Genomic DNA, 56944 nt, shown 5'->3' with positions numbered 1-56944 from the left:
TGAGGTGCAGGCGGCCAAGGCGGCGGCCAACAAGGGCATCCCGTTCTGCCTGTCGACGGTGTCGGTGTGCCCGATTGAAGAAGTGGCGTCGCAAAGCCCGCAGTCGATCTGGTTCCAGCTCTATGTGCTCAAGGACCGCGGCTTTATGCGCAATGCGCTGGAGCGCGCCCAGGCCGCAGGGGTGACCACGCTGGTGTTTACCGTCGATATGCCCACACCCGGCGCGCGTTACCGTGATGCGCATTCGGGCATGTCCGGACCGTATGCGGCGCAGCGCCGGATGCTGCAGGCGGTGTGCAAGCCGCAATGGGCCTTCGATGTGGGCCTGATGGGCCGCCCTCATGATCTGGGCAATATCTCCAAATACCTCGGCAAGCCCACCCACCTGGAAGACTACATCGGCTGGCTGGCGAATAATTTCGACCCATCGATCAGTTGGAAAGACCTGGAGTGGATCCGTGAGTTCTGGAAAGGCCCGATGATCATCAAGGGCATCCTTGACCCCCAGGACGCCAAGGACGCGGTGAGTTTCGGCGCCGACGGCATCGTGGTCTCCAACCACGGTGGGCGCCAGCTCGATGGTGTGTTGTCGACCGCCAAAGCCTTGCCGCCGATTGCCGAAGCCGTCGGCGATGACCTGACCGTGCTGGTGGACTCGGGCATTCGCTCCGGGCTCGACGTAGTACGCATGCTCGCCCTGGGCGCCAAGGGTTGCCTGCTGGGGCGTTCGACCGTGTATGCGCTGGCCGCCGCCGGCCAGTCCGGGGTGGAAAACCTGCTGGATATCTTTGCCAAGGAGATGCGCGTGGCCATGACCTTGACCGGCGTCACCTCGATTGACCAGATTGACCACTCCATCTTGGTTCAAACAGCCAAATAACTGACGTCACTGCACAACGACTGTGTTGAGTTTTTTAAAACAGTCGTTGATTTATAAGGCGTTTTTGTAAGTTAAACAAAGTGGCATGAATCTCGCTCTAACCCCTTTCAAGCAGGTTAAGCGATGACAAGACGTGTGGCAGGGCCCAGGGGTTATAACCCATGGCAAAGCGGTTTAAACTGTTTCCAATGTTTTACGGAACTGAAGGAACAGTAAGACGCTTGGCATTTGCCGCTCTCGTGCAGCCTGTAAGACAGTTAAGTGCTTAGAGGCCGTCAGCTTATGAAATCACCTACCCAGACCAACGCAATTGACTTCGACAGTGCCAAATTGCAACGCCTGGGGTTTGGTCAGCCGTCCCTGCTTCCACGTCGCCCCACCACACTTGCGCAACTTCGTCAGCAACTGAACCAGCAGTTGCAAACCAGCCTTGAGCCGGAGCGCATTCTCGCGCTGTTCTTTCGCGAAGTTCAGCGGCTGGTGCCGTTGGACGCGCTGCAATATCGCCATGAGGCCAGCGACTTGCGCCTTGAGTTTGGCCATCGCGGGCATCATTCGGTGAGCTACACCTTGAGCCATGAAGGCGAGCATCTGGGCGAGTTGATATTCCGGCGCAACCAGCGTTTGCTGGACGACGAGTTGGCGCAACTTGAGTCACTGCTGTCGACGTTGCTGTACCCGATGCGTAACGCCCTGCTCTACCGCGCCGCCACCCGCAGCGCCCTGCGTGACCCGCTGACCGAAACCGGCAACCGCATTGCGATGGACCAGACGCTGCAACGGGAAATCGACATGGCCCGGCGGCACCTGAGCCCGCTGTCTTTGTTGATGCTGGACATTGACCATTTCAAGAAAATCAACGACACCCACGGCCATGCAGCGGGCGACATCGTATTGCGCGCTGTCGCCGACTCGATCAAAAGCCAGTTGCGCAATGTGGACATGGTGTTTCGCTTTGGCGGGGAAGAGTTTCTGATCCTGCTGTCGAACACCGGCCGGGACGCGGCAGGTATGGTCGGCGAACGCCTGCGTCGGGCGGCAGAGGCTCAGGACTATTGGGCCGATGGCAAGCGAATTGAACTGACGGTGAGCCTGGGTTGCTCGACCCTGTTGGCCGCCGAGTCGGCAGAAAGCCTGTTGCGGCGGGCCGATAACGCCCTGTACGTGGCCAAGCGCGAAGGCCGCAACCGCTTGGCAATGGCGGGGTAAAACCCCGCCATCACGCTTACATCACGCCTCGCTGGCGGCGCGAACCTGACGTTCACGAACAACTGCTGGCGCCTTTGCTTTTTCGTTCTCCAACCGCATGCAACTTTCCAAAAACAGGTACATGTAGTCGTAGCTCTTGCACACCGCCTGACGCAGTTCTACCTGCAAGGCTTTGCTCGGGTTCATCCCGGCCAGGGTGCAGATGATTTCCAGGGCTTCCCAAGGATGGGCATCGTCGTATTGCGCGTGCATCTTCAACCACTTCATGGCGCGTTTACGGTCTTCTTCAGGGAAGGCGGCCGCATACACGCCGGTCGAACACACCACGGCAGACCACTCCCCAGTCGCCCCCTCAATCGCGTAGTTGGTCGCGGCAATCGCCACGATCAACGAATCGGCCGAGCTGGTGTGCCAGCACCAGTGACTCAGTGCGTGCAACTCCGGTGGTACGTTCTGCGCTTGCAACTCTTCCAGGCTTACACCGTGGGCGCGCGCCCAGTGCACCCAATAGTCGGCGTGGTTGAGTTCCACGCGAATATTGCGCATCAGCCACCGGCGCGCCATATCCTCCCCAGGATGACGGGCAAACTTGGTCTTGGTGAGGTTCTGTGCCATGTACAAGGCAAACTGTTCAACCACTGGCCAGCCACCGATCAGGTAGTGGCGCATGGTCTTGGCGCTGAGCGTGTTATCACGCATGCGCTGGTACAGTTCGTGTTCGACAACCCGGCGCTTGCTCTCGCTACAGTCCTGGATCAGTTGTTGCGCCCAGGCTGGGTAACTCGAGGCTTCCATAAGCGGGCCGGTTCGGTTGAAGGTGTCGATCACTGTAGGGCTCCTTTTCTAGTGTGATTGTACAGACCGTCGAATGCTTCAGCGGAATGTGCCGGGCGCCTTTAGCAACAGTGGCTGCGGCCGCACGGGTCGGCACTGCAGACTATCAAAGGTAAACAATTGCGGACGTTCGATCAGGTAGCCCTGAGCATAATCCACACCGATCTCAAGTAAAGCTTGCTCGATCAGCGGTGTTTCAACAAATTCGGCAATTGTGCGCTTACCCATGACGTGGCCGATGTGGTTGATCACTTCGACCATGGCACGGTTAATCGGGTCGTCCAGCATATCCTTTACGAAACTCCCGTCGATCTTCAGGAAGTCTACAGGTAAATGTTTAAGATAAGCGAACGAGGACATTCCGGCACAAAAGTCATCAAGTGAAAAATGGCAACCTAAGGCCTTGAGTTCATTAATAAAGCGGATTGCACTGCCCAAATTGGCAATAGCGCTGGTCTCTGTTATTTCAAAACAAATCATTTCCGGCGGAATGCTGTAAGCCTCGAATTTCTCACGTAAAAACCCGAGAAAATCATCATCGCCAATAGTTATGCCTGACAGATTAATCGCACACATAGCCATAGGACGGCCTGCACGCTCTTGCATACAACGGGCGATAATCTTAAAGACGTTTTCCACGACCCAACGATCCAGCGAAGTCATCAAACCGTAACGCTCGGCAGCCGGAATAAAACTGTCCGGCAAGATGATCCGACCCGCCTCGTCGTGCAGGCGCAGGAGTATCTCAATATGACCATTACCACCATCGGTATGGCCCAACGGCGAGATTTCCTGGGCGTAGAGGCAAAAACGATCTTCCTCCAGGGCCATGTGCAGGCGTTGTACCCAGGCCATTTCGCCAAAACGCATGGACAATTCCGAATCATCGGCATGGTAGACCTGCACCCTGTTACGACCCTTTTCCTTGGCCATATAACAGGCCATATCAGCGGCGCGCAGCGAAGTTTCCAGGGTGGTCGGCGATTGCGAGATATGCACCAGACCAATGCTCACGGTGGTCATGAACGGCCGGCCCTTCCACACAAAATGCAGGCTTTGCACGGTATGGCGCAGGCTTTCAGCGATCTTTTCCGCCACCGCTGCCGGGCAGTTCTCCAACAGGATGCCGAATTCATCGCCGCCCAGGCGCGCCAGAGTGTCGCCTTCGCGCAGGTCCGATTGCAGCAACGCACAGATATGCCGCAGCAGCTCATCGCCCGCCGCATGCCCGCAGGTGTCGTTGACCAGCTTGAACTGGTCGAGGTCGAGGAACATCAAGGCATGCCGCCCGCTTTGCTGGCGCGCTACCTGTTGCAGCACCTGCTCCAGCCGGAACTCGAATTCGCGGCGGTTGGCCAGGCCAGTCAAGGCATCGTGGGTCGCCTGCCACGACAGGTTGGCGATGTACTGGCGCTCCTGGGTCATGTCGTGCAACACCAGCACCGCGCCGCTGACCTTGCCGGCGTTGCGGATCGGGGCACCTACCAGGGTGACTGACACCGTGCTGCCGTCCACGCGCTGGATCAGCTTGGAATGCTCGCTGCCACCGCTGAGTTCACCCTTGATAATGTGTTCAATCAGGGCGAAGCCATCGGGCTCGGCGTTCTCATCAAGCAGGTTGAACAACGCCGCCAGCGGCAACCCTTGGGCCTGCGCGTTCTTCCAATGCGTCAGCGCCTCGGCCGCCGGGTTCATGTAGGCAATGGCGCCGTCGACATCCGTGGTGATCACGCCGTCGCCAATCGACTCCAGGGTGATCTGCGCCCGCTCCTTCTCGGCTTGCAACGCGGTGGCGAAGGCGTGGCGCTGGGTCAGCAGTTTGTGGGTACGCAGCAGTGCCAGCACGATCAACCCCAGGGCGGTGGCCAGGTTGGTGATCAGCAACAGGCGCAGGATCATCCGCGAACCTTCGCCCAAGGCATCGCTGAAGGCCTTGGCGGCTGGCGTCACGCCGTCGTTGATGGCGATGATGCGCGTCTTCCAGCCAGCAATGTCGCCAGGGCTGACCTGATCACTGCGGATCGCCCGGTGCATCGCTTGGGCCAGGTCATCCAGTTGCACCAGGTAACCATCGCCCACGGTCCACAGCTCGATGGCTTTTTCCAGGTAGCTGAAATGGCGAAAATTGAGGTACAGCCAGATCAGACTGGACACGTCATCAGGGTGGTTGCCGCCCTTGAGGATGCCCAGGCGCGCGGCCGCAAGGTCGGGCGTGGGACGGTCCAGCGCGACGCGCAGCTCATGGCCGCCCTGGGGCACGGCGATGGCTTGCCGGTATTTGAGGAACGTCGCTTCGTCGCGGTTATCGGCGTAAAGGCTCAGATAGTAGATGGCGTCTTTCTGGCCCTTGGACCACAAGCTCTCGCCTGCTACATAGCCGCGCACCGCTGACAGCATGTAGAGGCTGACGCAGCCCAGCAATGCCTGGAACAGCACGACGGCGATAAAGGGCCAGACAATGCCCAACAACCGAGGCTTGCTTAACGTCGCTGCGAGAGTACGCTTTTGCTTCATGAGATCCCTTGCACATGCACTGCTTGATACGCACGCGAGAATCCGCTCTCGATAGCTCAGCCAAATCAACGCACTTGTTGCAGATGCCCGTAGAGCTTGGCGTATAACCCTCCATCGGCAATCAACTGCTGATGGTCGCCATCTTCGGCGATATGCCCGCCATCAAACACCAGTACCCGGTCGGCCTGTTTCACCGCAGAAAGCCTGTGGGCGATGATCAGTGTAGTACGCCCACTGAGAAACCGCGCCAGCGCCTGGTGCAGGTTGTACTCGGTGGCTGCGTCCAGGGCCGAGGTGGCCTCGTCCAGTATTACCACTTTGGGCTCGGCCAGCACCATGCGTGCAATCGCCAGGCGTTGGCGTTGCCCACCGGAAAAGCGCACCCCCGAGCGCCCCACCACACTGTCCAGGCCCAAGGGCAGTGCCTTGACGGTAGCATCCAACTGGGCGATTTCCAGTGCCTGCCAACAGGCTTGGTCACTGCGGGCGCGGCCCATGGTCAAGTTGGCGCGCACGGTGTCGTTGAACAGCGCCGGGTGTTGCAGCACCACTGCGACGTTTTCGCGGATGGTCGCCAGGCCGATTTCCTGCTGGGTAGCACCGCCGAAACGGATACTGCCCGCTTGTGGGGTATAGAGCCCCAACAGCAGTTGCACCAGGGTACTTTTGCCGCCGCCGCTGGCGCCGACAATCGCGACCTTCTCGCCGGGTGCGATAGCCAGGTTCAACTGGTTGAGTACCAACTCTTCGCCATAGCCGAAGTTGAGGCCGCGCACCTCGATGCCGACGGTCTCACGCCCGGTGAACGGGTCTTCGCCGCCGGCATATTGCGGCTCGTCGGCCCGCGCCAGCAGCTCGTTGATCCGCGTCAGCGCACCACCCGCCGCGTAGTAGGCATATTGCAGGTTCAGCAGCTGCTCCACCGGGCCGATCATGAACCACAGGTAGCTGAACACTGCGAGCATCTGGCCGATGGACAGGTCGGAAAACAACACCGTGAGCATCGCCGCCGCGCGGAAGATGTCGATGCCGAACTGGAACAACAAGCCACTGGCGCGGCTGGAGGCATCGGTTTTCCATTGCGAATGGATCGCGTAGTCGCGCACTTCCTTGGCGCACTGACCCAGGCGCCCGAGGAAAAAGCCTTGGCGATTGCCGGCGCGCACTTCCTGGATGGCGTCGAGGGTTTCGGTCAGCGCCTGGGTGAAGCGCGAAGTGCTGTCGTTCTCGAGCTTCTTCAGGTGTTTGACGCGTTTGCCCAACTGCACCGTGGCGTAGATCACCAAGGGGTTGAACAGCAGGATCAACAGTGCCAGTTGCCAATGCATCCACACCAGAATCGCCGAGGTGCCGACCAGCGTGAGCATGGCCACCAGGAAGCGGCTGAGAGTCTCGCCGACAAACTTGTCCAGGGTGTCCAGGTCGGTGACCAGATGCGTGGTCACCGTGCCACTGCCCAGGCTTTCGTATTCGCCCAGGGAAATCCGCTTGAGCCGTTCGATCAGGCGCACGCGGATGCGGTACACAATGTCCTTGGCCAGCCGCGCAAACAGCCGCGCCTGCACCACGTTAAACACCAGCGCACCGCAGCGCAGGCATAAGGTCACCAACAGCATCAGGCCGATATAACCGGCTGCCTTCTGCCAACCCAGTGGCAACGCGGGGTTCATCACCTTGAGCGCAGCATCGCCGTGCCCCAGCAGCACTTCGTCCACCAGCAACGGCAACAGCAAAGGGATGGGCACGCTGCACAGGGTCGCCAGCACGGCAACGCCATTGGCGATCCACAGGGATTTCTTGTGACGCAGGGCCAGGCGGCGAACTTCCGCCCAAGTCAGTCGGTCGGTGCGTTTGGGCTCATCCTGCACAGGTGGCACGCTCCAGCCATCGGGCGAGCAAGGGCGACAGCTCGGACAACGGCTGATAACCGTTGGTCAGCAACGCCAGCTGGCCATTACGCTCGGCCAGCAGCGTCGGGAAACCGGCGATGCCCAGGTCCTGCACCCAGGTAAAGTCGGCGGCCGTTGCTGCATGTTGCTCGGCACGGTCGAATGCACCGGCAAACTCGATACGCGGAATGCCCGCCTGCTCGGCCAGTTCCACCAGCACGCTGGCGAGGGTCACATCGCGGCCTTCGACATAAAACGCACGCTGGATCAGCCCCAGCAGTGTCCAGGCGCAATCCGGCGCCAGGCTGCGCGCGGTGACGATGGCGCGGCACGCAGGCTCGGTGTCATAGACAAACCCGTCGGGCAACGCGCCTTCGCGCTTGAACGGCTGGCCGGTGGCGTCGGTGACGGCCTGCCAGTGCTCAAGGATATAGCGCCGCGTAGTCGGCTCGAGTGCCGCGCCGCTGCCGGTGCGCAAACCGCCCACCACCAGGTGCACATCCACGCCGGCCGCCTGGGCCTGCTCAACCAGCGCCTGCGCCACCGGGGCAAAGCCCCAGCACCAGGAACACATCGGGTCCATCACATAGAGCAGGCGCGCGGGCATGGGTCAGGCCTCGGAAGGGGTTTGCTTGTAGTTGAAGCCAATCGGGTGCGGCATGTTGCGGGCCTTGGCCAGTTCGATCTGCTTTTGTCGGTCGATGGCGCTGCGACGGGTCTTCTCCGGCAGCTTATCCCAGCAATGCGGGCAACTGATGCCAGCCACATAATGCTCGGACGCGCGGTCTTCTACGCTGACCGGTGTGCGACAGGCATGACATTGATCGTAGTCGCCTTCGCTCAGGTCGTGACGCACGGTCACGCGATTGTCGAACACAAAGCAGTCGCCCTGCCATTTGGTTTCTGCCTGCGGCACCTCTTCGAGGTACTTCAGGATCCCGCCTTTAAGGTGGTAAACCTCGTCGAAACCTTCGCTGAGCATGTAGCTGGAAGCCTTCTCGCAACGAATGCCGCCGGTGCAGAACATCGCGACTTTCTTGTGCCTGGCCGGGTCGAAGTTGGATTTGATATAGTCAGGAAATTCGCGAAAACTGGTGGTTTTCGGGTCGATTGCGCCTTCAAAGGTGCCGATCGACACTTCGTAGTCGTTGCGCGTGTCGATCAACAGCACTTCAGGGTCGCTGATCAGCGCATTCCAGTCCTGCGGGTCGACGTAGGTGCCGACCTTTTTGTTCGGGTCAACGCCTTCGACGCCCAGGGTCACGATCTCTTTCTTGAGCTTGACCTTGGTGCGGTAGAACGGCTGATCGTCGCAGTACGACTCTTTGTGGTCGATGTCGTCCATGCGTGGGTCGTTCTTGAGCCAGGCCATAAGACCATCAATGCCTTCACGGCTGCCGGAAACGGTGCCGTTGATGCCTTCTTCGGCGATCAGCAAGGTGCCTTTGATGCCGTTATCGACCATTGCCTGCAGCAGTGGCTCGCGCAGGGCGACGTAATCTTCGAGGGTGACGAACTTATACAGTGCCGCCACGACAATCGGTTGAGTCATGGGTGTTCTCTCCAGGTGGCTACCCTCGTAAGGGGTGAACCGGATGCAAAAAAAACGCGCCGGCTAAGCGGCGCGTTGCGGATTCTAACAAAATTGGCGACGTTTATGGGCCGCCTCTTTACTGTGGCGAGGGAGCTTGCTCCCGCTGGGCTGCGAAGCGGCCCCGATAAGGCGATTGTGACCTTTCACAAAGATCGCAGTGATGGGCATCAGGGCTGCTGCGCAGCCCAACGGGAGCAAGCTCCCTCGCCACATAACGCCAATGCGCCACAGTGTCAGTGCCCGCCGGCGCAGGTCGGCGAGGCCGGGGCTGCGTCGATTTTCGCCCATTCGTCAGGCGTGTAGGTATGCAGCGCCAACGCATGGAATTCGCTCATCAGGTCAGCCAGGGTGGCATAGACCTTCTGATGGCGCTTTACCCGGTTGAGCCCCTCGAACTGCTGGCTGACCAGCACGGCCTTGAAGTGGGTCTGCAACCCACGGCTGTGCATATGGCTTTCATCCAGCACGCTCAAGTATTCCGGGCTCAGGGCGACGAGTGCCGATTCGATACGCTGTTGCATGGTCATTCCTGTTTACTTCTTCTTGGCCGGGGCTGGGGCTTTTGGCGTCAGCTCGTTGGTCATGTCTTCGAGCAGCTTGTTCACCACAGGTACCGCGCTTTCCAGCTTGGCCTGGGTCATCTGGGCCGATTGCTGGGTCAGTTGCGGCATTTTTTCCAGGACTTTCTTGCCCAGCGGCGACTGGTAGAAGGCTACCAGGTCCTTGAGCTCGGATTCGCTGAAGTTGGTGGTGTAGAGCTTGACCATATCGGGCTTGAGCTTCGGCCAGCCGATGGCCTGGTCCAGCGCAGCATTGGCCTTGGCCTGGTAGCTGTCGAGTACGGACTGCTTGGCGGCAGGTGCCTTGGTCTGGGCGAAACGCTGGGCAAACATTTGCTGCACTTGCATGTACACCGGGGTACCCAGCTTGTCAGCGTGGGCCAGGGTCAGGAAGGCTTCGGCACTGGCGTTATGGCTGGCGGTATCGGCAAAAACCTGGCCGCTGGCGCAAACCAGAGCAACCGCGGTACAGATGGCACGAAGACGAGTCATCGAGTTTCCTTTCTAGCAGGCGAGGTAAGACCCCAAGGGCGACCATTCTGCGCCTAAAAAACCTTGCGGCTCAACCCCAGGCCTTGTTCAGCCTGGTTTTGCGGGGGCACGGGGCTGGGATCTGCCTTTCTATGCGAGCCGGCTTGTCGAATCGTCGCACCGCTGCGATGCAAGCACCGCGGTTTATCAGTGACAACCCGTTGACGCCATCGCAGGCAGCCTGAACCGCATGGGAATACCCTCGATGAAAAGTCTTTTATGGAACCCCACCAACGGATCACAGCCTAAACTGCGCAAACGAACCTGAAGGAGTGTGCCCGATGAGCCGTATCGAAACCGACAGCCTGGGAGACGTCCAAGTCCCGGATGACGCTTACTGGGGCGCCCAGACCCAACGCTCGCTGGTGAACTTCGCCATCGGCGAGCAACGCATGCCGCTGGCGGTGTTGCACGCGCTGGCCCTGATCAAGAAAGCCGCAGCACGGGTCAACGACCGCAACGGCGACTTGCCCGCCGACATCGCCCGCCTGATCGAACAGGCCGCCGATGAAGTGCTCGATGGCCAGCACGACGACCAGTTCCCGCTGGTGGTATGGCAGACCGGCAGCGGCACCCAAAGCAATATGAACGCCAATGAAGTGATCGCCGGCCGCGCCAACGAGCTGTCGGGCAAGGCCCGTGGCGGCAAAAGCCCGGTGCATCCCAATGACCATGTGAACCGCTCGCAAAGCTCCAACGACTGCTTTCCCACGGCCATGAGCATTGCGGCGGTGCAGGCGGTTCATCAACGCCTGTTCCCGGCGATCGCCACGCTTTCTGGCGGTTTGGCCGAGCTGGCTGCACGCCATATGAAACTGGTGAAAACCGGCCGCACCCATATGATGGATGCCACGCCGATCACCTTCGGCCAGGAAGTCTCGGCCTTTATCGCCCAACTCGACTACGCCGAGCGCGCCATCCGTAGCGCCCTGCCCGCTGTGTGCGAGCTGGCCCAGGGCGGCACCGCCGTGGGGACCGGGCTCAATTCGCCGCATGGCTTTGGTGAGGCGATCGCCTCCGAGCTGGCGGCCTTGTCCGGCTTGCCGTTCGTTACCGCCCCCAACAAGTTCGCCGCCCTCTCCGGCCACGAACCGCTGGTCACCCTGCACGGCGCACTGAAGACCCTGGCGGTGGCGCTGATGAAGCTCGCCAACGACCTGCGCCTGCTGGGTTCCGGCCCACGCGCAGGCCTGGCCGAGGTCAAGCTGCCGGCCAATGAGCCGGGCAGCTCGATCATGCCCGGCAAGGTCAACCCCACCCAGTGCGAAGCGCTGTCGATGCTGGCCTGCCAGGTGCTGGGCAATGACGTGACCATCGGCATCGCCGCCAGTCAAGGGCACTTGCAGTTGAACGTGTACAAGCCGGTGATCATCCACAACCTGCTCGAATCGATCCGCCTGCTGGCCGACGGCTGCAACAACTTCCAGGAGCACTGCATCGCAGGCCTTGAGCCGGATGCCGAGCAAATGGCCGAGCACCTGGAGCGCGGCTTGATGCTGGTCACGGCGCTCAACCCGCATATCGGCTACGACAAGTCGGCGCAGATTGCCAAGAAGGCGTACGCCGAAGGCTTGACGCTACGCCAGGCGGCGCTGGACCTGGGTTATCTGACTGATGAAGAGTTCGATCAGTGGGTGCGCCCGGAGAACATGCTGGAAGCCGGCCACTGAGAGAACTGGCGACTCGGTGAGTCAGTTAAAGCTGGCTGGGGCTGCTGCGCAGCCCAACGCAGGGCAAGCCTGCTCGCCACAGTGAGAGTGTTCGTCCTTAAGTAAGGTATTAAGACGCCATACGCACCCGCCGGGCCTTGAGCCCGGCGAGCAGCGACGGCGCCAGTGCTACCGTCGCTGAACCCAGCATCACCACCAATGCCCCTATATAGCCCACGGCATTGATCTCTTCTGCCTGCACATAGTCCGGCCACAGCCACGCCGCCACCGCCACCGCCACAAAGGTCACCAACGGCGTAAGCGCCAGGGTCGCACTGACGCGTGAGGCCTCCCAATGCGCCAGTGCTTCGGCAAACGCACCATAGGCCACCAGCGTGTTCATGCAGCACGCAAGCAGCAACCAGCCTTGCAGCGGACTCAATTGCAACGCCTCCAGCGGATGTGCCCATGGCGTGAGCAACAGGGCGCACGACAAGTAGATCACCATCATCACCTGCAGCGAATTCCACACCGTCAGCAATTGCTTCTGGCCCAGGGCGTAGAACACCCAGATGGTGGTAGCCAGCAGGATCGTCAACACGCCCGCCGTGTAGGTGCCCATGGAGGTCAGCAGCTCAGCCAGGCGCTGGTTGAAGAACAGACCAAAGCCCAGGATCAGCACCGCCAGCCCCATGCCCTGCCCCAGGCTGAAACGCTCCTTGAACACGAACACACTGGCGATCATCAAAAAAATCGGCCCCATCTGCACCACCAATTGCGCGGTGCCGGGGCTGAGCATTTTCAGGCCCACCAGGTACAACACGTAGTTGCCCACCAAACCACACACGGCCATCGCCACCAGCCAGCCGCCCCTGGGACCAAGCACCTTGCGACTGGGCAAGCGTTTGCTCAGCGCCAGGTAGATAAACAGGCAACTGCCGGCCACCACCAGGCGAAACCAGGTGACGGTGATCGGGTCCATCACCTGCAACACTTGCTTGAGTTTGATCGGCAGAATGCCCCAGAGAAACGCAGTCAGCAGGGTCAGGCCAAAACCATAGACCCAGCGACCGGAAGAGATGTGCATGAGCGCCCCAAAATGCCAGAGGTGGAGGAGCTGGCATTCTAGGGCGAGGCGTTGTGCTTTGGGTATCGATGATTTGGGGGGTCAGGGCACCCCCATCACCAACACACCACTGCCGCTGATGGCCCCGGCCGCCGGGAAGGAGCCATTGCGCCGTACCAGCGAAAACGTCACATCGTCGCCGCCCACGCTGTTGGTGATACGGGTGAGGAATGAACCATTTACCGGTACCGCAGTGCCGGCATGCACCATGGCCGTGCCCACATCCGGGTTACTCATCATCAGCAGGCGCGTGTCGAACCCTGTTCGGGTGCCTTTGTAGGTAATGGTGATCGGCGTGTTAATGCCGCCGTCCGGGCATGAGTAAGTGAGCCTGCGGTTGCTGACGATCGATGATGTCAACGGGTCGGTGCCGATTGCGCGCTGATGCACAGTGCCAAAGTTGATCTCGATCGGGTTGTTATTGTTGATCGTGCAGGTGGAGGGGGAGACGGTAAAGTTATTAGCCGCGGTGTAGGTGACGGTGAGCTGTGGCCGGGTGCCGTCGTAGTTGTTCGAACTGGTAAGGCGCAACAGACCCAGGTTGTCACCGATGCGAACATCGAACGGATTGGAGGGGTAGTTACGCAGCAAAATATAGGGCGTGACATCGATCGGGTAAAAGACTCCGTTGTTGGGGATGTTCGCAATCCCGATGCCGGACGGCACCGGCGTGTTTCGAAAAGCGCCGTTGATGCGTAAACCGGTGCCTTCGCCGGCAAATTTTGGTCCGGGAGTCCAGGCCGTACCTGCGGCGCTTCCACTGACCCAAAAGTCCGTATGCCAAGCGGGGCCTCCGCTATAGGTAAACCGACACTCCAGCCTTGCACCTTCGAGCATGAGCCTCGTGCGATCTGCAGCCAGGGTGACCGTCACCGGCACCTGCAGGTTGGGGTTGCCATTCTGCCAAGCCCCGCCGTTAACACGGCAATCGACGGCGTGCGCGGTTGTGGCAAAACCCGCCAGGGCGAGAAGCGCCAGCGCGCCATAAAGTGATTTCATTTTGACTTCTCGTGATTTTTCTACCCAGGCGCCGTCCGAGGAATATTCAGCCCCCTGTTCGCGCCGCCCGTTAGAGTGTTGGGGTTAGTAGGGTTGGCTGCCGGCGAGCTTGGGCCTTATGGCACACCCATTACGAGCACACCACTGCCGCTTATGGCGCCTGCGGTCGGCAAGGAGCCATTACGCCGCACCAGCGAAAAGGTCACATCGTCTGCGCCCACACTGTTGGTGATACGGGTCAGGAACGAGCCGTTCACCGGCACCGCAGTACCGGCATGCACCATGGCCGTGCCCACGTCCGGGTTACTCATCATCAACAGCCGTGCATCGAAGGCCGAGCGGGTGCCTTTGTAGGTGATGGTGATGGGCGTGGTAATGCCGCCGTCCGGGCATGAGTAAGTGAGCCTGCGGTTGCTGACGACGGAAGATGTCAACGGGTCGGTGCCGATTGCCCGCTGATGGACGGTACCGAAGTTGATCTCGATCGGATTGTTATTGTTGATAGTGCAGGTGGATGGGGAGATGGAGAAGTTGTTGGCGGCCGTGTACGTGAGCGCGAGCGTTGAGCTGCCGGAGTTATAGTTATTTGTCTGGTCCAGGTTTAACCTTCCGAGGACGTCTCCTAATCGAACGTCGATAGGATTGGTCGGATTGTTACGCACCAAAATATAAGGTGTGACATCGACCGGCACGCCGATGCCGTTGTTAGGCATGGTCGTCGTTCGGATACCATTCGGGACCGGGGTATTTTGATAGCTGCCGTTGATGCGTAAGCCGGTGCCTTGGCTGGTGAACTTCGGGCCTGGCACCCAGGCCGGCCCCACTCTTGCGGACGTAGCCCAGTAGTCCGTATACCAAGGCTGGCTACCGCCAAAACCCGAGAACCGGCACTCTAACCTTGCCCCTTCGAGCATGATACGAGTTCTGTCTGCGCTCAGTTGAACTGTGACGGGAACTTGCAGGTTTAAAGTCCCACCCGCACCTACAAATATCCAAGCCCCGCCGTTCACACGACAATCAGTTGCACTCGCAGCCGTAGTCATTCCCATCAGTACAAGAAGCACAATGGCTCCATAGCGCTGTTTCATTTTTTAATCTCTCGCGGCTTTTATCTACCCGAATGTCGCCCGCCGGGCACTCGGCTCACGTCGTGAAGAGGACGTAGCCGCTACGGATAGTCCAACGTAAAAGTAGAGGTCACCGTGTACGCACCGTGCCCAATGGTTTGATCTCTTATCGCCGTCGGCTCGCCCTGCACATAGGCCTTGAGTTCGATCAAATTGCTACCATCGCTCAGCACCTGCTCATCGCTGACGGCATTCAAGGGCAACGGCTTGTCGCTCAGCGTCTCAATACCAACGCCAATCCCCGAGGCACCACTGCCACCGTCCAGCGCGAGCAAACCTGGAAGTTCGCCATTTTCGGCACCGCCGAAGGTGATGGTCACGGTGTTGCCAATGGTGGTGTCACACTCTTCCAAGTGCAGTTGGAACCGCTTGCCCACGGTTCGCGTGTTGATATAAAGGTGCTTGCTGGTGACGTCCCAGAGCTCCAGCGTGATGGCCTCATCGCCAGGGCGGATGGTGCAGGCCTCTTCCACCAGGTTGCCCTTGAACATCAGGTTGTCCGCGCCGTGCCCCAGGGGGATCAGGCCGACGGTGAGCAATAACGCCAACCCGCCTTTTTGCACAATTTGGTCTCGCATCGACTCAACTCCTACTGGTATTCGGCCAACAACGTGGCCACCGCCGTAAACCGCGCGGGCGTCAAAATGGTGCCTGGCTGCTGCACGGGCACCACCTCCAATGTCGGCGGTGACGACAGGGTGATGTCCAGTGGCGTATTAAGTGGAAGTGGCAGGTTATTCTGGAAAATCCGAATGCCCAGTGCCGGCACACTGGTCTGTACCGCGGCACCGTCAAATGAGGTGGCTGTACCGTTGACGCTCAATTTGAGCTCCCACGGCAGCGTGTCGGTGCCACAGTTGATGGCATAACCGACACCCCGGCGGTATTTCACACCATCGACGCGTTTTACCCCCACATCGCCAAAATCCACCTCAATGGTGTTGCCGCTGTCGATCGTGCAGGGCGGCGGTTCATTCAGCGTGCCGCTGAACGTCAGGTTGGCCGACGCACCACTGCAAAGGCCGATGGAACACAAGGTAAGCAACACGCGTTGCTGCCAAAATGTCATTGAGCATTCCTCGTCATTGGTAATCGACCACCAGGGTTGCCACAGCATCAAATGCCCCGCCGCTCAGCGTGCTGCCCACGCGTTTGACGGGCACCGCCTGTACCGCCGGGAAGTTGGGATAGGTAAAATTCACGGCCGTATTCAACGGCCAGTCAGCGCCATTCACGAACAGCTTGACCCCAAGGTCGGCCTTGCGAGTCGACAGCACGCGGCTGTCAAACCCGGCGCCAGTGCCTTTGAGTTCCAGGGTCAGGGCGTTGCTGAACGGCGAATCACAGGTGACGGTATAGGGCACGTCACGACGGTAATTAACCCCGTCTACCCGTGACGTCTGCAGGTCATTGCCGAACGGCACATCCAGGGTTGCGCCACTGTTAATCACGCAAGGCGGCGGCGCGATGATGACCGCGCGGATGGTCAGGCTGGTGTCGGCCTGCACGCATTGGCTGACAGGCCACAGTAAACCGCCACCGATAAGAATGGCCCACGGGCCGATTGAGTTAGCCATCGCTCTGCCCTTACTCATAGTTGAGCCTGAATTCCACCACGGCCCTGAAAGCCCCACTGCTCAACGGCGCCGAGGTGCGCGTAGGCCGAACATTCCAGGTCTGGGTATTGCGGCCCACGGGCAGAATCAACGGTTCGCCCTTTGAGCCCAGCTGTACATCCCGGCCAAGGGGATCGGTCAATTGCAGGCCCATCCCGGTGATGCCCTGGACTTTGACCAACCGTGGATCATCGGCGTCGGCCGGCGCGACAAACGCCACCGACAACACAGGTTGGTAAGCACTCCATGTCAGGTTGCCCGTGCGTTCGTTGCGCACGCGACCGGCGGTGCGCATACAGTCGGTAAAACGCAGTTGAAAAGCCTTGGCGGGCGCCTGATCACCAGGCCGTTGCAAATGGCTGGTCGACACCGCGTCCAGGTCCACCGTCTGGTGCAATGAGGTCATATCCAGACTGCAAGGCGACTCATTCATGGCCCCGAGGACATTCAACATTCCACTCATCCCTTCGATATCTTCGTCATCGTCGGCGGCGTGCGCGCCCATCGCCAAGACCCATAACAGGCAGCCCAAGACCTTCACACTTTGCGACTTCATGATGTTCTCCAGCAGCATTACTCATTTCGGCGCTGAGGCCTGCGCGTTGACCTGGCACGTATTGCCATTGCAGGTGAACGCCAGGAGTGGACGGCCGCCGTAATCATTCACATAGGCCAGATAAGGTGACGTACCCAGTGCCTTGGCACTGGGGCCCAGGGTCAGCGCGTCCTTGGGGGGAACCATCACCGGCGCAAAGCCCGGCACGGTTTTGCCGTCTTTGCTGGCACGTGCATCCACCAGGGTCACGTAGTACGGCGTCGGGTTATGGACCCGGTAGTGGTCGCCTTCGCGGGTCAGGGTCAGTTTCTGCTGCCAGGGGTTGGACAGGTCTTGCTGGCTCGGCGCAATCGCATCCGGGCGGTAGAACAACTTGATGCGGGTTTGCAGGGCAATTTGCAGGGTGTTGGATTTATCACTGCGCGGCGGGATTTCGCGCAAATTGAAGTAATAGACCGTCTCGCGGTCCTGCGGCAATGACTTGGCGGCCGGCAGCGCCTGGACTTTCACCTGGCTTTGTTTGCCGGGTTCCAGGCGCTGGACCGGCGGCAGCACGATCAAGGGTGAGTTGATTTTTTTACCGGTTTCATCCTCGATCCAACCCTGGGCCAGGTACGGCAGCTGAGTATTGTTGTTGGTGATGTTCACGCTGGTGGCATCTTTGCCGCCATCGAAAATCACCCGGGTACGATCCAGGCCAACCGCGGCGCTGGCGCCCTGGCTCAAGCCTAGGGCCAGCAGCGCGAACGCTGGGAAGGTGAGGCGCATATCAAGCTTCATGAGGCTGTGTTCTCCGTGTCGGTAAGCTCCCCGGTCAGCGTGGCTGGCTCGGGCAGGGATGGGGCAGCGGCAACTCTCTGGCAGCGCAGCTGCAGGGCGTGCGTCAAGCCATCGACGGGCAGAACGGTGGGGAGCGTGAGGATGCATTGCTCGTTGCCGCCCCAACTGACGACCATCTGCTCGCCGGCCTGCAGGCCGCTGAGGTAGACATTGCCGCCGTCATTCACAATGCCGGTGTCCTGTTGCTTGAGGTTCTTCACCGTGGCGCCAAAGGGCGGCGAACTGCCATCCGGCAGGCGCAGAATCGCCATGGCTTTTTCACCGGCAATCACGCTCAGCGAGCGATAACCAATCGCCCCTTCGGTGAGCGTCAACTGCGTGACCGATTGAGTGGCTTCGACCGTGCTCGGCAAGCGCTCCAGGTCCACGCTGGCTGCCGTACGCTGGTAGCTGCTGATTTCGGAAATCACCGCTTTGCCGAAGGCATTGCTGCGGGTCGGCGAGCCGTAACCGCGCACCGGCACGTCGGGTACACCGCCGGTGTCGAGCATCAGGCGCGTGCCGCCGGTACTGGTGGTACGGTGCAAGGCCGCGCCATATTGGGTGACCGTGCCACCGCCACGCGCCGACACACCCAGGCTGCTGTAGCCGCCCTCTTGCGTGCTGGCGCTGACGTCGATATCGGCCTGGTCGCCCATATGGCTCAAGTAACCACTGCCGGACGAATCGCTGGCACTGAGCTGATAGCTGTTGCGCTCATCGAGACGATCGCTGTAGCGCGTCGTAAAGTTGTGCTTGCCGGCGGCCCGGTTGGCGTCCATCGACAGTGTGCCGGTGCGCCCCAGCGGCAGGCTGACCGTGACGGCCATGCCGTTGTCTTTGTAGTTGTATTCCTGGGTGCGGTACATGTTCAGGGACAGGCTCATGTTCTTGACCGTGCCCACGTTGAAGTAGCGCGACAGCGACAGGTTCCAGCGCTGGGTGTCGGGCCTATCCCAGTAGGTTTGCTTGTTGTAGCTGGCGTAGACGGTGGCGCCCAGGTCACGAAACTGCTTGTTGACCGTGACCGTGTACAGCGCCTTGCTGCCACCAATCGGCTTCCAGCCCTCATTCGGGTCACGGTAATCACCACGCCCGCCGAGTTCACCGTTCAGCCCGTAATACCGGGCATCCAGGTATTCACTCATGCTCAAGAAGTTTTTCTCGGAGAACCGGTAACCGGCGAAGGTCACCTGGCTGTCGTACTGCTCAAAGTTCTTGGAGTATTGAAGGCGGTAGGATTTGCCCGACAGCGTCTCGTTCCACACCTCGGCGTGAGACTGCGTCACATCCAGCGAGACCGCGCCGAACGCCAGCAAGTCGCGCCCCGCCCCCACGGACAACGCCCGATAGTTGTTATCGGTCATGCCGCCGCCAAATAACGACCAGCCATTGCTGATGCCCCAGGAAAACTCCCCGGTGCCGAAAAAGTCGCCGTCACCGCCATGCTGAAGGTTGGACGGGCGCCCGGATGCCAGCTTGTAACGCACTTGCCCCGGGCGGGTAAGGTAAGGAACCCCGGCCGTATCCATCTGGAAGCTGTGGACCGAGCCGTCCTGTTCTTCCACCCGCACATCGAGCTTGCCCGTCACTGCATCCTGCAGGTCTTGAATACGAAAGGGCCCCGCCGCTACCAGGGTTTCGTAAAGCACGCGGCCCTGTTGGCTGATGATGACTTTGGCATTGGTCTTGGCCACCCCGACCACTTCCGGCGCATACCCACGCAGGTTGGGCGGTAACTGGCTTTCATCCGAGTTGAGCGCGGCACCGGTAAAGCGGAAGCTGTCGAACAGGTCCGAATACAGGTAGTTCTCGCCCACCACCAAACGTGCCTTCAGCGCAGGAATGGCGCGGTACGCGTAGTAGCGACTCCACTCCAGCTTTTGCGGCCCGGCCGCTTCCTGCCGGCCACGCTCGACGCGCCCCTGCCAATCGGCCCGCAACCGCCAGGCGCCGGCATTGGCGCCAACAGTGCCGTTGCCACTGAGGTTATTGCGGTTACCATCGCCGCGCTGGTAGTTGGACTGCGCCGTCAGACTGTAGTCAACCAACAACCCCGGCCCCCCTTCGTCCCACCGCGAGGGCGGGTCCCAGTTGATGGCACTGTATTCGAGGTAGGCCTGGGGCAGATTGATGCTCAGCGTGGACGTGGCCAGGTCGCCACTGACCTCGGTGCCCGGCAAGCTTTGAACATCAAGGCATTCGCCGCCCTTCCACCAGGCAAGTTTGTCGGCATCCGCCGCTTTTAGACCCAACTGTTCCACCAGGCTGCGAGATAAACACGCCTGACTGCCTTTGGGATCATTATCGGGGTGATAGAACGCCACCGATTGTTCGGCAATTGGCTGGCCGTTGATGTGCACGACCATCGAGTACGTGCCGGGCAAAATAAACCCGCTGCGCGCAAATTGAGACAAGTCAATGTTGGTGCGATCAATCAAGTCAAGAACGTCGGTATTAAACTCGATATCGCCGGCACCCAATGCAGTTCCCGCCAGAGACATCAGCCCGCCAAACAGACTCGGGCGCAGCGTGTTTTTGATCTTCGCTGTATTCAACATGAAAGCCTGTCCATCAATGTTCAAAAGTATTCCAACTTGAACCGCACTGCGGCACTGTGGGCGCCCACTACCAGTGGCAGTCCATTGCCAACCAGATAAAACCTGTAGTTAAGTGTCATATCGCCCTCCGACAGTGGCGTAGGCGACATTCGCTGCCCGGGAATACTCTCTTCGCCGGCCGCGTCCACAATGTGCAGGGCAACCCCCTGGGAGCCACCGAACACAGCAAAGGAAAGCCCAGCCCGGTCGGTCGGCCCATCAAACGTCACCCGCATGTGCTCCCAGTCAGGCAGGGTTGCCCCTGGGCGCGACGGGTCCGGACGTGTCAGTGAGCAGTTGACCAAACGCAACTGAAACGGGTGATCTTCTCCCCGCGTGTTGCGCAACAGCCGGCCAACTGGCTCCGACGGCATCTCGATGGTTTGATCGATACTGCTCAGCTCCAGCCCGCAGGCTGAGTCCACGACTTCTCCGCCCAACAGGACGACGCCTTCACCCTGGGAAGAGTCCTGGGCCAGAGCGTAAGGGCAGATCAACGTCGTCAATGAAGAGGCGATAGCCAAACGTAGGAATGTTTTCACCTGGTTCTCCCGTCAGCGTCCCCCCGCCACACGTGGCGGCGGGGGGAAAAACTTACTGATAAGCCAAGGTAAAGTTGGTCACTGCGCTGAAATCGCCAGGAATGATCGGGTCCGTGGCGGCACCTTGCACATAAGCGCCGAACTCCAGGGTGTTGTTGCCGGTAGAGATGGCTTGCGGAGTGGTAGGAACACCCAGCTCAACAGGTGCGCCACCGTGAGTCATCATGATGCCCACACCGCCAGCGCCGCCGACCGTACCGATCGCACCTGGAACCACGCTCGACGGTGCGCCGGTGAAGGTCGTGGTCACGGTGTTATCGGTCAGGCCGGACAGGTCGCAGCCTTCCAGTTCAATCAGCACACGGCGAGCTTCAGACTTGCCGCCCGACTCCAGTTGGTGTTTGGCAATTGCACCCAGGCGAACGGTCTGATCCACAGAGTCAGGCTTGATAGAGCAAGCACCCGAGTGCACCGACCCCAGAAACGTGACGGTCCCATCCGCTGCCTGCGCAACAGAGATCGAGCCGGCCAACAGACCGATAGACAACAGCGCAGCTTTCATTTTGGTATTCATCTACAGATTCCCACTTATTAACAAGTGTCATTAAAGAAGCCCGGCCACAGGTCGGTGCAGGGCTGATTAAACGAGCGGTTATAACCCGTGCTGTTAAGCCGACGATTCCTGAGTTGCTTTTCCAACTAGTTGTATTGCAATCCAGGAATCAGCTCAACGCCAGGCAATTCTCCACTTCACACTTGAGCAAGTAAGCCGTCTGTTTCCGCAAACCAAGTAGCCGCAATACGCCAAAGCGCGCAGGAAAAACATGGCTATTTGCCAAAACTTTAAAACTGGCTGAAGGAAAAGGACTACACGCAGATTAATGAGAACAATTCAAACCAGACTGTCTCTGTAAGATGGGGATTACGCGCATTAAAAAATAACCGTGTTTACGGCCTTGGAGCAACTAATCAAACAAGCAAAGAAGTACCTGATTATTACCAAACAGCGAATGCACAAAGGGGGAGCACGCTCCCCCTTTTGTATGGATAGGTGCGAGCTGTCGATTGACTAACGCACCGCCTCAAACAATCCGGTAGCACCCATGCCACCGCCCACGCACATGGTGACGATGCCGTAGCGCAGGTTACGTCGCTGCAACTCACGCACCAGGTGCCCGACCTGCCGCGACCCGGTCATGCCGAACGGGTGGCCAATGGAGATCGAGCCACCGTTGACGTTGTATTTGCCATTGTCGATTTCCAGGCGATTGCGGGCATAGAGGCACTGCGAGGCAAACGCTTCGTTAAGCTCCCACAGGTCGATATCCGCCACCTGCAACCCCTTGGCCTTGAGCAACTTGGGCACCGAGAACACCGGGCCGATGCCCATCTCGTCCGGCTCGCAACCGGCTACGGTAAAGCCACGGAAAAACGCCTTGGGCTTGAGTCCCAATTGCAGGGCTTTTTCCAGGCTCATCACCAAGGTCATCGAAGCGCCATCGGACAACTGCGAAGAGTTGCCCGCCGTCACCGAACCGTCTTCGGCAAACACCGGCTTGAGGCCATTGAGGCTGGCCAGCGTGGTGTCCGGGCGGTTGCAGTCGTCACAGTCGACCACGCCATCGAGCACCTGCACCTCACCGGTGTTTTTGTCTTCGACCTTGTACTTGACGGCCATCGGCACGATTTCATCGTTGAACAAGCCGTCGGCCTGGGCCTGGGCGGTACGCTGCTGGCTTTGCAGGGCGTACAGGTCCTGTTCTTCGCGGCTGACGTTATAGCGGCGCGCGACGATCTCGGCAGTCTGGCCCATGGGGAAGTAGATGCCCGGCACCTGCTCTTTGAGCAGCGGGTTGATCAGGTTATCGGTGTTGACACTTTTCATGGTCAGGCTGATGGACTCGACACCACCGGCAACGATGATATCGCTGCAACCCGAGGCAATCTGGTTGGCCGCAATCGCAATCGCCTGCAAGCCCGAGGAACAGAACCGGTTGAGGGTCATGCCCGCCGTCCCGGTGCCCAGTTGTGAGAGCACCGCCACGTTGCGCCCGATGTTGTAGCCCTGGGCACCTTCGTTGGAGCCGGCGCCGACGATGCAATCCTCGACCGTCGCCGGGTCGACGCCATTACGCGCCAGCAGCGCGTTGACGCAATGGGCCGCCATGTCATCCGGGCGCGTCTGGTTGAACTTGCCACGAAAGGACTTGGCCAGGCCGGTTCGCACGCTGTCGACGATCACTACTTCACGCATGGGCTACCTCGATCTTGTGGTTGGGAGATGGACCGAGCATAGAGGCCGGCCTGCCCAACCGCGACGATCATTCACCTGGCATATACAAAAGCATGACCGCCTGAACGAGGCTTCTGTGGCGAGCAGGCTTGCCCTGCGCTGGGCTGCGCAGCGGCCCCAAAACCTGCCAATGAGGTCTACCAGAAAGAATGCGCTGCCTGGGTAGGGGCTGCTGCGCAGCCCAACGCAGGGCAAGCCTGCTCGCCACAGGACTTGAAGGCGACGCAAACTGTGTGCTCGCGCTGGGCTGCGCAGCGGCCCCAAAACCTGTCAATGAGGTCTACCAGAAAGAACGCGCTGCCTGGGTCGGGGGCTGCGCAGCGGCCCCAAAACCTGCCAATGAGGTCTGCCTGAGAAAACGCGCTGCCTGGGTAGGGGGCTGCTGCGCAGCCCAACGCAGGGCAAGCCTGCTCGCCACAGAAGCCTCTGTTCACCACAGGATTTGAAGGCGACGCAAACTGTGGCGAGCGAGCTTGCTCGCGCTGGGCTGCGAAGCGGCCCCAAAACCTGCCAATGAGGTCTGCCTGAGAGAACGCGCTGCCTGGGTCGGGGGCTGCTGCGCAGCCCAACGCAGGGCAAGCCTGCTCGCCACAGAAGCCTCGCTCACCACAGGAGGTGCCGCCAGCTTTATTTCTTTTTCTTCTTATCGTGCTTGTCGGTCTTGTCGAACGCTTCTTCCAGCGCGCGGTTGATGGTGCGCAGCACCTTGACCCGCGCCCAGCGTTTGTCGTTGGCTTCCACCAGGGTCCAGGGCGACACTTCGGTGCTGGTGCGATCGACCATGTCACCCACCGCCGCCCGGTAGTCATCCCACTTGTCGCGGTTGCGCCAGTCGTCTTCGGTGATTTTGAAGCGTTTGAAGGGAATTTCCTCACGGGCCTGGAAGCGCTCCAACTGCGTATCTTTGTCGATCGCCAACCAGAACTTGACCACGATCACGCCCGCATCGCGCAGTTGCTCCTCGAAGTCATTGATCTCGCCATAGGCACGCATCCAGTCCGTCGGGGTGCAGAAGCCCTCGATGCGTTCCACCAATACGCGGCCGTACCACGAGCGGTCGAACACGGTGAACATGCCGCGAGCCGGAATCTTCTGCCAAAAGCGCCATAGATACGGCTGGGCGCGCTCGTCTTCACTCGGCGCGGCAATCGGCACGATATGGTACTGGCGCGGGTCCAGCGCTGCCGCCACGCGGCGGATCGCGCCGCCCTTGCCCGCCGCATCGTTGCCTTCAAACACGGTGATCAATGCGTGCTTGCGCATGCGCTTGTCGCGCATCAAGCCAGAGAAGCGCGCCTGCTCGGTAATCAGTTGCTCTTCGTAATCATCTTTTTCCAGGCGCTGGGTCAAATCGAGGCTGTCGAGCAGGCCCTTCTTGTCCACGGAGGCAATCAAAGGCGCCGGGTTCATGCCGCTGGCCTTGCCCTTGGGCAGCTTCAAGGCGTTTTGCAGGCTTTCGAGCAGGATCTTGCCCACCGTGAGGCTGCGGTAATTCGCATCCACGCCTTCGATCACATGCCACGGCGCGTAGTCACGGCTGGTACGGCGCAGGATGCGCTCGCCGAAATGCACAAACTTGTCGTAGGTTTTGGACTGCTGCCAGTCCAGCGGGCTGATGCGCCAGCTGTGCAGCGGGTCGTCGGCCAGCGCCTTGAGGCGTGCCTTCATCTGTTTCTTGGACAGGTGGAACCAGAACTTGAAGATCAGCGCGCCTTCATCACAGAGCATCTTTTCCAGGCGCTCGGCACCGGCGATGGCCTGGTCCAGGCGCGCGTCCTTGATCTGGCCATGCACGCGGCTTTGCAGCATCTGGCTGTACCAGTTGCCGAAAAAGATACCCATGCGCCCCTTGGCCGGCAGCTGACGCCAATAGCGCCACGCCGGTGGGCGCGCCAGTTCTTCGTCAGTCTGCTGGTCAAAGGTGCGCACTTCGATCAGCCGTGGGTCCATCCATTCATTGAGCAGCTTGACGGTTTCGCCCTTCCCCGCGCCCTCGATGCCATTGATCAGGATGATCACCGGGAAGCGCTTCTGCTGTTGCAGTTCGTACTGTACTTCCAGCAAGGCTTCACGCAGGGCCGGCACTTCGGCGTCGTACGTGTCTTTATCGATGGCGTGACCGATTTCGGCGGATTCGAACATGGGCAGCTCCATTTCAAGATGGCTCAAGACTAGCGGATTGGGCACCACGCCACTCAAAGAATTCCAAAACAGTTGCCATGGATCAATCGCCATCCCCTATGGCTAGTTCCCTGGCAGATGGCAAATGCCAAGGTCATGCTGCCTCAACATCTGCTGTGTGAGCCGCTCTACCACTTCGGTAATAGCCTGCCGGCGAGGCGAACGCAGGGCCTCCATCTGCTCAAGGTACTGCGCGTCGGTGAGATTCTGGCTGTTCTCAAAAAGTGCTTGCTGCTGCTTATCAAAGGGCTCTGTCGCCGACTCGAACGCACCGGAAAACTGCTGCTTGAGGTGAGTTTTCCAGAACGCCAGCTGTGAAATAAAACGCAAGAACGTGGGGGACAGCTCTGCCGTGCGCACTTGGGAGTGCGCCACCTCCAGACTGTCGCTGGTCACATTGGCAAATTCTCCATATTGAATGTGCTTGGGCTGCCCCGGTAGCTGCAGGGTTTTGGCCAACCCTACCCGGAATGCCAGGCTGACTTCCAGCGGGTCCACGGACGCGTTTTCGACAGCGTAGGTGGCCGCAATTTTCTCCAGCTCGCTGAGGCGAAACAACCCTCGGCCCAAGTTCAACAGCGCCCCGGAATTGCCTTTTACACGACCGGCCTGCTGCGTTGCCTTCTCGACCTCCTTGAGCACCTCCATCTGACTGAAAATCTGCGCGGCGTCGTCTGCGCAGTTCGCCGGATGAGCCGCCAGTTGAAAGACCTGCTCGCGCAGATCGGTACTGTCGTGGGTCGACTGCAACACGTCCCAGACCCGCCGGGTCAAGTCCTCGTGCACATGACGATTGTCGGCAGTACCGGACAGCTCAGCCAGCAAGTGGAACAACGGCGTCGAGTCCGGGTCATCCCGCAGGTTGGCCCACACGGTAGATTTGTGGGCCTCTCGGGCGGCCACCTCGTCCGGCAACCACAATGCCCTGGCCTTCAGTTCGGTCATACGTGGCTGATCGTCCTCTACAAACCCCATGCCAATTCCCACTTCGTCACGGTAACGCGTAAGCGCGGTTATCGTGGTACTGGAGAGCGGGTTGCCGCCCAGGTCAATCGACTGGCTGAAACTGCGTGACACCGTAAACAACCACTCAGGCAACACGGTGATCACGTTATCGCGCAGGTCCACTTGCTCCAGGTGAGCCAGGCGCCCAAGCCCTACGGGTAAGTCGACGATTTTGGTGTCCTGCAACAACAGGGTGTGCAGGTCACGCATCCGGCTGACATCCACCAACTTGTCCAGCGGGTTGTGGCTCAGATCCAGCAGGCGCAACGTATTCAGGTCTGCCAGTTTCAGTCGGGTGTATTCGGTGAGCACAAGACGATTGCGGGGCATCGACAAACTTTCCAGGTCGAGCATTCGCGAGAATACCTCCGGCAAGCGGGTCAGGCGGTTACGCCCCAATTTCAAATGCTGCACGCCTTTAAAGCACTTCAGGAAATAGGCGACGTCATCGCCCAGTCGCATGTTCCTGAGTGACAACTGCCGAACATGGTCGAAACGTATGTCGGCTGGCAGCGTCGGCAGTGAGCCAACACGCATCCCATCCAGGTTCAAACTGGCAACGGACGTCTGATGCTCATCCAGAGCAAAGCTTTGACGCCGCCAACACGCTTCAATGCGCTCAGCCACCTGCTGGCGGCTAGTACGAACGTCACTCAGGCCCGGCTGTGTCTCCATGCCCTGGATATCGGTTTTCCAATGCTTGAGCAGCGCGCGCAAATGGCCGAGTTCTGCCTTCAAACGTTTGACCGCCTTGGCCCGGGCCAGATGGTCAGCGCCCAACGTCATCAATAGCGAAGACACTTGAGCCTCACTGAACAATGGGTACAAACGCTTTACCTTACGCACCAGTGCGGCTGGATGAACCAACGGCCCCGTCGGCAAATCGGCCATTTCACAGCTCCCCCCCTGCGACGCCGGTTCGCTGACCTGGCTGGAAAAAGCCTCGGCAGCCAGTTCCCGATCGCCTTTCGCTTGCGAGGCACTCATGTATCGCAAACGCCAAATGTTACTGGCGTCCTTCAGCGGCAATCCCAATGCCACTCGCTGGCCATCCATCAGCGTTGCATCGATCGCCTCGAACAGGCCCTCCGGCCCGGCATAAGGTCCACCGAGACTGCGGCCGTTGTCGTTGAACGCTTCAAACCCTGAGTTCGACCTGACTACTACTCGCCGCACACCAGCGTCTTTGAACGCGCCCAAGGCCAACAAGTCGCCTTGAGGCGAGTCCTGGCGCAACTCAAGCCGCAGCTCTGCACCCCACCCCGCCACGCGCGGCATTGTCCGAACGGCGATGAGCGCAGTATCCAGGCTGGCCAACTCTGGCTGCTCAAACCCCATCAAGGCGCGGTCCAGGCGTTGTGCCTCAAGAGCACGTTGCACTGACTCGGCCAACGCCATGGGAACCCGTTGATTATCGCGCAGGGACTCACGCTGCACGGTGGTCGTTTCGGCCATCAATTCGCGCATCAGCGTGCAGGGCAATTGCGGGTAGGTGCGCCTGAGCAACGCCCATTCCGGCGGTACGGGCCCATCATAGGTCTGATACAACTGCTCAAACAGCGGCTTGCGATCAGCCTTCAGATGCGCGAGCAACTGACGCGCCAACACGGTGTGCGCCTGATCGGCGTCTACGCCCTCTCCCAACAAGCCGGTCTTTTGTGCGTCATCCAGCCCGGACAACAGCACTTCAAACACTTTTCCCTCACTGAGCATCGGCTCGGTGATCGTCAAACGCAGGCCTGCATCGTAAGGTTCGCTGGCAGGGTAACGCGCCTTGACACTGCGCTTTGCATCCAGCACCTCAAAATAGCGCCCCGCGGGCCACCCCGGTAACAGGGGCAAGGCATGCATCTGCAAGGTCGAGTTTTCAATGTTGGGGGAAGTACCGCTTTCCAGCTGCCAGTTCAAATCGCGAATGGACTGATCGAGCCTGAAACGTTCGTACAGATCGCTAAACCGTGCGGGAAACGGCAGACACTCCTGGGCCTGATAGACGCCCCAATCATCGGGCAAATCCATAATGGCCTTGATCTGTAGAAGTTTGCGAGGAGGGAGCGAAGAGCCGGGACCTGTCGGTTTCAACCGCGAAAAGAGATACTCCGGGTTCTCCCACTCGTCGGGCTTCTCGAACGCAAAACGCCAGCTACCTTCACCGTTATGCAGCAATTTCGGGCGATAAGCCGTCTGCCGCACCGGGTGGCTGGCCCGCCATTGATCCAGTTTCGCGTCGAACGCGATCCGGTGGATACAGTCATTGACCTTGACGTACGAATGCCCCTCCACCTTGTAGATTCCCGACGCGTCGGCAACCTGCTCGTCGCCAAGGCGCTGATCATGGACGTATTGCGTGGTATCCGGACGCCACAGCCGCTGGTTGCCCACAGCGGGATTTATCACCTCGAATTTACGGAAAAAACCATTCAGATTAAGGCCGGTACGCTGCATGGCCGAACCGACAACCTTGCTCCCTGCCGCGAACAACACCATCGATGTGATGTTTTGCGCGATCACTGCCAACTGCTGGAACGCCTCATTCTTATCACCACGGCGCCAGTCTTCAATGCCCTCATAGAGTTCGCCGAGCATCTGGCCTACCGCCACGGCTGTCATCAATAACCCCAGCTCCGGGACGACAAACCCTGCGAGGTTGAGCACCGTCAAACCGGCGTCCAGATACGTCTGCAAGCGCTGCTCACGGACGTCCTCATCGACCTCGGCCACCGGTACCGCCAGGGCCCGTGCATCGGCTTGCAGCTTTGCGGCGTAAGTGTCGAAAAAGTGCCGCGCCAGGCTGACCGTAATGGGGTTGGCGTCCAGCGCCCCCAGGCTCTGGGCTTGATCGAAACGGGTGAAGAACCCAACCCGGTCCCCCTGGCTCAGGTAACGCGTAAAGAAGGCACGGTACGCGGCCAGTGCAAGCTTGCGCTTGAGGTAGACCTGAAAGTCGTCAAGCGAGGCATACTCAAAGAATGGCCGTTCCGGTTCATTGGGCATGTACACCACACAAGGCGCTTGCGGGTATTGCGCGATCGAGCGAGCGGAAAACACCAGAATGCTCCACAGGCATCCGCCCTGGGTATTGAGCCCTTGCCAAATGACCGGGCGCCCGTCGTACAGCACCCCTTCGGCCTGGGCCTGGGACGGCGTCAATTGGCGGTCCAGCAATGTGCACAACATCGCGTAGGTGCCTTGGGTAATGTCCCCTCGCATCAAGGCAATATGGGCGTCGACTTTTACGTCCAGGATTTTCATCCGGCCGATATCGGTCGCTACATTATTGAGGTAAGGCTTATCACCTGCCGGGTCGCTATCAAGTTCAAGCACGTCACTGATGTGCTGCTGATACAAGCGGCCAAGATCCAGGGCGCGACACCCCTGCGCAAACTCGAGGGGTGTAATGCCAATGACTTCACGATCAGCAGACCCCGACTGCAACAGCGACCCGACGGGAAAGTGCTGCGCCCGGGCTTCATCCTCTGAGAAATTCTGCATCGCCACATGCAGCAGGCTGTCCTGCACCAACCTCACCGTCTTCACATACTTCAATGGCAAGACCTCTTTCTCGTATTCGTTTACCGCACGAATAAAAAGATCTTTTTTGGGGTCCACAACCCGTTGCCATCGCGTAGAGCAGTACTGCTTGAGCCGCTCACTGCAAAACTCATCCAGCGCCTGCAATGGCTTCAATCGCTCGGCGACGGCTGCCTGGGCATCTGCAACCTGCAGGGCATCTTTAGTCAATGCATCCAGCACGCCGGGCGGCGCGTTGACCATCCAGCCAGGCAGTTGCTTTTGCAGCACCTGAGCTTTGTCCAGATCGCCCGTCATTTCCAGCAAGGCCGCTTGCAGCTGGCTCTGGGTCAATTGGCTCAGTTTATTGTTCAAATCATCCTGGGTGCGCATCAGCAATATCCTTTATTGCCTATCAATCAAGGAATGACGATACCGCAGCAATCTGCCCAGGATTAGCGCTGATTGTTGATGGCTTGGAGGCTGCGCACAGCAGTTTTTTCCATGCAAAATCTATTGGGTTACCACCCGCAATCAGCCCTCTGCCCCGTGATCGGCTAGAATGGCCGCCTTGCCTTTGTCTGCTTTTTTATGAGTCGCCCATGAACCCCATCACCCACGCCCAGCTCGATTGGGATGACCAAGGTCGACCGCACTCGCGGGTCTTCGATGATGTGTACTTCTCCGACAAGTCGGGCCTTGAAGAAACCCGCTATGTGTTCCTTGAGCAGAACCGCTTGCAGGCGCGCTTTGCGGCCCTGCCGGTGGGTGGGCGACTGGTCATTGGCGAGACCGGCTTCGGCACGGGTTTGAATTTTCTCTGCGCCTGGCAACTGTTTGAACTGCACGCCGTGGCCGGTGCGCGACTGCACTTCGTCAGTGTGGAAAAATACCCTCTGAGCCACACCGACCTGCAACGCGCCCTGGCCCTCTGGCCGGAACTCAGTGCCTTCGCCGAGCAACTGTTGGCTCAGTACATTGCGATCCATCAAGGCTTCCAGCGCCTGGTGCTGGATAATGGCCGGGTAACCCTGACGCTGTTGATCGGCGACGCCCTGGAGCAATTGCCGCAACTGGACGCGCAAATCGACGCATGGTTTCTCGACGGTTTTGCCCCGGCCAAGAACCCCGACATGTGGACCGCTGAGTTGTTCGCCGAACTGGCGCGCCTGGCGGCACCGGGTTCGACCATCAGCACCTTCACCAGCACCGGCTGGGTACGCCGGCTGATCAATGCCGCCGGGTTCAAGATGAAACGCACACCGGGCATCGGCCATAAATGGGAAATACTGCGCGGTGAGTTCCTCGGCTGGCCCGAAGATACGCCACCGCCGGCCACACCCAAACCCTGGTTTGCGCGCCCGGCAGGCATCGCAGGCGAACGCCACGCCATGGTCATCGGCGGCGGCCTGGCCGGTTGCGCCACCGCCGCCAGCCTGGCCGCTCGCGGTTGGCGCGTGAGCTTGCTGGAACGTCACGCCGCCCTGGCCCAGGAAGCATCGGGCAACCCGCAGGGCGTGCTGTACCTCAAGCTGTCGGCCCATGGCACAGCATTGTCGCAGCTGATACTCAGCGGTTTCGGCCACACCCGGCGCCTGCTGGAGCACTTGCAGCGCGGCGTTGACTGGGACGGCTGCGGTGTCCTGCAACTGGCGTTTGACGCCAAGGAAGCCCAACGCCAGGCGCAACTGGCCGAGGCCTTTGCACCGGATCTGTTGCACCTGCTGGGCCGCGAGCAGGCTCAACAACAGGCCGGCATACAATTGGCCCAGGGCGGGCTGTTTTTCCCCGAAGGTGGCTGGGTACATCCACCGGCGCTGTGCCAATGGCAAGCCACGCATCCGCTTATCAAGGTGCTTACCCATCACGAGGCGCTGGAGCTGCACCGCGTCGACGAGCAGTGGCAAGCCCGTGACGGCGATGACGTACTGGCAAGCGCCAACGTGGTAGTGCTGGCCGGTGCAGCCGAAATCAAGCGATTCCCGCATAGTGCGGGCTTGCCGCTCAAGCGCATTCGCGGGCAGATCACATGTTTGGCGCAAACTCCGGCGAGTGCGGCATTGGCCACCGTGGTGTGCGCCGAAGGTTATGTGGCACCGGCGCACCTTGGCGAACACACCTTGGGCGCCAGTTTTGATTTCAACAATGAAGACCTCACCCCCACCCTCGCCGAGCACACGGGCAACCTTGCGATGCTGCGGGAGATTTCCGAAGACCTGCTGCTGCGTCTTGGCGCTGACTCACTAAACGCCGAACACTTGCAAGGCCGCGCCGCCTTTCGTTGCACCAGCCCTGACTACCTGCCAATCGTCGGCCCCTTGGCCGAAAGCGCTGCGTTCCAACAGGCTTATGCCGTACTGGGCAAAGACGCCCGACAAGTCCCGGATACGCCCTGCCCGTGGTTGCCGGGCCTGTATATCAACAGCGGCCACGGCTCACGCGGGCTGATCACCGCGCCCCTGTGCGGCGAACTGCTGGCCGCCTGGTTGAGCGACGAACCGCTGCCGGTGCCGGCCAGCGTGGCCGAAGCCTGCCACCCGAACCGGTTTGCCTTGCGCGCGCTGGTTCGAGGAAAACCGGCGACACGCTGATCGCCGTGAGGGAGGAAACGACGCCGTCGCGAGCATCGCGGCTATTTGCCTTATAACTTATCGGTCTAAAACTCCACGCATAGCACTGGGTCAGTTTCTGGGTACGCGCCCTGTCGGGCGTATCGAGTATTGCCCTCCCCAACGGAAAAACCGGTAAGGAATTTATGTGTGGACTAGCTGGCGAGTTACGCTTTGATCATCAACCTGCCGACCTGGCAGCCGTAGAGAGAATCACCCATCACCTTGCCCCGCGAGGCCCGGACGCCTGGGGCTTCCATGCCCAAGGGCCGATTGCCCTGGGCCACCGCCGCCTGAAGATCATGGACCTGTCGGACGGCTCCGCCCAACCGATGGTCGACGCCCAGCTGGGGCTGTCCCTGGCGTTCAATGGTGCAATCTATAATTTCCCGGAATTGCGTGAAGAGCTGGAAGCCCTGGGCTACGCCTTCTATTCCGGCGGTGACACCGAAGTGCTGCTCAAGGGCTATCACGCCTGGGGCGAAGCCTTGCTGCCCAAGCTCAATGGCATGTTTGCCTTTGCCATCTGGGAGCGTGACGCGCAGCGTCTGTTTATCGCCCGTGACCGTCTGGGTGTGAAGCCGTTGTACCTGTCGCGCACCGGCCAGCGCCTGCGTTTTGCCTCAGCGCTGCCGGCCCTGCTCAAGGGCGGCGATATCAACCCGATCCTGGATCCGGTCGCACTCAACCACTACCTCAATTTCCACGCCGTGGTGCCTGCACCGCGCACCTTGCTGGCAGGCATCGAAAAGCTGCCGCCGGCAAGCTGGATGCGCATCGATGCCAACGGCACCACCGAACAGAAAACCTGGTGGACCCTGCCTTACGGCCCGCACGAGGATGAAAAAAACCTCAGCCTCGAAGACTGGACCGACCGCGTGCTCGACAGCACCCGCGAAGCCGTGGCGATCCGCCAACGTGCGGCCGTGGATGTCGGCGTGCTGCTCTCGGGCGGTGTCGATTCGAGCATGCTGGTGGGCCTGCTGCGGGAAGTCGGCGTGCAGGATTTGTCGACCTTCTCCATCGGTTTTGAAGACGCCGGTGGCGAACGTGGCGACGAGTTCCAGTATTCGGATTTGATCGCTAAACACTACGGCACCCGTCACCACCAGCTGCGCATCGCCGAAAGCGAAATCATCGAGCAACTGCCGGCAGCGTTCCGCGCCATGAGCGAGCCGATGGTCAGCCATGACTGCATCGCCTTCTACCTGTTGTCGCGGGAAGTGGCCAAACATTGCAAAGTGGTGCAAAGCGGCCAGGGCGCGGATGAACTGTTCGCCGGTTACCACTGGTACCCGCAGGTGGACGGCGCCAACGACCCGTATGCCGCCTACCGAGACGCATTTTTCGACCGCAGCTACGACGACTATGCCGCCACCGTCGCGCCAAAATGGCTGACCGCCAATGACGCCGCCGGTGACTTTGTGCGCGAGCATTTTGCCATGCCCGGCGCCGAGGCTGCCGTGGACAAGGCCTTGCGCCTGGACAGCACGGTGATGCTGGTGGACGACCCGGTCAAACGCGTCGACAACATGACCATGGCCTGGGGCCTGGAGGCGCGCACGCCGTTCCTGGACTACCGCCTGGTAGAACTGTCAGCCCGCGTGCCGGGCAAATTCAAATTGCCCGATGGCGGCAAGCAGGTGCTCAAAGAAGCCGCGCGCCGAGTCATCCCCAGCGAAGTCATCGACCGCAAGAAAGGTTACTTTCCGGTGCCGGGCCTCAAGCATTTGCAAGGCGACACCTTGAACTGGGTGCGCGATTTGCTGATGGACCCAAGCCAGGATCGCGGCCTGTTCAACCCGGCGATGCTCGACCGCCTGCTGACCGACCCGCAAGGCCAACTGACGCCGCTGCGCGGCTCCAAACTATGGCAGCTGGCGGCGCTGAACCTGTGGCTCAGCGAACAAGGAATCTGATCGATGAAACCTCTTGCAGCGGCTTACAGCCAACGCTTGCTCAAGGGCCAGGCGCCGACCTACGAGCGCCTGCAGGCGCGCCTGGCTGAAGACGGCAGCCCACTGGGCGCCGAGCCGATTGCCGTGCATTGCGGCTGGGGCCGGTTATTGATCGGGCATACCTTTCCGGACCCGGCCAGCCTGGCCCAGGAACTGCTCAATGAGCAGGCGGGCGAGCGCGACATCGCGCTGTACGTGGCAGCGCCTCAGCAAATCCTCGGGATTGACCCGCAGCAGTTGTTCCTCGACCCCTCCGACACCTTGCGCCTGTGGTTCAGCGATTACCGCCCCGCTACGCGGGTATTTCGCGGCTTTCGCATTCGCCGCGTGCAAACCGATGCCGATTGGCAGGCGGTCAACCAGCTGTATCAAGGCCGCGGCATGCTGCCCGTCGATGCCGAGCGCCTGACACCACGCCATCAAGGCGGCCCGGTGTATTGGCTGGCCGAGGATGAAGACAGCGGCGCGGTGATCGGCAGCGTGATGGGCCTGAACCATCAAAAAGCCTTCCACGACCCGGAAAACGGTTGCAGCCTGTGGTGCCTGGCGGTCGACCCGCAGTGCACGCGCCCCGGTGTGGGCGAGGTGCTGGTGCGCCACCTGGTGGAGCACTTTATGAGCCGTGGCCTGAGCTATCTCGACCTGTCGGTGCTGCACGATAACCGTCAGGCCAAAAGCCTCTACGCCAAGCTCGGTTTTCGCGCGCTGACCACCTTTGCGATCAAGCGCAAGAACGGCATCAACCAGCCGCTGTTTCTCGGCCCCGGCCCGCAGGCAGGCTTTAACCCGTATGCGCGCATCATTGTCGAAGAAGCCCATCGACGTGGCATTGATGTGCAAGTGGATGACGCCGACGCCGGCCTGTTCACCCTCAGCCACGGCGGGCGCCGTGTGCGTTGCCGCGAGTCGTTGAGCGACCTGACCAGCGCCATCAGCATGACCCTGTGCCAGGACAAGAGCCTGACCCACAAGACGCTCAGCGCAGCGGGGTTGAAACTGCCGTCGCAACAATTGGCCGGCAGTGCCGACGACAACCTGGAGTTTCTCGACGAGCATCAGCGCATCGTGGTCAAGCCGCTCGATGGCGAACAAGGCCAAGGCGTGGCAGTGGATCTGCAGACCATCGAGGAGGTGCAAAAAGCCATCGAGACGGCGCGTCAATTCGACAGCCGTGTGCTGCTCGAAAGCTTCCACGAAGGCCTCGACCTGCGCATCCTGGTGATCGGCTTTGAGGTAGTTGCCGCTGCAATTCGGCGCCCGGCCGAGGTTACCGGTGATGGTCAGCACTCTATCGGTGCTTTGATCGAAGCCCAGAGCCGTCGCCGCCAGGCGGCCACCGATGGTGAAAGCAAAATCCCGCTGGACGCCGAAACCCAACGCACGTTGCACGCCGCCGGTTACGACTACAGCAGCATCTTGCCCCGTGGCCAAACCCTGGCGGTGCGCCGTACCGCCAACCTGCATACCGGCGGTTGCCTGGAAGACGTCACCGCGATCCTGCACCCGACATTGGTAGACGCCGCCGTGCGCGCCGCCCGTGCATTGGACATTCCCATGGTCGGCCTGGACCTGATGGTGCCCGCCGCCGACCAGCCCGAGTATGTGTTTATCGAAGCCAACGAACGCGCCGGGCTGGCTAATCACGAACCGCAACCGACAGCGGAGAAGTTTGTGGATTTGTTGTTTCCGCACAGTCAGCCGACGGCTTGAGTGATGTGTTGCCTGGACTGGCGCCATCGCGGGCAAGCCCGCTCCCACAGTTTGATCGCGTTCCAATGTGGGAGCCGGGCTTGCCCGCGATGAGGCCGGCACAGCCTATGAACCTCTCAGCACCTCATCGAAACCATCGATGCCCTCAACTCATCAGGAGTTTCCATGACCCGAACCATCCCCGAACCGGATCTCAACTACCTGCAGAAAGTGCTGCTGGAAATGCTTGCCATCCCCAGCCCCACGGGGTTCACCGACACCATCGTGCGCTACGTCGCCGAGCGCCTGGAAGAGCTGGGCATTCCCTTTGAAATGACCCGGCGCGGTACCATCCGCGCCACGCTAAAGGGCCAGAAAAACAGCCCCGACCGCGCTGTTTCCGCGCACTTGGACACCATCGGCGCCGCCGTGCGTGCGATCAAAGACAACGGCCGCTTGACGCTCGCACCGGTGGGCTGCTGGTCCAGCCGTTTTGCCGAAGGCAGCCGCGTCAGCCTGTTTACCGACAACGGCGTGATCCGTGGCAGCGTGCTGCCGTTGATGGCCTCCGGGCACGCGTTCAACACCGCCGTAGATGAAATGCCGGTGAGCTGGGACCACGTGGAATTGCGCCTGGACGCCTACTGCGCCACCCGCGCCGATTGCGACTCGTTAGGCATCAGCATCGGTGACTACGTGGCGTTCGACCCACTGCCGGAATTCACCGAGAGCGGGCATATCAGCGCCCGCCACCTGGACGATAAAGCCGGTGTGGCCGCCCTGCTTGCCGCACTCAAGGCGATTGTCGACAGCGGCGAACCGTTGCTGATCGACTGCCACCCGCTGTTCACCATCACCGAAGAAACCGGCAGTGGCGCCGCCGCCGCCCTGCCCTGGGACGTCAGTGAATTTGTCGGTATCGACATCGCCCCGGTCGCGCCCGGCCAGCACTCCAGCGAACACGCGGTGAGTGTGGCGATGCAGGATTCCGGCGGGCCGTATGACTATCACCTGTCCCGTCACTTGCTGCGCCTGGCCTCGGAGAATGAACTGCCGGTGCGCCGCGACCTGTTTCGCTATTACTTCAGCGACGCCCACTCGGCAGTTACCGCCGGCCACGATATTCGCACCGCGCTGCTGGCGTTTGGCTGCGATGCGACCCATGGCTATGAGCGCACACACATCGACAGCCTGGCTGCACTCAGCCGCCTGTTGGGCGCGTACATCCTCAGCCCGCCGGTATTTGCCAGCGACGCACAGCCGGCCCAGGGTTCGCTGGACCGGTTCAGCCATCAGATCGAGCACGAAACGCAAATGGAGAGCGACACCCGCGTGCCGTCGGTGGACAGCCTGGTCGGACAGAAGTCCTGACACTGGCAACTACTGGTAACTGCTGGTAACAAGGGCCCCCGGCGCAGTAGCATCGCCGGGTTCTTACCTGCGAGGCTTGTATGCTGATTCCCTACGACGCACTTGAAGTCGACACCCTGACCCGCCTCATCGAAGACTTCGTCACCCGCGACGGTACCGACAATGGCGACGACACGCCCCTGGAAACCCGCGTACTGCGCGTGCGCCAAGCGCTGACCAAGGGCCAGGCCCTGATCGTGTTCGACCCCGAGAGCGAGCAATGCCAGTTGATGCTCAAGCACGACGTGCCCAAGCATCTGTTTGACTGAGCAGGGTTCAGCGGTTGGGTTCGGCGTGGGTTTCTGTGGCCTGGCGTTCGAGGATCTTGCGATACACCTCGGCTCGATGGACATTCACACCCACCGGGGCGTCGATGCCGAATTTCACTTGGGTACCGTTGAGTTCGAGGATGTGCAGGGCGATGTCATCGCCGATGGAGATGACTTCGCCCACAGCGCGGCTTAAGACCAGCATGGCGGTTGTCCTTTTGGAGTGACAGGACCTTGACCATGCGCGATTGGATTTGGCGCAGCAATGGCTTGCAGTAAAATCAGGAAAGGCCTACGTAGCCCGGTAATTTTTCTGACAGACAAGCCCCAGTTTCTGATCGTTCCCACGCTCCGCGTGGTAACTCATCCGGTGACGCTCCGCGTCACGCCTTCAAAAGCGGGACGCGGAGCGTCCGGGGCGGCATTCCCACGCGGAGCGTGGGAACGATCATCATCATCCGCTCAGCCCTTGGTTGCCTGCGCCTTGGCGCGCATCTTGTCGGCCATCAGCGTCATCTCGTCATACAGCAACTGCGGGTTCTTTTGCTTCAACGCCCACGCCATGCGCCCCTGCTCGTGGGGCAAAATCATGAACTCCCCTTCTGCCACCCGCTGATAAATGTAATCGGCAATATCCGCCGCCGAAATCGGTGAACTCTCCAGCAACTTGCCGACCTGCGCCTTCATCGCAGGCGTTGGCCCACGGAATGAATCCAGCAGGTTGGTCTGGAAAAACGACGGGCATACCACATGCACACCGACTTCCTGCTGCTTGAGTTCCACCAGCAAACTCTCCGACAACGCCACCACACCAGCCTTGGCCACGTTGTAGTTGCTCATCGCCGGCCCCTGCATCAGCGCAGCCATGGACGCGATGTTGATAATCCGCCCTTTGCTCTTTTCCAGCAGCGGCAGGAACGCCTTGCAGCCCTTGACCACGCCCATCAAGTTGATCGCAATCTGCCAGTCCCAATCTTCCAGGGACAATTCGGCAAAAAAACCACCCGACGCCACGCCAGCGTTATTGACGATCACATCAATGCCGCCCAGCTTCACCTCGCAAGCCTGGGCAAAGGCGGTGAGCTGGCTGTAGTCACGCACGTCGCAGCGCTGGATAAAGCCATCGCCACCGGCCTCGCGCACCAGCTTCAGGGTTTCCTGCAAGCCTGGCTCGCTGACGTCCGACAAGGCCAACTGCCAACCCTCGCGTGCCCAGCGCAGCGCGATTTCGCGACCCAGGCCGGATCCGGCGCCAGTGATCATCATGCGATTTTGCATAGGTAAGTAGCCTTGTAGTTCACGGAAGAAGTGATCGGCAGTGTAGCGAAGGTTTTTCCTGCACCCACGCACCATCCAATTGATGAATGCCTCAGGCAAACCGCCAGCCAGGTAGCAGCCCGGCTTATAGCGTAAGTTCAATCTTTTTCAACTAAGTGCCCATTATTGCGAACGCATTAAAAGAAATAAGCCAGTGTGTGAAATGCTTTAAGAAACTATGGAATTTTCTCCACAACGGCACAGTCGGAGTTGTTAAGGCGTCCGTAAATAAACCCACGGGCCTGTCGTTAAACAACCGGTCTTTTCAGAAGGCCTACAAGGAAAAAAACATGAGCCTGATTCTGATCATAATTCTGATCCTGCTGCTGGTCGGCGGCCTGCCGGTGTTCCCGCACTCTCGTAACTGGGGCTATGGCCCGTCGGGTATTCTGGGTGTGGTGCTGGTGGTGCTGCTGGTACTGTTGCTGCTCGGCCGGATATAAAATCCGGACAAAAAAAAGAGGCCTTCTAGAAGGCCTCTTTTTTTATGCCCGGATTATTAGTCCGGCTTGCCGTCGATCACACCGGCGGTGTTATCCAACAGGCTCTTGGTGGCCGTCTGCAGGAACGACTCAAGTTTCTGTTTCAGCGCGGCTTCGTCCGGCGATTCAGGAATCACCTTACCGGTCGGGTTAGCGCCCAGTTCGTATTCCCACAGTTTCGGTGGCATCTCTTTAGGCAGTACCAGGATGCGGTCAGCAGTGACCAGGGCGACGGTCTGGTCGCTGCCCGACGGTTTGATCACGCCAAAGCCCTTGTCGCCTTCCGGCAGGTTCAACAAGTCGCGGCCCCAGCACTGGTGCAAGGTGTCGCCACCCAGGCGGCCCATGATGGTCGGCACGATGTCGATCTGGGTACCCACGGTGTGGTCACGCTCGCCGAACTTCTCCTGCATGCCCGGTGCAATCATCAGCATCGGTACGTTGAAGCGGCCCAGGTCCATCTCGGTGATCTGCTGTTCATTACCAAAACCGTGGTCACCCACGATCACGAACAGGGTTTCCTTGAAGTACGGCTCTTTACGCGCCTTTTCAAAGAACTGGCCCAAGGCCCAGTCGGAGTAACGCATGGCCGTCAAATGCTCGTTGAGGCTGCCACGGTCGGTGACTTTCTCGACCGGCAAGGGCGTCGGCAACGCATACGGCGTGTGGTTGGACAGGGTTTGCAGCAGGGCGTAGAACGGCTTGCCGCCTTCGCGGGCCTTCAATTCTTCCAGGCCACGGTTGAACATGTCCTGGTCGGACACGCCCCACGTCGGGTCGGAGAACACCGGGTTAACGAAGTCGTTGCGCCCGATGAAGTTGGTCATGCCCTGGTTGCTGAAGAAGCCCGACTGGTTGTCCCAGGCGAAATCGCCGTTGTAGACATACACGTCGTCAAACTTGCGCGCGCTGAGCAACTGCGGCAGGCCCGACAGCTTGTGGCTGCCTTCCGGGGTCTGCATCAGGTATTCGAAACCCGGCAGGTTCGGGAAGCACGCCATGGTGGCGAACATGCCCTGGTGGGTGTGGGTGCCGTTGGAGAAGAAACGGTCGAACAACAGGCCTTCCTTGGACAGTTTGTCGAAGTACGGCGTGATGTTGCCTGGGCGGCCCAGTGCGCCGACCGAGTGACCGGCGAAGCTTTCCATCAGGATCACCACGACGTTCTTGATCGGCAGGGTTTTCTCGGCCGGTGGCGTGTAGTCACGGCGCACGGCGGCGGTGTCGGTATCCACCAGTTTCTCTTGCGGCAACACCAGCATGTCACGCACGGTCTGGGTAGCCTGCGGCTGGTCCAGCGTGGCTTTCCAGATATTCGAGCGCTCTTCGGAGAAGCGCGACTTGGCTGCGGCGATCAACGACAGGGTGCCGTTCAAGCCCAACTGGTTGGCGAAGTTCGAGTCGGTGGTGTAGACATCACCCCAGCGCAGCGGCGGGCCTTGGCGCAGGGTGCCACGAATGGCGACCACGGCGATCAGCAGGCACACCACGAACACCGCAATGCGGCTGTACCACGGAGCAACCTGGCGAGTGCCGACGGTGCCGCCGCTGAACGGACCACGTGGGCGTGTCGCACGGTCGGCGCCCTTGAAGGCGATGCTCAGGATCAGCGTGCCTACGGCCCAGGCCAGCAGGTAGCGCACCACCGGGAAACCGTACCAGAGCATGCTCATTACAGTTTTCGGGTCTTCTTTCACGTATTGGAAGACCAGGCCGTTGAGCCGCTGGTGAAACTCGCGGTAGAAGTCCATCTCCATCAGGCCCAGGAACAGGGCAATGCTGGACGCGATGGTCAGCCAAAAACGGAAGAACCCGCGCGCCGCCATGGCCCGTACGCTGAACAAGGCCAGCAGCAGCGGAACCAGCGCGTACATCACAAAGCGGATGTCGAAGCGCGTGCCGTTGACGAAGGCTTCGAGGAAGGTCGAGGCCGGCGTGTCGAGGATCATCTCGCGGTTGTAGGCCAGCAGCGCCAGGCGCAGCAGGGAGAACATCACCATCATGACCAGCGCGCAAAGCAGCGTGTATGCCAGATGGGATTTGACGGTCGGTTGCAGCAAGCGATTAGAAGCTCGCTGCTGACTCAGGGCGTCCGGGTTTGCCATGTCGTTCTAGGACCCATTGGAAGTTTAAGTTTCGAAATTATGCAGTGGCGTCCGTCCCTCGCCCAGGCTGGCTGGGGTAGGCGGTTAACGCGGTGGCGCAAATGGTGCCCGATCAATGGCATCAACGCTATTAATTACTGAACGTGCGCCGTGGCCCGGCCTTTAATGGCACGTGAGTTAGAGCCTTGGGAGAGCCGTAAAACCGCCGAATTGTCTTGGAAAAGATGTGAAAATTGTGTGCAGCGAATAGTTTCGACACACAAAATCCTGAGTACGCTGAAAACCAATGTGGGAGCGGGCTTGCCCGCGATTGCAGTGTGTCAGTCAAAACATCTGATACTGATACACCGCCATCGCGGGCAAGCCCGCTCCCACAGGGAGGGTGCTCACTTCAAATCAAGTGAACGATCAAATCCGCACGTTACCGCGCGGCCCGGCAATCGCCCAGATAATCAGACCCAGTACCGGCAGCAACAGGATCAGCAGGATCCACAGCACTTTGGCGCCGGTGCTGGCGCCACTTTTGAACACGTTGATGATCGCCCAGATATCCAGCGCCAGGATGATCAGGCCGATAAGACCGTTGAAAGTGGAACCCATGGTGTCGCTCCTAAGTGAGGGCATGCACTTGTAGGATAGTCAGCGTTTGCCTGGGTTCCGTTTTATTTCAGACGTGCACAGCGACTTTCAAGGCTTCCAGTGACGGCTCGGCCTTGATCCCCACTTCGGCGCACAGTTGCAACACGCGCGGCAGGTCATTGCCGTACACCAGCACCGCCTGGATCTCGTCATCGAGCAATTGGCTGAAGTTAAGCAACACATAGCCGCCATCTTCGGGGCTCAACGCGCTCATCTGGATCTGGATGCGGTTCAGCGCGGTGAGGTCTTCGGTCTTGGCCAACTGCTTGGGCTTGAGGTTGAACGCCACGCCCGGGCCGAACGAGGCGACGATCTGCGCGAACAGATCGCCATAGGTGTCGGCCTGGAACAGCACCGTGTCCGGCAGGCTGCCAACCACTACCCACTCACCCAGAGGGATAGGGAACGTGTCGTCGTAGTTGATATCCGGGTTCGCCGCCAGAAACGCCACCGGGTCCGCGTAGGCTTGGGCGGCTTCTGTGGCGATGCGCGCCACCTCGTCCTCGCCCATGACGCCGGCGCTGATTTTGCTGATAAGTTCGACGAGGGCGGTTTGCATGGGAAGGTCCTGTGGCGGGCTGGTTTTTGAGGGCGCGTAGCCTACACCAGTTTCTGCAACCGCGCCGCCGTATCCGCCGCGCCCATGGTTTGCGCGGCAGCCAGCGCGGTCGCGCCCTGGGCATCGACGGCCTTGGGGTTGGCGCCCTGGCCGAGCAGGTAGTCGACCATTTCGGTGCGGTTGAACATCGCGGCCAGCATCAGCGCTGTGCGCCCGTCCGGGGAGGTTGCATCCACCGGCGCGCCGCCGTCGATCAACGCCTTCACCACCGGCAGGTTGCCTTTGAACGCTGCACCGGCGATCGGCAGCTGATTTTTGTCGTTGGCAATCAGTGGGTCGGCTTTGAACTCGAGCAACACTTTTACCGCTTCGACATGGCCGTGGTAGGCAGCGAGCATCAATAAGGTGTCGCCGTTGTGATTACGAAAATTGGCCGGCAAGCCTTTGGCCAGCAGCGCAGCCAGCATCGCTGCATCGCCTTTGCGGGCCACATCAAAAACCTGCTCGGCGAATTCGGCGGCTTCATCGTCGGTCATTTGTTTGGGCTGGTCTGACATGCGGGGGCTCCTTGTCTGCGAATGTGTATAAGGCGCTCAGTGTCGCGAGGGAGTTCCCCGCTGTCATGGCTTTTTTGTCAAAAGCATTCATAGCCAGAATCAATAACGGAACTGCCCGCCCTGGATCTGCGCCAGTAATAGCCCGGTGACCGGTACATAACTGTCGGAGCCGGGCAGCCACGCGTACACCGGGTCGTTACCGGCCTTGTCCGGGTCGAAGGCTTCCTCCTTGAGCTTGACCTTCTGGTATTTGAAGGTGCCGGTGGTTTCCATCTTGACCTTGATGCGCAAAAACAACGGCACCGCATAGTGCGGCAACTGGCCGTGGGCAAACTGCAACAGCTCACGCATGTCCAGGGCCGCCAAGGACTCGCTTGGCGTGATGGCGACCATGCCTGCGCGGCCATTGGTGTTCTCGATCTCGACGCCATAGGCCACCACTTCGGCGATCTGCGGGTGCTGCAACAACACGTTTTCCACTTCGGTGGTGGAGACGTTTTCGCCCTTCCAACGGTACGTATCGCCCAGTCGGTCGACAAATTGCGCATGGCCAAAGCCAATACTGCGCAGCAAGTCGCCGGTATTGAAGTAGCGGTCCCCCTTCTCGAACACGTCCGTGAGCACCACCTTGCGGTTCTTTTCCGGGTCGGTGTAGCCGTCGAACGGCGACTTTTCATCGATCCTGGCCAGCAGCAAGCCCTGCCCGCCGGTTTGCACCTTGCGCAGGAAACCATCGCTGCCACGCAGCGGCTCACCGGTTTCGTGGGAGTACTCCACCAGCGCCCAATGCTGCAGGCAAAAGCCGATGGTGTTGTCGAAATTCAGCACATTGGTAAAACCGATGTTGCCGTCGCTGGCGGCATACAGCTCGCAGATGTGCTCGACGCCATAACGCTGCTTGAACTGCGCCCAGACACCGGGACGCAAGCCATTGCCGACCATCTTGGTGACTTTATTGTCGCGATCCTGCGCACTGGGCGGCTGGTCCAGCAGGTAGCGGCACAGTTCACCGACATACCCCAGGGTGGTTGCGTTGAATTTGCGCGCATCGTCCCAGAACTGGCTGGCGCTGAATTTACGCCGGATGGCGAAACCCGATGCGCCGATAATCGCCGAACCCCAGCACACGCACAGGCCCGTGGCGTGGTACAGCGGCAAAGTGCAATACAGAACGTCGTGCGGCCCCATGTCGAGGGCGATGCTGCCGAAACTCACCGCCGTCTTGGTCCAGCGCCCGTGTTTCATGATGCCGGCCTTGGGCAAACCGGTAGTGCCGGAGGTGTAGATATAGAAGCAGGGGTCGTTGAAGAAGATTTGTCCGCTGCTGGCAGGGTTGTCCACCGGGCTGTCAGCGCTGGCGGCCATCAGGTCGGTGTAGCCCTGCGGCACCGCGTTTGAGGACTGATCCGCCACAAACCAGCTGCGTTCGGCCGCAATCGACACTTGCTCGCGCACCGCCGCATAGGCGTCTACCAATTCTGCACCTGCCACGATCGCCGCCGGGTTCACCAGGTTCAGGCTGTGCACCAGCGCAGCCTGGGTTTGCGCGGTGTTGAGCATGGCGCAGATACCGCCCAGCTTGGCCACGGCCAGTACGCTGAGGAGCAGTTCCGGGCGATTTTCAATAAACAGCGCGACCACATCACCCTTGCCGATGCCCTGCGCGTGCAGGTAATGCGCGATACGATTGGCGCGCTGGTTGGCTTCGCGGTAGCTGAGCACGCTGTCGCCGTACAACAACGCCGCGCCCTCGGGGTTGCGCAACGCAGCCTGTTCAAAGTGCCAACCGAGGCCGCAAGGCTGAGCGGGGTCGGTGACATTCGCGGCGCGCATGCCACGCACTACGCGTGGCAAAGCTCGAACAATCGCAGGCACCTTACGTAAGAGCTTGCCCCACGTGATCATGTCGTCTTGCTGATGGCTCATGGCGGAACGTCCTTTTTCTTATTCTTCGTATGATCCAGACATAGCGGCAGCCCTATAGGCAGATGCCGAATGCCATGCGGGAAAATACGCCTGCCATTCTTTGACTGTACATGCGGGATTTGAAAAGTTTTGTATCCCGAGTCGGCCTCCACCGAAAAGGAATTTTGCCCAACCGAGGCGGTCTTTATCTTCGAGGCTGACCTGAAACAGCTGGCGCGAATAACGCAAAATGCAGGATGCACGATGGCCATTCATGCAAATTGCACGAAACCGAAAATCTGTAAAATTTTTAACTGATTGATTTATAAAGACTTTTTCAGATATCCAATACTGGCACAATCACTGCACCTATCTCTCCATGCTTGCCAACTTGAGCCAACGGAGCTGATAGACATGAGCCTGATCCAAGATAAATTCGCTTCTGTATTCTCCCAATACGACGTCACCACTCAGCCACGTCCAGACGGCGGTATCCTGCTGACCCTGCGCAACAGCGAAGGCAAACAGGTCAAGCGTTCGATCTCGTATCAACAGCTGCACACCGCTGACCAACTGACCTGGGTGATCAGCGCGATCCGCCGCGACCTGGCCGAACAAGCCAGTGAGCTGCCACAGATTTCGATGCTGCAAAGCCAGAACCGCTTTGCCCTGCCGACCTACCACTCGGCATAAACCACCGATAACCAAAAAGGGCCGCGACGCTTACAGGCGTCGCGGCCCTTTTTTGTGTGGTTTCAGCACAAGCCTTGTCGGCTGGCCTCATTCATCGCCTGTACGCGGTTGGTGACTTCCAGCTTGCCGTAGATATTGCGCAGATGGAATTTCACCGTGGCTTCAGAGGTTGCCCGGATCTGACTGATTTCCCAGACGGTCTTGCCTTCCGAGGCCCAGCGCAAAATTTCCAGCTCTGTCGGGGTGAGGGGCTTGCCGCCCAGGCTCAGACGTCTTCTAACGGTCATCGGCGCGTCCACCGGCGTGCGACACGACTGTTCTGGGCCACTCATTGTGCTCTCTCCTTTTGTAGTGGATGCCCTATCACCTTTCGGATTCCTGCTATTGACAGGTGATATAAACATCGAGTCTGCAGAGAGTTACATAACGAATGGATTGAAAGCACAGGGCGCAGCAGAAACAGCTACGCCTTACAGATAATCAGGCTTATTCCCACAACAACTTCCAACTTGCCTGGGTTGAACATTTAAATATCTGTGCTTAGTCGTCCAAGCCCGGGAAGCCATCGGCAATAGCATCGCCGGTGAGTTGAGGCTCACAGCCTTTAGCTGTGTTGAACAAACGCAAGGTGACAAAGTGCGGGTTCTCGCCCATGTCGAACCAATGCGGCACGCCGGCCGGAATCACCAGCAGGTCATTTTTCTCACAACGCACGGCGTATACATAGTCGCCCAGGTGCAGGTTGAACTGGCCTTGGCCTGCGATGAAGAAATGCACTGCGTCTTCGCTGTAGCGGCGTTCACTGAGGAATTGCGCACGCAGTTCAACGTTCTGTGCCGGATCGCCCGCCGCCCTAAGCACCTCCACGGCGGCGTAGCCAAGGGCATCGATCTGCGGCTGGTACGCGGCGATCATGTCTGCGTCGCTGGCGCCCTTCTCAATCGGCGCCGGATGCCAGCGCGCAAAACGCACACCGTGGTCGGCCAGCGTCGAGACGATATCGTCGAAATGGGTCAGGACCTTGTTCGGGGTATCCGGTGTGGCGGCAGCGTAAACAGCGACATAACTCATTGCTCGGTTCCTGTAGTCGGTTCTTGCAATCGAAGGCCAATGATAATGGCGGCGGCCAGGGCGGCGACGCTGGCGATGCTGAAGGTCAGGGTCGGCCCCAGCAGGTTCCAGCTGTAGCCGGCGTAAAGGGCACCCAACGCGCCCCCGGTGCCGGCCAGCGCGGCATACAGCGCCTGGCCCTGGCCTTGTTGTCTGGCGCCGAAACTGCGTTGTACAAAGGCGATGGCGGCCGCATGAAAGCTGGCGAACGTGGCGGCGTGCAGCACTTGCGCCAGCAGCAATACCCAGAAAATTTCAGCGAATGACCCCAGCAGCAACCAGCGGATAGCCGCCAACACGAAACTGGCCAGCAGCACCCGCCGCACCGAAAAACGCGTCAGGATCCGGCTCATGGCCAGGAACATCAGCACCTCCGCGACCACACCCAGCGCCCACAGCATGCCGATCACGCCACGGCTATAACCCAAATGTTCAAGGTGCAGGGTCAGGAAGGTGTAATACGGGCCATGGCTCATTTGCATCAAGGCCACGCAGGCATAAAACGCCAGTACGCCGGGGCTGCGCAATTGCTTGAGGAAACCGTCACCGGCCAGGCGATTGCCCTGGACGGCGGGCTGCGCGTTCGGCACCCACAGGCTGGCGCCAATAATGCCGGCCATGATCACCACGACCACCACCGGGTAAATGTCCAGGCTCAGCCCGTCGAACAGGCGGCCCATGATCACCACGGTGAGGATAAAACCGATGGAGCCCCACAGGCGGATCTGGCTGTAGCGCGCGGTTTGCTTTTGCAGGTGCGCAAGCGTGATCACTTCAAACTGCGGCAACACCGCGTGCCAGAAGAACGCATGCAGTGCCATCACCAGGGCCAGCCAGGCGTAGGTTTTGCTGAAGAAGATCAGCGAGAAACTCGCCAGGGTACACACCGCGCCAAAACGCACGATGGCCAGGCGCCGGCCGGTGTAGTCGCCGAGCCAGCCCCACAGGTTGGGCGCCACGCAGCGCATCAGCATGGGGATGGCCACCAGCTCGCCGATACGCGCGCTGGAGAACCCCAAGTGGTCGAAGTACAGCGCCAGGAACGGCGCCGTCGCCCCGAGCAGGGCGAAGTAGAAGAGGTAGAAGCTGGAGAGGCGCCAGTATGGGAGGCTTTGCGTCATATTGTGGGGGGCTGCTGCGCAGCCCAGCGGGAGCAAGCTCCCTCGCCGCAGCAAGCTCGCTCGCCACACACCGTCACAGCTGGCCCAACACCGGCGTACTCACCTGCACATCGGCGTTTTGCCCACGGTTGCGCAGCAGGTGGTCCATCAACACGATGGCCATCATCGCCTCGGCAATCGGCGTGGCGCGGATGCCCACGCACGGGTCGTGGCGGCCCTTGGTGATCACGTCCACCGGGTTGCCATGCACATCGATCGAACGGCCCGGCGTGGTGATGCTCGACGTGGCCTTGAGCGCCAGGTGCGCAACAATCGGCTGGCCGGAGGAAATACCGCCGAGGATGCCGCCCGCGTTATTGCTGAGGAAACCTTGCGGCGTCATTTCATCGCGATGCTCGGTGCCGCGCTGGGCGACACAGGCAAAACCGGCGCCGATCTCCACGCCCTTGACCGCATTGATGCTCATCAGCGCGTGGGCCAGCTCGGCGTCGAGGCGGTCGAAGATCGGCTCGCCCAGGCCCGGTTTGACGCCTTCGGCGACCACGGTAATCCTGGCACCCACCGAATCCTGATCGCGGCGCAACTGGTCCATATAGGCTTCCAGTTCCGGCACCTTGTCCGGGTCGGGGCTGAAGAAGGCGTTGTCGTCGACGCTGTCCCAGGTCTTGAACGGGATCTCAATCGGGCCCAATTGGCTCATGTAGCCACGGATCACGATGCCCTGGGTGGCCAGGTATTTCTTGGCGATGGCACCGGCGGCCACGCGCATGGCGGTTTCACGCGCCGAGCTGCGGCCACCGCCACGGTAGTCGCGCTCACCGTATTTGTGGTGGTAGGTGTAGTCGGCGTGGGCCGGGCGGAACAGGTCCTTGATCGCCGAGTAGTCCTTGGACTTCTGGTCGGTGTTGCGGATCAACAGGCCAATGGCGCAGCCGGTGGTGCGACCTTCGAACACGCCGGAAAGAATCTCGACTTCGTCGGGCTCCTGGCGCTGGGTAGTATGGCGGCTGGTGCCGGGCTTGCGGCGGTCGAGGTCACGCTGCAGGTCTTCCAGAGACAACTCGAGGCCTGGCGGGCAGCCGTCGACAATGGCGACCAACGCCGGGCCATGGCTTTCGCCCGCGGTGGTGACAGTGAACAGCTTGCCGAAGGTATTGCCGGACATGCAGGGCGCTCCGTGAAATCAGTTGAATCAACTCAACCGTAATAACTTAAGGCAGCCAGTATACGCAGGCTAACCGAGTAGTTCATCCTCGAAACCTTACCGGTAGACGTTGGTCCAACCGGCACCTTCCTGATGATGGCGTGATGATGCTGCGAGTTTTGCTTTTGACCCTTACCCTGTTTTCCAGCCTTGGCTTCGCCGCCTCCCCCGTCGTGCTGCAACGGCCGATCAGCCTGGACACCGGCAGCGGCGAGCTGTTTGGTTCGCTTCTGCTGCCAAAATCCGACAAGCCCGTGCCCGTGGTGCTAATCATCGCCGGCTCCGGCCCCACCGACCGCAACGGCAACAGCGCCGATGGTGCGCGCAACGACAGCCTCAAGCGCCTGGCCTGGGTGCTGGCGCGCAATAACATCGCCAGCGTGCGCTACGACAAACGCGGCGTGGCCGCGAGCCTGGCCGCCACCCCCGACGAACGCAACCTCACCCTGGACGCCTATGTGGCCGATGCGGTGGCCTGGGGCAAGCTGCTCAAGGCCGACAGCCGCATGGGCCAGTTGATCGTGCTGGGCCATAGCGAAGGTGCGCTGGTCGCCACCCTCGCCGCGCCGCAACTCGACCCGGCCGGGGTTATTTCGCTGTCCGGCAGCGCCCGGCCGGTGGACCAGGTGATCCGCCAGCAACTGGCCGATCATCTGCCCCCTGCCCTGTTGCTGCGCAGCAATGAAATTCTCGACCACCTTAAGGCCGGCCAGGTGGATGCCGATGTACCGCGCCCGCTGGAAGGCATTTTCCGCCCCAGTGTGCAGCCGTACCTGATCAGCCTGTTTCGTGCCGACCCGTCGGCCGCCTTCGCCAAACTGAACATGCCGGCTCTGATCATCCAGGGCACCAACGATATCCAGGTCGGCGTGGCGGATGCCCAGCAGTTGCAAGCGGCCAAGCCCGACGCACAACTGAGCGTGATTCAAGGCATGAACCACGTGATGCGCATCGTGCCCAAGGGTGTAAAGGAACAGCTTGAGTCGTACAACGACCCCAAACTGCCCCTCGCCGCCGAGCTGGGCCAACGCATCGTGCGCTTTATCGACGGACTTCAACCCCGTTAAGCGATTATTTGCCTCCAGTCCTGAATAAAACGGCCGATAAGCCCAGAGTCGACAGTAAAAAGACTGTCGGCTCGCCGGGCTTGGACAGGATCGCGCCGCATGACTACCACCGAAGCAACACCCGAATCTACCGCCGACACCCCGGCCGAAAAACCCGAGGCTGTCGAGGCCGCGGCCCTGCCGTGGGCGGACGTTCAGGCCGAACACTTCAAGATGCTGCGCCTGGCGCCCCTGGCCACTGATCGTGCCACCGGCGCACGGCCGCTGCGGTTCGTACAGTTTGGCTATACCGAACGCCATGACAAGAAACACAGCCTGTTACGCATGGTGATCCAGTTGCCCGGCCAACGTGTGCGCCGCGAGCAGAATCACCTGGATATCTGGGTCGATCACGAGACGCACCGTGTGCACTTCGGCCCGGGTAACAGCCTGGAAATTGAACCGGCCAACCGTGGCCTGGGACGCTTTCTGGTGGCACAGGCCGCCGCGTGGGCGAAAAAGAAGTGGTCACATTACCGCGTAGACGGCGTGGACCTCGCCAACAAGGATGCACTCAACGAAGCCACGCGCCTGCGTCGCGATCATTTCCTGCGCATCCAGGGTTTTGATGTGGCCTACGCCGATGTGCAGCACCTCAAAGGGAACGTGCAACCCGGCAAAGTCAGCGAAGTGCTGGACAGCTGGAACACCGAGAAGGTGCAGTACGTGGAGATCCTCGAAGCTGCGCAAATGCTGCAGCAGGCCGAGCAGAACCTGGCCGAGCAGGAAGTGAAGCTGCGCAAGGAAGAAGAAAAGGTCACCAAGTTCAAGCGCGAGGACAGTGGGCTGCGCTTTACCATTACGTGCCTGGTGGCGTTTACGGTGTTTCAGGCGGGGCTGTTGATCTGGATTGCCACACACCGCTGAAAGGTTGGAATGCATTCCAAATGTGGGAGCTGGCTTGTCGGCTCCCACACTGATCGCGTTCCTATTGCGGAATGAAGTTAAACCCGCGCCGCAAACACCGCCTGATGCGCCCGGCACTGCTCAGCCGTCAGCATGAACACACCGTGCCCGCCGCGCTGGAAGTCCAGCCAGGCAAAGTCGACTTCCGGGTACAGCGCCTCGACGTGCACCTGGCTGTTGCCGACTTCAACAATCAGCAAGCCCTTCTCGGTCAGGTGGTCGGCGGCCTCGGCCAGCATGCGTCGCACCAGGTTCAGACCATCGTCGCCGCAGGCCAGGCCCAGTTCCGGCTCGTGCTGGTACTCATCCGGCATGTCGGCGAAGTCTTCGGCATCCACGTACGGCGGGTTGGACACGATCAAGTCAAAACGCTGGCCCGGCAGGCCATCGAAGCCGTCGCCCTGCACGGTGTAGACGCGTTCATCGACACCATGACGCTCAATGTTCTGGTTAGCCACTTCCAAGGCTTCGAAGGACAAGTCGCCCAGCACCACTTCGGCGTCCTGGAACTCGTAGGCACAGGCGATGCCGATGCAACCGGAGCCGGTGCACAGGTCGAGAATGCGCGCCGGCGGCTGGGCCAGCCATGGCTCGAAGCGGTTTTCGATCAACTCGCCAATCGGTGAACGCGGGATCAACACGCGCTCATCGACGATAAACGACATGCCGCAGAACCAGGCTTCCTTCAACAGGTAGGCGGTAGGGACACGCTCGTGGATACGCTTGTGCAGCAAGCGCTGCACATGGGCGACTTCCTCTTCTTCGAGGTTGCAGTCCAGGTAGCTGTCGGCAATTTCCCAAGGCAGGTGCAAGGCGCCGAGCACCAATTGCCGGGCTTCGTCCCAGGCATTGTCGGTGCCATGCCCGAAAAACAGGTCTTCCCCATGGAAACGGCTGACAGCCCAACGGATGTGGTCGCGCAACGTGCGCAGGCGGGAGGTAATCACGGGGGCAAGCTCCTGGAAAAAACGACTGGCGATTCTAACAGCCTTCGCCTGTACCGACGATGTACGAAAACCCTTCACCATCTGTCGGAAATCATTCAAATTGCCATCATTGCGCTGATCAAGCCCACCTCTTGACATGGCTGCACGTCAACAACGGCGTACCTTACGATGGTAGCGATTCACAGAACCGCTCAGCCAGTGGACAATGTGACAAAAGCCCCCCTCACAGGAGCCCCAGAATGTCCGTTCCAAAGACGATGTTTCAACTCAGCGGTCGCGGTTACGCAGCAGCCAACCTGAACCATGCGACCCTCGTGATCATCGACGCCCAGAAGGAATACCTCAGCGGCCCACTCGCCCTGTCCGGCATGGACGCGGCGGTCGACAACATCAAGCAGCTTGTGACAGCCGCGCGTAATGCCGGGCGCCCGATCGTGCATGTACGTCACCTTGGCACCGTCGGGGGCCTGTTCGACCCGCAGGGCGAGCGCGGCGAATTCATCCCTGGCCTGGAACCCCAAGGCGATGAAACCATCATCGGCAAACTGCTGCCCAGCGCGTTCCATGGCACCGGCCTGGAGAAACACCTGCAAGACCTCGGCTCCCTGGACTTGATCGTCTGCGGTTTCATGAGCCACTCCAGTGTCAGCACCAGCGTGCGCGCCGCCAAGAACCTGGGCTTTCGCTGCACCCTGGTGGAAGACGCCTGCGCCACCCGTGACCTGCCTTACAAAGGTGGCATCCTGAGCGCCGAGCACGTACAGCAAACTGAAATGGCCATCATGGCCGACAACTTCGCCACCCTCGCGTTGACCAAAGATCTGATCTGATCGCCCTTGAGATGAGCGGCGTATTTATTGCCCCGCTCATCCGCAAAGCCCTCTCATTTGGCGCATTTACCGCTGCTGTCGGAACAACCTGTGTATCTTCCGGTCGAAGGGCCGATACCCTGGAGGAAAGGTCGGAATGAAGATATCCGATGGTTTTGACGCTCGTCGCTTGCGCCCCAAAGGCCCGAGCAATTGGCGTCTGCGCCTGGTAGCCGGCTTTGCCGCGTTGCTGGCCATTGTAGGTTTGCTGTTGGCCGGCGCTGGTGGCGCCGGCCTGTTTGGTCATTCGCCGGCCCTTGGCGAGTTGAATGCCAGCCCCGGCGGTTCGGCTATCCTGTTGGTAATCGGGCTGCTGGTGCTGTGGTTGGGTGTGTGGTTATGGCGTCGTAGCCGTCGGAAAATGCGTCAGCCGCTGTCACTGAACATCGCTTCGCACTTGATGAAAAAGCACGACTGATGGCGCTTGGATAGCGTTTCCTGCGCCCTGGCCGCCGCGATTTAGGTAAACTGCCCGCCCTTCGCGGAGGCTGACATGCAAGACGACGATTTTTCCCTGTTCAAAAACGAGCTGCGCGGCGTCAAGCCGATCAAGCATGATCGTGCCGACACCGGTAAACCCAAGGCCGACCGGGCGCAGATCGCCAAGTTGCGCCAGGCCGCGACCGTGCGCACCGACGCCACCACGGTGGATGGCCTGTCCGACCAGTTCGTGATCGATGTAGGCCCCGAAGACGAGCTGATGTGGGCTCGCGACGGCGTGCAGGAAAGCCAGATGCGCAAGCTCAAGATCGGCCAGATCCCGTTCGAAGGCAGCCTCGACCTGCACGGCATGAACGTGGAAAAAGCCCGCGAAACCCTTTGGGCCTTCCTGGCCGAAGCGACCAAATTCGAAATCCGCTGCGTGCGCGTCACCCACGGCAAGGCCGTGCGCCTGGACGGCAAGCGTCCCATGATCAAGAGCCACGTCAATACCTGGCTGCGCCAGCATGCCCAGGTACTCGGTTTTACCTCCTGCCAGGCCCGCCACGGCGGCGCCGGTGCGGTGTATGTGATGCTCAAGCGCACCATGATGGAAGGGCGCGACGAGTAACAAGTGCCATCGTCAGGCTTGCAGCGATGTGCCCGCCACCGTAACCTTGCGCTTTGCGAAAATCCCACAGGTAGTTTCATGTCCCTGGAACAGAATTACACCGCGATCCTCGGCCAGCTCGGCGAGGACGTTTCCCGCGAGGGCCTGCTCGACACGCCAAAGCGTGCCGCCAAGGCGATGCAGTACCTTTGCCGCGGCTATGAACAGACGCTGGAAGAAGTCACCAACGGTGCCTTGTTCAGCTCCGACAACAGCGAAATGGTGCTGGTCAAGGACATCGAGTTGTACTCGCTGTGCGAACACCACCTGCTGCCGTTTATCGGCAAGGCGCATGTGGCGTATATCCCGAGCGGCAAAGTGCTGGGCCTGTCGAAGGTTGCGCGGATTGTCGACATGTATGCGCGCCGCCTGCAGATCCAGGAAAACCTCAGCCGCCAGATCGCCGATGCCGTGATGCAAGTGACTGGCGCCCTGGGCGTGGCGGTGGTGATCGAAGCCAAGCACATGTGCATGATGATGCGCGGTGTGGAGAAACAGAATTCGTCGATGATCACTTCGGTGATGCTGGGTGAGTTCCGCGAAAACGCGGCCACCCGCAGCGAATTCCTCAGCCTGATCAAGTAACAGGCTGCGTAAGGAAAAGCCGGCGTTCATCGCCGGTTTTTTTTCGCCCGCGAAATTCAGGTAAGCTGCGGCCCCTTCTTCATGGGCAAGAGGTTTTCAGCCATGTTCGTCAAAGCACTTCGAGTGGGTCTCGGCCAAATCATCATCGCGGGCGACTTCCTGACCCGCCCGCGCAAAAAGCAGCGTTCTGCCGAGCAACAGGCACAGGTCAACGCGGCGGCCAAGGAACTGACGCTGTATCAGTTTCACGCCTGCCCGTTTTGCGTGAAGACTCGCCGCACCCTGCACCGCCTGAATGTGCCGGTGGCGCTCAAGGACGCGAAAAACAACGAACAGGACCGCCAGACCCTGCTGGAGCAAGGCGGCAAGATCAAAGTGCCGTGCCTGCGTATCGAAGAGAATGGCCAGACCACCTGGATGTATGACTCCAAGGTGATCATTGATTACCTCGACAAGCGGTTTGCCGCGGTCTGACAGCCGCTGAAGAACCCAAGTGGGAGCTGGCTTGTGTGGGAGCTGGCTTGCCTGCGATGCAGGCACCTCGGTGATTCAGGTAGACTGAGTTGATGCTATCGCAGGCAAGCCAGCTCCCACATTTGTTTGGCTGTGTAATTAAGTCAGTATTACCAGATCCAATAAGGCCGACCCCAGGCACTTGCCATGGGCGTCCAGCGCCAGCGAGCGGGTCACGCCGCCGCGCAGGATCCCCGGCAGCACGAAGTTCAGCGCCTGCACGTTGGGCAATTCATAACGCCGCACCGGCGCTGCGCCCGGCTCACGCAAGCCGGCAAAAAACGTGGCGACGCGCTCGGGCGTGAGCTGTTCGCACAGCAACGGATAATCCTCGGCGCGGTAGGCGATGATCGAGATGTTCGAAGTGTCGCCCTTATCGCCGGTACGGGAATGGGCCAGTGTGTGCAGTTTCATGCTTCGATCCTCGGGTTGACCACGCTGCGGGGCAGCAATAACGACGCTACTGCCACCACCTGGCGCACACTTTTACTCGCGCCGCCGCCGCCCGACGGACCATTGGTGTAGAGGGTTTCCACTTCATTGCCAACCCGCACCGCTTCGCTGCGCTCTTCACAACGGGCGGCCACGCGCAGGCGCACTTCCCAGGGCTCGACGCTGCTGCGTGGGCCGTGCAATGAATCCATGCCAATCAGCTCGGCGCGTAGCTCTTGCATCTTTACGCCCATCAGTTCCAGGCGCTTGAGTACGATATCCCGCGCCAACTCAGCCCGTGCGACCGCGCCTGGGCCGCCGTAGGACATCTGCCCTTCACCGATCCATCCGTCCAGGTAACCCACGCTGACCTTTAACTGTTCAGGCCGAGCGCGACCACTGGCGTTTTGGACACGGACGCGATCCACGCCCTCCTCCACAAAGCTCACTTGAGAAAAGTCTGCCGTCACGTCCGGCGTGAGATAAGCCGCCGGGTCGTGTACTTCGTAGATCATCTGCTCGGTGCACGTCGCACGGCTGACCCGCCCGCCTGAGCCCGCCACCTTGGTGATCACAGCCTCGCCATCGGCATCGATTTCAGCCAACGGGAAACCCAGGCGTGCCAGCTCATCCACATCCTTGAAACCGGGATCGGCAAAATAACCGCCGCTGACCTGGCCCGCGCATTCCAGCAAATGCCCGACCAACGTGCCGCGCCCCAGGCGCTGCCAGTCGTCCGCAGCCCAGCCGAACTCAAACATCTGCGGTGCCAAAAACAGCGACGGGTCGGCCACGCGCCCGGTGATCACCACATCGGCATCGGCGCGCAAGGCTT

At 60.2% G+C, this 56944-nt stretch carries 52 protein-coding genes (2 of these 52 cut by a window edge); 17 read left to right on the top strand and 35 right to left on the bottom strand.

What is annotated here, in order from left to right; all coding sequences use genetic code 11:
* Together lldD and ACQY47_RS24285 are read left to right on the top strand one after the other, a co-directional pair.
* On the top strand, positions 1-880 hold the 3' portion of the coding sequence (lldD, locus tag ACQY47_RS24290) for an FMN-dependent L-lactate dehydrogenase LldD (protein ID WP_428552557.1). Its footprint begins 263 nt before the window's first position; the window shows 880 of its 1143 coding nt (coding positions 264-1143); its start codon lies off the left edge, out of view; it ends in the stop codon at positions 878-880.
* Between the two features lie 282 nt (positions 881-1162).
* Positions 1163-2089, top strand: coding sequence for a GGDEF domain-containing protein (locus tag ACQY47_RS24285; protein WP_017137791.1), 927 nt, complete (start codon positions 1163-1165; stop codon positions 2087-2089).
* A gap of 21 nt (positions 2090-2110) precedes the next feature.
* Here ACQY47_RS24285 and ACQY47_RS24280 read toward each other — a convergent pair whose 3' ends face one another.
* From ACQY47_RS24280 to ACQY47_RS24250, 7 genes are all read right to left on the bottom strand, one after another.
* On the bottom strand, positions 2111-2917 hold the full coding sequence (locus ACQY47_RS24280; RefSeq protein ID WP_017137792.1) for a TenA family transcriptional regulator: 807 nt from the start codon (positions 2915-2917) through the stop codon (positions 2111-2113).
* A gap of 45 nt (positions 2918-2962) precedes the next feature.
* Complete coding sequence (locus tag ACQY47_RS24275) at positions 2963-5437, bottom strand: EAL domain-containing protein (RefSeq protein WP_017137793.1); 2475 nt, start codon at positions 5435-5437, stop codon at positions 2963-2965.
* Between the two features lie 65 nt (positions 5438-5502).
* Entirely contained in the window at positions 5503-7305 is a 1803-nt protein-coding gene (locus ACQY47_RS24270; RefSeq protein ID WP_428552552.1) for an ABC transporter ATP-binding protein, read from the bottom strand.
* On the bottom strand, positions 7295-7900 hold the full coding sequence (locus ACQY47_RS24265) for a DsbA family protein (protein WP_177034541.1): 606 nt from the start codon (positions 7898-7900) through the stop codon (positions 7295-7297). The genes ACQY47_RS24270 and ACQY47_RS24265 overlap by 11 nt, the downstream gene beginning before the upstream one ends.
* A gap of 36 nt (positions 7901-7936) precedes the next feature.
* Entirely contained in the window at positions 7937-8878 is a 942-nt protein-coding gene (locus tag ACQY47_RS24260; protein WP_428552549.1) for a rhodanese-related sulfurtransferase, read from the bottom strand.
* Positions 8879-9153: 275 nt separating this feature from the next.
* Positions 9154-9447 carry a BolA family protein gene (locus ACQY47_RS24255; RefSeq protein ID WP_099548936.1) on the bottom strand — a complete coding sequence of 98 codons (294 nt, stop codon included), beginning with the start codon at positions 9445-9447 and terminating at the stop codon, positions 9154-9156.
* 6 nt (positions 9448-9453) lie between these two features.
* Positions 9454-9972, bottom strand: a complete 519-nt coding sequence (locus ACQY47_RS24250) for a DUF2059 domain-containing protein (protein WP_017137798.1) — start codon at positions 9970-9972, stop codon at positions 9454-9456.
* A 320-nt stretch (positions 9973-10292) separates the two neighbouring features.
* Between ACQY47_RS24250 and ACQY47_RS24245 the strand changes: the two genes are divergently transcribed.
* Positions 10293-11681, top strand: coding sequence for a class II fumarate hydratase (locus ACQY47_RS24245; protein ID WP_017137799.1), 1389 nt, complete (start codon positions 10293-10295; stop codon positions 11679-11681).
* A gap of 109 nt (positions 11682-11790) precedes the next feature.
* On the opposite strand, the gene ACQY47_RS24240 is transcribed toward ACQY47_RS24245, so the two are convergent.
* From ACQY47_RS24240 to ACQY47_RS24175, 14 genes are all read right to left on the bottom strand, one after another.
* A complete protein-coding gene (locus tag ACQY47_RS24240; protein WP_017137800.1) occupies positions 11791-12747 on the bottom strand; it encodes a DMT family transporter in 957 nt (318 codons plus the stop codon).
* A gap of 81 nt (positions 12748-12828) precedes the next feature.
* Positions 12829-13785 (bottom strand): fimbrial protein, encoded by a 957-nt coding sequence (locus ACQY47_RS24235; protein ID WP_428552544.1) that lies wholly within the window; start codon positions 13783-13785, stop codon positions 12829-12831.
* 116 nt (positions 13786-13901) lie between these two features.
* Positions 13902-14873 carry a fimbrial protein gene (locus tag ACQY47_RS24230; protein ID WP_169984778.1) on the bottom strand — a complete coding sequence of 324 codons (972 nt, stop codon included), beginning with the start codon at positions 14871-14873 and terminating at the stop codon, positions 13902-13904.
* 80 nt (positions 14874-14953) lie between these two features.
* Entirely contained in the window at positions 14954-15490 is a 537-nt protein-coding gene (locus ACQY47_RS24225) for a fimbrial protein (RefSeq protein ID WP_428552541.1), read from the bottom strand.
* Between the two features lie 11 nt (positions 15491-15501).
* The gene (locus ACQY47_RS24220; protein ID WP_177034519.1) at positions 15502-15981 is read right to left on the bottom strand and encodes a fimbrial protein; all 480 of its coding nucleotides are present in this window, start codon (positions 15979-15981) and stop codon (positions 15502-15504) included.
* A 13-nt stretch (positions 15982-15994) separates the two neighbouring features.
* The gene (locus ACQY47_RS24215) at positions 15995-16489 is read right to left on the bottom strand and encodes a fimbrial protein (RefSeq protein ID WP_428552538.1); all 495 of its coding nucleotides are present in this window, start codon (positions 16487-16489) and stop codon (positions 15995-15997) included.
* 10 nt (positions 16490-16499) lie between these two features.
* Positions 16500-17084 (bottom strand): fimbrial protein, encoded by a 585-nt coding sequence (locus tag ACQY47_RS24210; RefSeq protein ID WP_026013763.1) that lies wholly within the window; start codon positions 17082-17084, stop codon positions 16500-16502.
* A 21-nt stretch (positions 17085-17105) separates the two neighbouring features.
* Positions 17106-17864, bottom strand: coding sequence for a fimbria/pilus periplasmic chaperone (locus tag ACQY47_RS24205; protein ID WP_099548932.1), 759 nt, complete (start codon positions 17862-17864; stop codon positions 17106-17108).
* Entirely contained in the window at positions 17861-20464 is a 2604-nt protein-coding gene (locus ACQY47_RS24200; protein WP_428552534.1) for an outer membrane usher protein, read from the bottom strand. The genes ACQY47_RS24205 and ACQY47_RS24200 overlap by 4 nt, the downstream gene beginning before the upstream one ends.
* Before the next feature lie 20 nt (positions 20465-20484).
* Positions 20485-21045, bottom strand: coding sequence for a fimbrial protein (locus ACQY47_RS24195; RefSeq protein WP_428552531.1), 561 nt, complete (start codon positions 21043-21045; stop codon positions 20485-20487).
* A 52-nt stretch (positions 21046-21097) separates the two neighbouring features.
* On the bottom strand, positions 21098-21607 hold the full coding sequence (locus tag ACQY47_RS24190; protein ID WP_100219302.1) for a fimbrial protein: 510 nt from the start codon (positions 21605-21607) through the stop codon (positions 21098-21100).
* 507 nt (positions 21608-22114) lie between these two features.
* A complete protein-coding gene (locus ACQY47_RS24185; RefSeq protein WP_428552528.1) occupies positions 22115-23299 on the bottom strand; it encodes a thiolase family protein in 1185 nt (394 codons plus the stop codon).
* Positions 23300-23965: 666 nt separating this feature from the next.
* Positions 23966-25480: a polyphosphate:AMP phosphotransferase gene (pap, locus tag ACQY47_RS24180; RefSeq protein ID WP_099548929.1), complete on the bottom strand. Its 1515-nt coding sequence runs from the start codon at positions 25478-25480 to the stop codon at positions 23966-23968.
* Positions 25481-25582: 102 nt separating this feature from the next.
* Positions 25583-30427, bottom strand: a complete 4845-nt coding sequence (locus ACQY47_RS24175; RefSeq protein ID WP_428552524.1) for an NEL-type E3 ubiquitin ligase domain-containing protein — start codon at positions 30425-30427, stop codon at positions 25583-25585.
* 209 nt (positions 30428-30636) lie between these two features.
* On the opposite strand from ACQY47_RS24175, the gene mnmC reads away from it, so the two are divergent.
* The 5 genes from mnmC (at position 30637) to ACQY47_RS24150 (ending at position 37969) form a co-directional block, all read left to right on the top strand.
* Positions 30637-32625 carry a bifunctional tRNA (5-methylaminomethyl-2-thiouridine)(34)-methyltransferase MnmD/FAD-dependent 5-carboxymethylaminomethyl-2-thiouridine(34) oxidoreductase MnmC gene (mnmC, locus tag ACQY47_RS24170; RefSeq protein ID WP_428552521.1) on the top strand — a complete coding sequence of 663 codons (1989 nt, stop codon included), beginning with the start codon at positions 30637-30639 and terminating at the stop codon, positions 32623-32625.
* 164 nt (positions 32626-32789) lie between these two features.
* Entirely contained in the window at positions 32790-34562 is a 1773-nt protein-coding gene (locus ACQY47_RS24165; protein ID WP_428552518.1) for an N-acetylglutaminylglutamine amidotransferase, read from the top strand.
* A gap of 3 nt (positions 34563-34565) precedes the next feature.
* A complete protein-coding gene (ngg, locus tag ACQY47_RS24160; RefSeq protein ID WP_176992025.1) occupies positions 34566-36311 on the top strand; it encodes an N-acetylglutaminylglutamine synthetase in 1746 nt (581 codons plus the stop codon).
* Positions 36312-36476: 165 nt separating this feature from the next.
* Positions 36477-37661: an osmoprotectant NAGGN system M42 family peptidase gene (locus ACQY47_RS24155; protein ID WP_017137817.1), complete on the top strand. Its 1185-nt coding sequence runs from the start codon at positions 36477-36479 to the stop codon at positions 37659-37661.
* Between the two features lie 80 nt (positions 37662-37741).
* Entirely contained in the window at positions 37742-37969 is a 228-nt protein-coding gene (locus ACQY47_RS24150; RefSeq protein ID WP_003192759.1) for a YheU family protein, read from the top strand.
* A gap of 7 nt (positions 37970-37976) precedes the next feature.
* On the opposite strand, the gene csrA is transcribed toward ACQY47_RS24150, so the two are convergent.
* Together csrA and ACQY47_RS24140 are read right to left on the bottom strand one after the other, a co-directional pair.
* A complete protein-coding gene (gene csrA, locus ACQY47_RS24145) occupies positions 37977-38174 on the bottom strand; it encodes a carbon storage regulator CsrA (protein WP_017137818.1) in 198 nt (65 codons plus the stop codon).
* Between the two features lie 257 nt (positions 38175-38431).
* Positions 38432-39247 carry an SDR family oxidoreductase gene (locus ACQY47_RS24140; RefSeq protein WP_017137819.1) on the bottom strand — a complete coding sequence of 272 codons (816 nt, stop codon included), beginning with the start codon at positions 39245-39247 and terminating at the stop codon, positions 38432-38434.
* A 329-nt stretch (positions 39248-39576) separates the two neighbouring features.
* Between ACQY47_RS24140 and ACQY47_RS24135 the strand changes: the two genes are divergently transcribed.
* Entirely contained in the window at positions 39577-39729 is a 153-nt protein-coding gene (locus tag ACQY47_RS24135; RefSeq protein ID WP_015885095.1) for a DUF3309 family protein, read from the top strand.
* A 56-nt stretch (positions 39730-39785) separates the two neighbouring features.
* On the opposite strand, the gene ACQY47_RS24130 is transcribed toward ACQY47_RS24135, so the two are convergent.
* The 5 genes from ACQY47_RS24130 to ACQY47_RS24110 form a co-directional block, all read right to left on the bottom strand.
* Positions 39786-41873, bottom strand: coding sequence for an LTA synthase family protein (locus tag ACQY47_RS24130; RefSeq protein WP_428552510.1), 2088 nt, complete (start codon positions 41871-41873; stop codon positions 39786-39788).
* A gap of 408 nt (positions 41874-42281) precedes the next feature.
* Positions 42282-42473, bottom strand: a complete 192-nt coding sequence (locus ACQY47_RS24125) for a PLDc N-terminal domain-containing protein (RefSeq protein ID WP_003172956.1) — start codon at positions 42471-42473, stop codon at positions 42282-42284.
* Between the two features lie 67 nt (positions 42474-42540).
* On the bottom strand, positions 42541-43071 hold the full coding sequence (locus ACQY47_RS24120) for a hypothetical protein (RefSeq protein ID WP_017137821.1): 531 nt from the start codon (positions 43069-43071) through the stop codon (positions 42541-42543).
* Positions 43072-43112: 41 nt separating this feature from the next.
* Positions 43113-43628 (bottom strand): ankyrin repeat domain-containing protein, encoded by a 516-nt coding sequence (locus ACQY47_RS24115; RefSeq protein ID WP_428552505.1) that lies wholly within the window; start codon positions 43626-43628, stop codon positions 43113-43115.
* A gap of 99 nt (positions 43629-43727) precedes the next feature.
* Positions 43728-45554, bottom strand: coding sequence for a long-chain-acyl-CoA synthetase (locus ACQY47_RS24110; RefSeq protein ID WP_428552502.1), 1827 nt, complete (start codon positions 45552-45554; stop codon positions 43728-43730).
* A 393-nt stretch (positions 45555-45947) separates the two neighbouring features.
* Between ACQY47_RS24110 and ACQY47_RS24105 the strand changes: the two genes are divergently transcribed.
* Positions 45948-46226 carry a DUF3509 domain-containing protein gene (locus ACQY47_RS24105; RefSeq protein ID WP_016970113.1) on the top strand — a complete coding sequence of 93 codons (279 nt, stop codon included), beginning with the start codon at positions 45948-45950 and terminating at the stop codon, positions 46224-46226.
* Between the two features lie 62 nt (positions 46227-46288).
* Here the strand turns inward: ACQY47_RS24105 and ACQY47_RS24100 are convergent, their stop codons facing one another.
* The 4 genes from ACQY47_RS24100 to aroC form a co-directional block, all read right to left on the bottom strand.
* Positions 46289-46558 (bottom strand): response regulator transcription factor, encoded by a 270-nt coding sequence (locus ACQY47_RS24100; RefSeq protein WP_017137824.1) that lies wholly within the window; start codon positions 46556-46558, stop codon positions 46289-46291.
* Between the two features lie 208 nt (positions 46559-46766).
* Positions 46767-47297, bottom strand: coding sequence for an acireductone dioxygenase (locus tag ACQY47_RS24095; RefSeq protein ID WP_428552498.1), 531 nt, complete (start codon positions 47295-47297; stop codon positions 46767-46769).
* Entirely contained in the window at positions 47294-48457 is a 1164-nt protein-coding gene (locus tag ACQY47_RS24090; protein ID WP_017137826.1) for an MFS transporter, read from the bottom strand. Before ACQY47_RS24090 ends, ACQY47_RS24095 begins: the two co-directional genes overlap by 4 nt.
* A 73-nt stretch (positions 48458-48530) precedes the next feature.
* On the bottom strand, positions 48531-49622 hold the full coding sequence (gene aroC / locus ACQY47_RS24085; RefSeq protein WP_099548922.1) for a chorismate synthase: 1092 nt from the start codon (positions 49620-49622) through the stop codon (positions 48531-48533).
* Between the two features lie 143 nt (positions 49623-49765).
* Between aroC and ACQY47_RS24080 the strand changes: the two genes are divergently transcribed.
* Together ACQY47_RS24080 and ACQY47_RS24075 are read left to right on the top strand one after the other, a co-directional pair.
* On the top strand, positions 49766-50728 hold the full coding sequence (locus ACQY47_RS24080) for an alpha/beta hydrolase (protein ID WP_017137828.1): 963 nt from the start codon (positions 49766-49768) through the stop codon (positions 50726-50728).
* Positions 50729-50827: 99 nt separating this feature from the next.
* Positions 50828-51634, top strand: a complete 807-nt coding sequence (locus ACQY47_RS24075) for a hypothetical protein (RefSeq protein ID WP_138452752.1) — start codon at positions 50828-50830, stop codon at positions 51632-51634.
* Positions 51635-51711: 77 nt separating this feature from the next.
* On the opposite strand, the gene prmB is transcribed toward ACQY47_RS24075, so the two are convergent.
* The gene (gene prmB / locus ACQY47_RS24070; RefSeq protein ID WP_058420625.1) at positions 51712-52620 is read right to left on the bottom strand and encodes a 50S ribosomal protein L3 N(5)-glutamine methyltransferase; all 909 of its coding nucleotides are present in this window, start codon (positions 52618-52620) and stop codon (positions 51712-51714) included.
* 239 nt (positions 52621-52859) lie between these two features.
* On the opposite strand from prmB, the gene ACQY47_RS24065 reads away from it, so the two are divergent.
* The 5 genes from ACQY47_RS24065 to ACQY47_RS24045 all read left to right on the top strand — a co-directional run bounded on the left by ACQY47_RS24065 (position 52860) and on the right by ACQY47_RS24045 (position 55638).
* Positions 52860-53450 carry a cysteine hydrolase family protein gene (locus tag ACQY47_RS24065; protein WP_017137831.1) on the top strand — a complete coding sequence of 197 codons (591 nt, stop codon included), beginning with the start codon at positions 52860-52862 and terminating at the stop codon, positions 53448-53450.
* 136 nt (positions 53451-53586) lie between these two features.
* Positions 53587-53907, top strand: a complete 321-nt coding sequence (locus tag ACQY47_RS24060) for a hypothetical protein (RefSeq protein ID WP_056861118.1) — start codon at positions 53587-53589, stop codon at positions 53905-53907.
* Between the two features lie 75 nt (positions 53908-53982).
* Positions 53983-54540, top strand: a complete 558-nt coding sequence (locus ACQY47_RS24055) for a Smr/MutS family protein (RefSeq protein WP_017137833.1) — start codon at positions 53983-53985, stop codon at positions 54538-54540.
* A 78-nt stretch (positions 54541-54618) separates the two neighbouring features.
* Entirely contained in the window at positions 54619-55164 is a 546-nt protein-coding gene (gene folE / locus ACQY47_RS24050) for a GTP cyclohydrolase I FolE (RefSeq protein WP_003442011.1), read from the top strand.
* A gap of 102 nt (positions 55165-55266) precedes the next feature.
* Positions 55267-55638 carry a glutathione S-transferase N-terminal domain-containing protein gene (locus tag ACQY47_RS24045; protein WP_017137834.1) on the top strand — a complete coding sequence of 124 codons (372 nt, stop codon included), beginning with the start codon at positions 55267-55269 and terminating at the stop codon, positions 55636-55638.
* Positions 55639-55776: 138 nt separating this feature from the next.
* Here the strand turns inward: ACQY47_RS24045 and ACQY47_RS24040 are convergent, their stop codons facing one another.
* Both ACQY47_RS24040 and ACQY47_RS24035 read right to left on the bottom strand, forming a co-directional pair.
* Positions 55777-56091 carry an AtuA-related protein gene (locus ACQY47_RS24040; protein WP_017137835.1) on the bottom strand — a complete coding sequence of 105 codons (315 nt, stop codon included), beginning with the start codon at positions 56089-56091 and terminating at the stop codon, positions 55777-55779.
* Positions 56088-56944: the 3' portion of an acyclic terpene utilization AtuA family protein gene (locus tag ACQY47_RS24035; protein ID WP_428552487.1), read on the bottom strand. The gene runs 466 nt beyond the window's last position; only the last 857 of its 1323 coding nucleotides appear in the window; the start codon falls outside the window, past its right edge — the gene reads right to left on this strand; it ends in the stop codon at positions 56088-56090. Before ACQY47_RS24035 ends, ACQY47_RS24040 begins: the two co-directional genes overlap by 4 nt.

Origin of the sequence: Pseudomonas edaphica (assembly GCF_965277385.1) — a bacterium.
GTDB classification, from domain to species: Bacteria; Pseudomonadota; Gammaproteobacteria; order Pseudomonadales; family Pseudomonadaceae; genus Aquipseudomonas; species Aquipseudomonas edaphica.
This window is presented reverse-complemented; position numbering and strand designations above follow the sequence as displayed.

What these genes read in the sequence shown, in the direction of transcription:
- ACQY47_RS24285 (WP_017137791.1), top strand. Translation starts at nt 1,163, where the DNA reads ATGAAATCACCTACCCAGACCAACGCAATTGACTTCGACAGTGCCAAA.
- ACQY47_RS24275 (WP_017137793.1), bottom strand. Translation starts at nt 5,437, where the DNA reads ATGAAGCAAAAGCGTACTCTCGCAGCGACGTTAAGCAAGCCTCGGTTG.
- ACQY47_RS24265 (WP_177034541.1), bottom strand. Translation starts at nt 7,900, where the DNA reads ATGTGTTCCTGGTGCTGGGGCTTTGCCCCGGTGGCGCAGGCGCTGGTT.
- ACQY47_RS24260 (WP_428552549.1), bottom strand. Translation starts at nt 8,878, where the DNA reads ATGACTCAACCGATTGTCGTGGCGGCACTGTATAAGTTCGTCACCCTC.
- ACQY47_RS24255 (WP_099548936.1), bottom strand. Translation starts at nt 9,447, where the DNA reads ATGACCATGCAACAGCGTATCGAATCGGCACTCGTCGCCCTGAGCCCG.
- ACQY47_RS24250 (WP_017137798.1), bottom strand. Translation starts at nt 9,972, where the DNA reads ATGACTCGTCTTCGTGCCATCTGTACCGCGGTTGCTCTGGTTTGCGCC.
- ACQY47_RS24245 (WP_017137799.1), top strand. Translation starts at nt 10,293, where the DNA reads ATGAGCCGTATCGAAACCGACAGCCTGGGAGACGTCCAAGTCCCGGAT.
- ACQY47_RS24240 (WP_017137800.1), bottom strand. Translation starts at nt 12,747, where the DNA reads ATGCACATCTCTTCCGGTCGCTGGGTCTATGGTTTTGGCCTGACCCTG.
- ACQY47_RS24235 (WP_428552544.1), bottom strand. Translation starts at nt 13,785, where the DNA reads ATGAAATCACTTTATGGCGCGCTGGCGCTTCTCGCCCTGGCGGGTTTT.
- ACQY47_RS24230 (WP_169984778.1), bottom strand. Translation starts at nt 14,873, where the DNA reads ATGAAACAGCGCTATGGAGCCATTGTGCTTCTTGTACTGATGGGAATG.
- ACQY47_RS24225 (WP_428552541.1), bottom strand. Translation starts at nt 15,490, where the DNA reads ATGCGAGACCAAATTGTGCAAAAAGGCGGGTTGGCGTTATTGCTCACC.
- ACQY47_RS24220 (WP_177034519.1), bottom strand. Translation starts at nt 15,981, where the DNA reads ATGACATTTTGGCAGCAACGCGTGTTGCTTACCTTGTGTTCCATCGGC.
- ACQY47_RS24215 (WP_428552538.1), bottom strand. Translation starts at nt 16,489, where the DNA reads ATGGCTAACTCAATCGGCCCGTGGGCCATTCTTATCGGTGGCGGTTTA.
- ACQY47_RS24210 (WP_026013763.1), bottom strand. Translation starts at nt 17,084, where the DNA reads ATGAAGTCGCAAAGTGTGAAGGTCTTGGGCTGCCTGTTATGGGTCTTG.
- ACQY47_RS24205 (WP_099548932.1), bottom strand. Translation starts at nt 17,864, where the DNA reads ATGAAGCTTGATATGCGCCTCACCTTCCCAGCGTTCGCGCTGCTGGCC.
- ACQY47_RS24200 (WP_428552534.1), bottom strand. Translation starts at nt 20,464, where the DNA reads ATGTTGAATACAGCGAAGATCAAAAACACGCTGCGCCCGAGTCTGTTT.
- ACQY47_RS24190 (WP_100219302.1), bottom strand. Translation starts at nt 21,607, where the DNA reads ATGAAAGCTGCGCTGTTGTCTATCGGTCTGTTGGCCGGCTCGATCTCT.
- ACQY47_RS24185 (WP_428552528.1), bottom strand. Translation starts at nt 23,299, where the DNA reads ATGCGTGAAGTAGTGATCGTCGACAGCGTGCGAACCGGCCTGGCCAAG.
- pap (WP_099548929.1), bottom strand. Translation starts at nt 25,480, where the DNA reads ATGTTCGAATCCGCCGAAATCGGTCACGCCATCGATAAAGACACGTAC.
- ACQY47_RS24175 (WP_428552524.1), bottom strand. Translation starts at nt 30,427, where the DNA reads ATGCGCACCCAGGATGATTTGAACAATAAACTGAGCCAATTGACCCAG.
- mnmC (WP_428552521.1), top strand. Translation starts at nt 30,637, where the DNA reads ATGAACCCCATCACCCACGCCCAGCTCGATTGGGATGACCAAGGTCGA.
- ACQY47_RS24165 (WP_428552518.1), top strand. Translation starts at nt 32,790, where the DNA reads ATGTGTGGACTAGCTGGCGAGTTACGCTTTGATCATCAACCTGCCGAC.
- ngg (WP_176992025.1), top strand. Translation starts at nt 34,566, where the DNA reads ATGAAACCTCTTGCAGCGGCTTACAGCCAACGCTTGCTCAAGGGCCAG.
- ACQY47_RS24155 (WP_017137817.1), top strand. Translation starts at nt 36,477, where the DNA reads ATGACCCGAACCATCCCCGAACCGGATCTCAACTACCTGCAGAAAGTG.
- ACQY47_RS24150 (WP_003192759.1), top strand. Translation starts at nt 37,742, where the DNA reads ATGCTGATTCCCTACGACGCACTTGAAGTCGACACCCTGACCCGCCTC.
- csrA (WP_017137818.1), bottom strand. Translation starts at nt 38,174, where the DNA reads ATGCTGGTCTTAAGCCGCGCTGTGGGCGAAGTCATCTCCATCGGCGAT.
- ACQY47_RS24140 (WP_017137819.1), bottom strand. Translation starts at nt 39,247, where the DNA reads ATGCAAAATCGCATGATGATCACTGGCGCCGGATCCGGCCTGGGTCGC.
- ACQY47_RS24135 (WP_015885095.1), top strand. Translation starts at nt 39,577, where the DNA reads ATGAGCCTGATTCTGATCATAATTCTGATCCTGCTGCTGGTCGGCGGC.
- ACQY47_RS24130 (WP_428552510.1), bottom strand. Translation starts at nt 41,873, where the DNA reads ATGGCAAACCCGGACGCCCTGAGTCAGCAGCGAGCTTCTAATCGCTTG.
- ACQY47_RS24125 (WP_003172956.1), bottom strand. Translation starts at nt 42,473, where the DNA reads ATGGGTTCCACTTTCAACGGTCTTATCGGCCTGATCATCCTGGCGCTG.
- ACQY47_RS24120 (WP_017137821.1), bottom strand. Translation starts at nt 43,071, where the DNA reads ATGCAAACCGCCCTCGTCGAACTTATCAGCAAAATCAGCGCCGGCGTC.
- ACQY47_RS24115 (WP_428552505.1), bottom strand. Translation starts at nt 43,628, where the DNA reads ATGTCAGACCAGCCCAAACAAATGACCGACGATGAAGCCGCCGAATTC.
- ACQY47_RS24110 (WP_428552502.1), bottom strand. Translation starts at nt 45,554, where the DNA reads ATGAGCCATCAGCAAGACGACATGATCACGTGGGGCAAGCTCTTACGT.
- ACQY47_RS24105 (WP_016970113.1), top strand. Translation starts at nt 45,948, where the DNA reads ATGAGCCTGATCCAAGATAAATTCGCTTCTGTATTCTCCCAATACGAC.
- ACQY47_RS24100 (WP_017137824.1), bottom strand. Translation starts at nt 46,558, where the DNA reads ATGAGTGGCCCAGAACAGTCGTGTCGCACGCCGGTGGACGCGCCGATG.
- ACQY47_RS24095 (WP_428552498.1), bottom strand. Translation starts at nt 47,297, where the DNA reads ATGAGTTATGTCGCTGTTTACGCTGCCGCCACACCGGATACCCCGAAC.
- ACQY47_RS24090 (WP_017137826.1), bottom strand. Translation starts at nt 48,457, where the DNA reads ATGACGCAAAGCCTCCCATACTGGCGCCTCTCCAGCTTCTACCTCTTC.
- aroC (WP_099548922.1), bottom strand. Translation starts at nt 49,622, where the DNA reads ATGTCCGGCAATACCTTCGGCAAGCTGTTCACTGTCACCACCGCGGGC.
- ACQY47_RS24080 (WP_017137828.1), top strand. Translation starts at nt 49,766, where the DNA reads ATGATGCTGCGAGTTTTGCTTTTGACCCTTACCCTGTTTTCCAGCCTT.
- ACQY47_RS24075 (WP_138452752.1), top strand. Translation starts at nt 50,828, where the DNA reads ATGACTACCACCGAAGCAACACCCGAATCTACCGCCGACACCCCGGCC.
- ACQY47_RS24065 (WP_017137831.1), top strand. Translation starts at nt 52,860, where the DNA reads ATGTCCGTTCCAAAGACGATGTTTCAACTCAGCGGTCGCGGTTACGCA.
- ACQY47_RS24060 (WP_056861118.1), top strand. Translation starts at nt 53,587, where the DNA reads ATGAAGATATCCGATGGTTTTGACGCTCGTCGCTTGCGCCCCAAAGGC.
- ACQY47_RS24055 (WP_017137833.1), top strand. Translation starts at nt 53,983, where the DNA reads ATGCAAGACGACGATTTTTCCCTGTTCAAAAACGAGCTGCGCGGCGTC.
- folE (WP_003442011.1), top strand. Translation starts at nt 54,619, where the DNA reads ATGTCCCTGGAACAGAATTACACCGCGATCCTCGGCCAGCTCGGCGAG.
- ACQY47_RS24045 (WP_017137834.1), top strand. Translation starts at nt 55,267, where the DNA reads ATGTTCGTCAAAGCACTTCGAGTGGGTCTCGGCCAAATCATCATCGCG.
- ACQY47_RS24040 (WP_017137835.1), bottom strand. Translation starts at nt 56,091, where the DNA reads ATGAAACTGCACACACTGGCCCATTCCCGTACCGGCGATAAGGGCGAC.